Annotated in this window: 48 protein-coding genes (2 of these 48 cut by a window edge); 26 read left to right on the forward strand and 22 right to left on the reverse strand. The window is 71.4% G+C overall.

The features are described from left to right. The 9 genes in view from ACIQI8_RS15385 to ACIQI8_RS15425 are tightly spaced (at most 54 nt apart) and all read left to right on the forward strand, a layout consistent with a single transcriptional unit that may run on beyond the window. Positions 1–8 carry the end of a DUF3344 domain-containing protein gene (locus ACIQI8_RS15385; RefSeq protein WP_402349515.1) on the forward strand. 1087 nt of this gene lie to the left of the window's left edge, so only the last 8 of its 1095 coding nucleotides appear in the window; the start codon falls outside the window, past its left edge; it ends in the stop codon at positions 6–8. Positions 9–62: 54 nt separating this feature from the next. After that, positions 63–1238 carry a glycosyltransferase gene (locus ACIQI8_RS15390; RefSeq protein WP_402349518.1) on the forward strand — a complete coding sequence of 392 codons (1176 nt, stop codon included), beginning with the start codon at positions 63–65 and terminating at the stop codon, positions 1236–1238. Continuing rightward, a complete protein-coding gene (locus ACIQI8_RS15395; protein ID WP_402349521.1) occupies positions 1235–2659 on the forward strand; it encodes a sugar transferase in 1425 nt (474 codons plus the stop codon). The genes ACIQI8_RS15390 and ACIQI8_RS15395 overlap by 4 nt, the downstream gene beginning before the upstream one ends. 4 nt (positions 2660–2663) lie before the next feature. Continuing rightward, positions 2664–4025, forward strand: a complete 1362-nt coding sequence (locus tag ACIQI8_RS15400) for an O-antigen ligase family protein (RefSeq protein WP_402349524.1) — start codon at positions 2664–2666, stop codon at positions 4023–4025. Then, on the forward strand, positions 4022–5884 hold the full coding sequence (gene murJ / locus ACIQI8_RS15405) for a murein biosynthesis integral membrane protein MurJ (RefSeq protein WP_402349527.1): 1863 nt from the start codon (positions 4022–4024) through the stop codon (positions 5882–5884). Before ACIQI8_RS15400 ends, murJ begins: the two co-directional genes overlap by 4 nt. Continuing rightward, the gene (locus tag ACIQI8_RS15410; RefSeq protein WP_402349529.1) at positions 5868–6629 is read left to right on the forward strand and encodes a polysaccharide deacetylase family protein; all 762 of its coding nucleotides are present in this window, start codon (positions 5868–5870) and stop codon (positions 6627–6629) included. Before murJ ends, ACIQI8_RS15410 begins: the two co-directional genes overlap by 17 nt. After that, positions 6626–7801 carry a glycosyltransferase gene (locus tag ACIQI8_RS15415; RefSeq protein ID WP_402349532.1) on the forward strand — a complete coding sequence of 392 codons (1176 nt, stop codon included), beginning with the start codon at positions 6626–6628 and terminating at the stop codon, positions 7799–7801. The genes ACIQI8_RS15410 and ACIQI8_RS15415 overlap by 4 nt, the downstream gene beginning before the upstream one ends. After that, positions 7798–8454 (forward strand): lipopolysaccharide biosynthesis protein, encoded by a 657-nt coding sequence (locus ACIQI8_RS15420; protein WP_402349535.1) that lies wholly within the window; start codon positions 7798–7800, stop codon positions 8452–8454. Before ACIQI8_RS15415 ends, ACIQI8_RS15420 begins: the two co-directional genes overlap by 4 nt. Beyond that, a complete protein-coding gene (locus ACIQI8_RS15425) occupies positions 8451–9536 on the forward strand; it encodes a GNAT family N-acetyltransferase (RefSeq protein ID WP_402349537.1) in 1086 nt (361 codons plus the stop codon). Before ACIQI8_RS15420 ends, ACIQI8_RS15425 begins: the two co-directional genes overlap by 4 nt. 22 nt (positions 9537–9558) lie before the next feature. On the opposite strand, the gene ACIQI8_RS15430 is transcribed toward ACIQI8_RS15425, so the two are convergent. Further along, positions 9559–10923 (reverse strand): glycoside hydrolase family 26 protein, encoded by a 1365-nt coding sequence (locus ACIQI8_RS15430; protein ID WP_402349540.1) that lies wholly within the window; start codon positions 10921–10923, stop codon positions 9559–9561. A gap of 120 nt (positions 10924–11043) precedes the next feature. On the opposite strand from ACIQI8_RS15430, the gene ACIQI8_RS15435 reads away from it, so the two are divergent. Then, positions 11044–12366, forward strand: a complete 1323-nt coding sequence (locus ACIQI8_RS15435; protein ID WP_402349543.1) for an ATP-grasp domain-containing protein — start codon at positions 11044–11046, stop codon at positions 12364–12366. Continuing rightward, positions 12366–13625 (forward strand): FAD-dependent oxidoreductase, encoded by a 1260-nt coding sequence (locus tag ACIQI8_RS15440; RefSeq protein WP_402349546.1) that lies wholly within the window; start codon positions 12366–12368, stop codon positions 13623–13625. Before ACIQI8_RS15435 ends, ACIQI8_RS15440 begins: the two co-directional genes overlap by 1 nt. 85 nt (positions 13626–13710) lie before the next feature. Here ACIQI8_RS15440 and ACIQI8_RS15445 read toward each other — a convergent pair whose 3' ends face one another. From ACIQI8_RS15445 to ACIQI8_RS15455, 3 genes are all read right to left on the reverse strand, one after another. Continuing rightward, complete coding sequence (locus ACIQI8_RS15445) at positions 13711–14571, reverse strand: chaplin family protein (protein ID WP_402349549.1); 861 nt, start codon at positions 14569–14571, stop codon at positions 13711–13713. Between the two features lie 113 nt (positions 14572–14684). Further along, complete coding sequence (chpD, locus tag ACIQI8_RS15450; protein WP_124000095.1) at positions 14685–14912, reverse strand: chaplin ChpD; 228 nt, start codon at positions 14910–14912, stop codon at positions 14685–14687. A gap of 333 nt (positions 14913–15245) precedes the next feature. Continuing rightward, positions 15246–15662 carry a rodlin gene (locus ACIQI8_RS15455; protein ID WP_402349553.1) on the reverse strand — a complete coding sequence of 139 codons (417 nt, stop codon included), beginning with the start codon at positions 15660–15662 and terminating at the stop codon, positions 15246–15248. Positions 15663–15855: 193 nt separating this feature from the next. Here ACIQI8_RS15455 and ACIQI8_RS15460 point away from each other — a divergent pair, with 193 nt between their 5' ends. Continuing rightward, a complete protein-coding gene (locus ACIQI8_RS15460; protein WP_124000097.1) occupies positions 15856–16269 on the forward strand; it encodes a rodlin in 414 nt (137 codons plus the stop codon). 252 nt (positions 16270–16521) lie between these two features. Then, positions 16522–16932, forward strand: a complete 411-nt coding sequence (locus ACIQI8_RS15465; protein WP_124000098.1) for a rodlin — start codon at positions 16522–16524, stop codon at positions 16930–16932. Positions 16933–17005: 73 nt separating this feature from the next. On the opposite strand, the gene ACIQI8_RS15470 is transcribed toward ACIQI8_RS15465, so the two are convergent. Next, positions 17006–18937 carry an AMP-dependent synthetase/ligase gene (locus ACIQI8_RS15470; protein ID WP_402349557.1) on the reverse strand — a complete coding sequence of 644 codons (1932 nt, stop codon included), beginning with the start codon at positions 18935–18937 and terminating at the stop codon, positions 17006–17008. A gap of 82 nt (positions 18938–19019) precedes the next feature. Next, the gene (locus ACIQI8_RS15475) at positions 19020–19829 is read right to left on the reverse strand and encodes an SDR family NAD(P)-dependent oxidoreductase (RefSeq protein ID WP_402349560.1); all 810 of its coding nucleotides are present in this window, start codon (positions 19827–19829) and stop codon (positions 19020–19022) included. Positions 19830–20003: 174 nt separating this feature from the next. Between ACIQI8_RS15475 and ACIQI8_RS15480 the strand changes: the two genes are divergently transcribed. After that, complete coding sequence (locus ACIQI8_RS15480; protein ID WP_402349563.1) at positions 20004–20579, forward strand: TetR/AcrR family transcriptional regulator; 576 nt, start codon at positions 20004–20006, stop codon at positions 20577–20579. Position 20580: 1 nt separating this feature from the next. Here the strand turns inward: ACIQI8_RS15480 and ACIQI8_RS15485 are convergent, their stop codons facing one another. The 9 genes from ACIQI8_RS15485 to iolC form a co-directional block, all read right to left on the reverse strand. After that, the gene (locus tag ACIQI8_RS15485) at positions 20581–22179 is read right to left on the reverse strand and encodes a von Willebrand factor type A domain-containing protein (protein ID WP_402349566.1); all 1599 of its coding nucleotides are present in this window, start codon (positions 22177–22179) and stop codon (positions 20581–20583) included. Between the two features lie 157 nt (positions 22180–22336). Then, positions 22337–23200: an ABC transporter permease gene (locus ACIQI8_RS15490; RefSeq protein WP_402349569.1), complete on the reverse strand. Its 864-nt coding sequence runs from the start codon at positions 23198–23200 to the stop codon at positions 22337–22339. Next, a complete protein-coding gene (locus ACIQI8_RS15495) occupies positions 23197–26037 on the reverse strand; it encodes a CocE/NonD family hydrolase (RefSeq protein ID WP_402349572.1) in 2841 nt (946 codons plus the stop codon). The genes ACIQI8_RS15490 and ACIQI8_RS15495 overlap by 4 nt, the downstream gene beginning before the upstream one ends. A 184-nt stretch (positions 26038–26221) precedes the next feature. Continuing rightward, a complete protein-coding gene (locus ACIQI8_RS15500; RefSeq protein WP_402349575.1) occupies positions 26222–27613 on the reverse strand; it encodes an APC family permease in 1392 nt (463 codons plus the stop codon). Between the two features lie 207 nt (positions 27614–27820). After that, positions 27821–29323 (reverse strand): CoA-acylating methylmalonate-semialdehyde dehydrogenase, encoded by a 1503-nt coding sequence (mmsA, locus tag ACIQI8_RS15505; RefSeq protein WP_402349578.1) that lies wholly within the window; start codon positions 29321–29323, stop codon positions 27821–27823. A 14-nt stretch (positions 29324–29337) separates the two neighbouring features. Further along, positions 29338–31221 carry a 3D-(3,5/4)-trihydroxycyclohexane-1,2-dione acylhydrolase (decyclizing) gene (gene iolD / locus ACIQI8_RS15510; RefSeq protein ID WP_402349581.1) on the reverse strand — a complete coding sequence of 628 codons (1884 nt, stop codon included), beginning with the start codon at positions 31219–31221 and terminating at the stop codon, positions 29338–29340. After that, positions 31218–32033, reverse strand: a complete 816-nt coding sequence (gene iolB / locus ACIQI8_RS15515) for a 5-deoxy-glucuronate isomerase (RefSeq protein WP_402349584.1) — start codon at positions 32031–32033, stop codon at positions 31218–31220. The genes iolD and iolB overlap by 4 nt, the downstream gene beginning before the upstream one ends. 7 nt (positions 32034–32040) lie before the next feature. Further along, positions 32041–32955 carry a deoxyribose-phosphate aldolase gene (locus tag ACIQI8_RS15520; protein WP_402349586.1) on the reverse strand — a complete coding sequence of 305 codons (915 nt, stop codon included), beginning with the start codon at positions 32953–32955 and terminating at the stop codon, positions 32041–32043. Between the two features lie 68 nt (positions 32956–33023). Continuing rightward, positions 33024–33974: a 5-dehydro-2-deoxygluconokinase gene (iolC, locus tag ACIQI8_RS15525; protein WP_402349589.1), complete on the reverse strand. Its 951-nt coding sequence runs from the start codon at positions 33972–33974 to the stop codon at positions 33024–33026. 378 nt (positions 33975–34352) lie between these two features. Here iolC and ACIQI8_RS15530 point away from each other — a divergent pair, with 378 nt between their 5' ends. Together ACIQI8_RS15530 and ACIQI8_RS15535 are read left to right on the forward strand one after the other, a co-directional pair. Next, positions 34353–34553 carry a MerR family transcriptional regulator gene (locus tag ACIQI8_RS15530; protein WP_124000110.1) on the forward strand — a complete coding sequence of 67 codons (201 nt, stop codon included), beginning with the start codon at positions 34353–34355 and terminating at the stop codon, positions 34551–34553. 116 nt (positions 34554–34669) lie between these two features. Then, positions 34670–35302, forward strand: a complete 633-nt coding sequence (locus ACIQI8_RS15535) for a GNAT family N-acetyltransferase (protein WP_402350477.1) — start codon at positions 34670–34672, stop codon at positions 35300–35302. Here the strand turns inward: ACIQI8_RS15535 and ACIQI8_RS15540 are convergent. Beyond that, complete coding sequence (locus ACIQI8_RS15540) at positions 35274–36326, reverse strand: zinc-dependent alcohol dehydrogenase family protein (protein ID WP_402349592.1); 1053 nt, start codon at positions 36324–36326, stop codon at positions 35274–35276. The genes ACIQI8_RS15535 and ACIQI8_RS15540 overlap by 29 nt on opposite strands. Next, positions 36295–38568 carry an MMPL family transporter gene (locus ACIQI8_RS15545; RefSeq protein ID WP_402349595.1) on the reverse strand — a complete coding sequence of 758 codons (2274 nt, stop codon included), beginning with the start codon at positions 38566–38568 and terminating at the stop codon, positions 36295–36297. The genes ACIQI8_RS15540 and ACIQI8_RS15545 overlap by 32 nt, the downstream gene beginning before the upstream one ends. Positions 38569–38702: 134 nt before the next feature. Here ACIQI8_RS15545 and ACIQI8_RS15550 point away from each other — a divergent pair, with 134 nt between their 5' ends. The 4 genes from ACIQI8_RS15550 (at position 38703) to ACIQI8_RS15565 (ending at position 43223) form a co-directional block, all read left to right on the forward strand. Further along, positions 38703–39368 carry a TetR family transcriptional regulator gene (locus ACIQI8_RS15550; RefSeq protein WP_402349598.1) on the forward strand — a complete coding sequence of 222 codons (666 nt, stop codon included), beginning with the start codon at positions 38703–38705 and terminating at the stop codon, positions 39366–39368. 237 nt (positions 39369–39605) lie between these two features. After that, on the forward strand, positions 39606–40559 hold the full coding sequence (locus ACIQI8_RS15555; protein ID WP_402349601.1) for a PrsW family intramembrane metalloprotease: 954 nt from the start codon (positions 39606–39608) through the stop codon (positions 40557–40559). 72 nt (positions 40560–40631) lie between these two features. Further along, the gene (locus ACIQI8_RS15560) at positions 40632–40871 is read left to right on the forward strand and encodes a heavy-metal-associated domain-containing protein (RefSeq protein ID WP_402349604.1); all 240 of its coding nucleotides are present in this window, start codon (positions 40632–40634) and stop codon (positions 40869–40871) included. Positions 40872–40967: 96 nt separating this feature from the next. Continuing rightward, a complete protein-coding gene (locus ACIQI8_RS15565; protein ID WP_402349607.1) occupies positions 40968–43223 on the forward strand; it encodes a heavy metal translocating P-type ATPase in 2256 nt (751 codons plus the stop codon). A 618-nt stretch (positions 43224–43841) separates the two neighbouring features. Here the strand turns inward: ACIQI8_RS15565 and ACIQI8_RS15570 are convergent. Both ACIQI8_RS15570 and ACIQI8_RS15575 read right to left on the reverse strand, forming a co-directional pair. Then, positions 43842–45131 carry a citrate synthase gene (locus ACIQI8_RS15570; protein ID WP_402349610.1) on the reverse strand — a complete coding sequence of 430 codons (1290 nt, stop codon included), beginning with the start codon at positions 45129–45131 and terminating at the stop codon, positions 43842–43844. Positions 45132–45310: 179 nt separating this feature from the next. Then, complete coding sequence (locus tag ACIQI8_RS15575; RefSeq protein WP_402349614.1) at positions 45311–47593, reverse strand: ATP-dependent RecD-like DNA helicase; 2283 nt, start codon at positions 47591–47593, stop codon at positions 45311–45313. Between the two features lie 70 nt (positions 47594–47663). On the opposite strand from ACIQI8_RS15575, the gene ACIQI8_RS15580 reads away from it, so the two are divergent. The 6 genes from ACIQI8_RS15580 (at position 47664) to rbsD (ending at position 54212) form a co-directional block, all read left to right on the forward strand. After that, positions 47664–48185 carry a GNAT family N-acetyltransferase gene (locus tag ACIQI8_RS15580; RefSeq protein ID WP_402349617.1) on the forward strand — a complete coding sequence of 174 codons (522 nt, stop codon included), beginning with the start codon at positions 47664–47666 and terminating at the stop codon, positions 48183–48185. 143 nt (positions 48186–48328) lie between these two features. Continuing rightward, positions 48329–49366 carry a LacI family DNA-binding transcriptional regulator gene (locus ACIQI8_RS15585; RefSeq protein ID WP_402349620.1) on the forward strand — a complete coding sequence of 346 codons (1038 nt, stop codon included), beginning with the start codon at positions 48329–48331 and terminating at the stop codon, positions 49364–49366. Continuing rightward, positions 49363–50913: a sugar ABC transporter ATP-binding protein gene (locus tag ACIQI8_RS15590; RefSeq protein WP_402349623.1), complete on the forward strand. Its 1551-nt coding sequence runs from the start codon at positions 49363–49365 to the stop codon at positions 50911–50913. The genes ACIQI8_RS15585 and ACIQI8_RS15590 overlap by 4 nt, the downstream gene beginning before the upstream one ends. Then, positions 50903–52849 carry a substrate-binding domain-containing protein gene (locus tag ACIQI8_RS15595; RefSeq protein WP_402349625.1) on the forward strand — a complete coding sequence of 649 codons (1947 nt, stop codon included), beginning with the start codon at positions 50903–50905 and terminating at the stop codon, positions 52847–52849. Before ACIQI8_RS15590 ends, ACIQI8_RS15595 begins: the two co-directional genes overlap by 11 nt. Before the next feature lie 74 nt (positions 52850–52923). Continuing rightward, positions 52924–53826, forward strand: a complete 903-nt coding sequence (locus ACIQI8_RS15600; RefSeq protein ID WP_402349628.1) for a ribokinase — start codon at positions 52924–52926, stop codon at positions 53824–53826. Continuing rightward, positions 53823–54212, forward strand: coding sequence for a D-ribose pyranase (rbsD, locus tag ACIQI8_RS15605; protein WP_402349631.1), 390 nt, complete (start codon positions 53823–53825; stop codon positions 54210–54212). The genes ACIQI8_RS15600 and rbsD overlap by 4 nt, the downstream gene beginning before the upstream one ends. Before the next feature lie 230 nt (positions 54213–54442). Here the strand turns inward: rbsD and ACIQI8_RS15610 are convergent, their stop codons facing one another. The 3 genes in view from ACIQI8_RS15610 to ACIQI8_RS15620 are tightly spaced (each overlapping or abutting the next) and all read right to left on the reverse strand, a layout consistent with a single transcriptional unit that may run on beyond the window. Beyond that, a complete protein-coding gene (locus ACIQI8_RS15610; protein WP_402349634.1) occupies positions 54443–55273 on the reverse strand; it encodes a sugar phosphate isomerase/epimerase family protein in 831 nt (276 codons plus the stop codon). Then, positions 55270–56421: a dihydrodipicolinate synthase family protein gene (locus tag ACIQI8_RS15615; RefSeq protein ID WP_402349637.1), complete on the reverse strand. Its 1152-nt coding sequence runs from the start codon at positions 56419–56421 to the stop codon at positions 55270–55272. Before ACIQI8_RS15615 ends, ACIQI8_RS15610 begins: the two co-directional genes overlap by 4 nt. Next, positions 56418–56551, reverse strand: partial view of a Gfo/Idh/MocA family protein gene (locus ACIQI8_RS15620; RefSeq protein WP_402349640.1) — the 3' end only. It continues 1024 nt past the right edge of the window; the window shows 134 of its 1158 coding nt (coding positions 1025–1158); its start codon lies beyond the right edge, outside the window; its stop codon occupies positions 56418–56420. The genes ACIQI8_RS15615 and ACIQI8_RS15620 overlap by 4 nt, the downstream gene beginning before the upstream one ends.

Consider the following 56551-nt stretch of genomic DNA (forward strand, 5'->3'; position numbering starts at 1 on the left):
AGCAGTGAGGCGCGTTCCCGCCCGCAGTCCCGAGCGCCGTCCGTGAGCGAGGAAACCGCGCAATGCACCTGTCAGCACCCGACCCTCGGCCACGGGTCCTGCACCTCACCCAGCCGGTGGACGGCGGGGTCGCCCGTGTCGTCACGGACCTGACGCGGGCTCAGCTCGCGGCCGGCCTGGACGTCACCGTCGCCTGTCCGCAGAGCCCGCTCACGGACCGGCTGCGGTCGCTGGGAGCGGACGTACGGCACTGGGAGGCGGCGCGGTCACCTGGCCCGACACTCGTTCGAGAGGTACGCCGACTGGGGCGGGTGCTCGCGGATGTGCGGCCCGATCTGGTGCACGCGCACAGCGCCAAGGCCGGGCTGGCCGGACGGCTCGCGGTACGGGGGCGGATCCCCACGGTGTTCCAGCCACACGCCTGGTCGTTCGAGGCGGTCGGCGGCACCACGGCCGCGCTGGCGCTCAGGTGGGAGCGGTGGGGGGCGCGTTGGGCCTCCCAAGTGGTGTGTGTGAGCGAAGGGGAGCGCGCGACCGGCGTGCACGCCGGGATCGACGGCCGGTGGACGGTCGTGCCGAACGGCATCGACCCCGAGCGCTTCCACCCTGCGGCCGTGGACACCGTACGGGCGGCGCTTTTGCCGGACGGTGATCCGGCGGCTCCGCTCGTGGTCTGTGTGGGGCGGCTGTGCCGGCAGAAGGGGCAGGACGTTCTGCTGGACGCGTGGGAGGCCGTGGTGCGGCGGGTGCCGGCGGCCCGGCTGGTGCTCGTCGGCGACGGCCCGGACCGTGCCCAACTGGCCGCGCGTGCCCCCGAGTCCGTGGTCTTCGCGGGGGCCGTCGCCGATCCGGTCCCCTGGTACCAGGCCGCCGATCTGGTGGTGCTGCCCTCGCGCTGGGAGGGCATGGCCCTCGCGCCGCTGGAGGCGATGGCCTGCGGGCGGCCCGTGGTGGTGACCGACGTGGACGGCGCCCGCGAGAGCCTGCCGCCGGAGCTGGCGCCGCGCTGTCTCGTACCCCCGGACCGACCGGCCCAACTCGCCGACGCGGTGGCCGAGTTGCTGCTCGACCCGCTGCTGCGCGAATCGCTCGGCCACCACGGGCGCCGATACGTCCTGTCCACGCACGACGTGCGGCACGCGGCCGAGGCGGTCGCCGCCGTGTACCGCGAGCTGCTGGGCACCGCGCCCACCGCACCCGTCGTGCCCTCCGAGTGCAGGGAGTCCATCCACTCGTGACTGCGGAAAGTACGGTCCCCTCGCCCGGCGGGCAGCCACGGGATCTCGGATTCTCACCCCTGTCGGTCATGCCGCGCGGCACCGCCGCCGGTTTCCGGTTCCCCGCCCGCCGCCCACCGGCCCGGCCCGCCTCCCCGGTGCCGCTGCTCGCCGCGGACCTCGCCGGCGCGCTGGTCGGTGCCGTCGTCCTCGTCAGGGCCCCGCACGGGCCGCTGCTGATGGCGCTGCTGGTCGCCGCGTCGGTGCTGCTGCGCACCCAGGTGCCGCGGCCGGTGCCGGGCGTGCTGGACGAACTGCCCACCGTCTGCGGCCGGATCGCGGTGGCGTGGATGGCGCTCGCGTCGCTCGTCGCGGCGCACTCCCCCCAGCACGCGCTCTCCGCACGCACCCTGCTCCTGGGCTTCCTGATCCAGTCGGCGGCGGCCTCGGCCGGTCGCGGTCTGGTGCACTGGCGCCGCCGCACGGCCCGGCTGACCCGCCCCCGTACCGCCCTCGTGGTCGGCCCGGCGGCCACCGCCCAGCGCGTGGCCGCGGCCGTCCTGCGCCATCCCCGCTCCGGCGTGCTGCCGGTCGGGATCGTCTCCGAACGCCCGGACGGAACCGACGGGTTGCCCGTTCTGACGACGGGTCAGGAAGTGCAGCGGGCGCTCATCCAGAACGGCGTACGGGACGTGCTCTGCGTGCATCCCTCGGTGCGGACCCAGCAGGGGCCGCTGCTGCGGGCGCTCGCCGAGTCGGGCTGCGCGGTGTGGGAGGTCGACGCGGACTCCCCGTCGTACGCGTCCGACCACCAGTTCGCCGGCTTCTCCTGCCGGCGGCTCGACATGGGCTACGGGCGGCGGCGCGGCAGCGTCGGCAAGCGGGCGCTGGACGTGCTGGTGTCCGGGACGCTCCTCGCGCTGGTCAGCCCGCTGCTGCTGGTGTGCGCGGTGGCGCTGCGGCTCAGCGACGGACCCGGAGTGGTCTTCCGGCAGGAGCGCATCGGCAAGGACGGACGCCCCTTCACCCTGCTGAAGTTCCGCACCCACCGGCCGGTCGACGAGCACGAGTCGGCGACCCGCTGGAGCGTGGCGAACGAGCACCGCATGTCGTGGTTCTGCCGCTTCCTGCGCCGCACCTCGCTGGACGAGCTGCTCCAGCTGTGGAACGTCTTCTGGGGCGACATGAGCCTGGTCGGACCGAGGCCCGAACGCCCTTACTTCGTCGCCAAGTTCAGCCAGACCTACCCCGGCTACGCGGCCCGTCACCGGATGCGGACCGGGATCACCGGGCTCGCCCAGATCCACGGGCTGCGCGGCGACACCTCGATCGAGGACCGGGCCCGCTTCGACAACGCCTACATCGACAACTGGTCGCTGTGGCAGGACATCTGCATCCTGCTGCGCACCGCCGCCTCACTCGTGCGTCCGACGGGAAGCTGAGCCGATGAGCCACGCGCTGACCCTGCCCAGGGTGCGGGAGTGGTCCCCCGTCCTCCCGGTGATCGCCGTGATCGCCCTGCTCGGACTGCCCCTCGCGCCCGGCGGCGACGGGGGCGCAGGCCCGGCCGACGCGGTCTCCGCGCTGGTGGTGCTGTACTGCGGGATCCGGCTGGTCCGGGACCGACGGCGCCCCCTGACCCGTACCTCCGCCGTGGTCCTTGGCCTGCCCGTGCTCGGACTCGCGATCGCCGCGATGGGGGCGGCCTCGCCGGGTGAGGGCATCGGCGGCCTGGGCCGCTACCTGCAGATCTTCGTGCTGGTCCCGGCGGCCGTCGTGCTGCTGGTCCGCGACCGGGGCGACTTCCGCCTGCTGGCCTGGTCGTTCGTCGGCCTCGCGCTGTGGCAGGGGGCGCTCGGCGTGCAGCAGTTCGTCACCGGGACCGGCGCCTCCTACCAGGGCGAGGACATCCGGGCCGTCGGCACCTTCGGGGCGAGCGACGTGATGGGGATGGCCACGGTCGTCTCCTTCGGACTGATCTGCGCGCTGGGCCTGGCGCTGGGGCCTGTCGGCCGAACTTCCGTACGTCGGCGAGCCCTTGCCGTCGGCTGCGCGCTCGCCCTGCTGATCCCGCTCGCCCTGTCCTTCAGCCGCGGGGCGTGGATCGCCACGGCCGCGACCTGTCTGGTGCAGCTGGTCCTCGCCGGGCTGCGACGGGCGCTGAAGGTCGGCGCGGTCGCGGTCGCCGCCGGGGTGATCCTGGTCGGCGGCTTCGGGGTCGGCTCGGCGATGCTCCAGGAGCGGATCGACAGCATCACCCAAGTCACCGACGCCCCCGACCAGTCGGTCGTCGACCGGTACACGATGTGGGCGGCGGCCGTCGACATGTGGCGCGAACAGCCGCTCACCGGCGTCGGGTTGAAGGGCTTCCCCGACCACCGGGACGCGCACGCCTCCCTCGCCCTGTCCGCCGGCAGCGACACCGAGGGCGCGGGCGCGGCCTTCCGCAAGCAGCCCCTGCTCTCCCCGCACAACATGTACCTGCTGGTCCTCGCCGAACAGGGCCTCATCGGTCTGCTCGCCCTCGCGGGCAGCTGGCTGGCCCTGCTGGTGTGCGGCCTGCACGGCCTGTGGCGCGCGCGGCGCACGGGCACGGGCCTCGACTGCGCGCTCGTCGCATGCGGCCTGCTGGTCTGGCAGCTGATCGACTTCGTGTACGCCGACATCGGCGGCCCCTCGACCGTGCTGACGGCGGTGTGCTTCGGGCTGGTGGCCTGGTGGTCGCTGGTCGGAGCCCGCGGTTTCGACCGGGCACCGGCCCTCACGCCCTCCGTCGCCCCGCGCGCCGAGGAAGCCGCCGCGCGATGACGGTGACGCCCTCACGGACCCCCGGGACCGACGCCGACACCGATGCCGACGCCAAGGCGGCCGTCCCCGCGGCCCGGGCGCAGTCCGACCGCGTCACCGAACACGCCCCGGTCTCCCGCGGGTTCCTCGCCAAGGCCGCGTTCGTCACGGCCACGATGTCCATCGCGGGCGCCCTGCTCGGGCTGGTCCGCGATCAGGCGCTGGCTCGGCTGTTCGGGGCCGGCAGCGAGACGGACGCGTTCCTGGTCGCCTGGACCGTGCCGGAGTTCGCGGCCACGCTTCTGATCGAGGACGGCCTCGCCTTCGCGCTGATCCCGGCGTTCAGCCTGGCCCTGGCCCGCCGCGCGCAGGGCGCCCCAGGCGACCCGGTGCGCGCCCTGGTCGCCACCACACTGCCCCGCCTGTCGCTGGCCTTCGTCGCGGTCGGCGCCCTCCTGGTCGCCGCCGCGCCCTGGGTGGTCGAGGCCCTCGCCCCGGGCCTGCCCGACCGCGCACTCGCGGTGGACTGCACCCGCCTGACGGCGACCTGCGTCCTGAGCTTCGGTCTGGCCGGGTACTGCAGCGCGGCCCTGCGCGCCCACCGCCGCTTCCTCGCCCCGGCCGCGATCTACGTCGCCTACAACACCGGCATCATCACGGCGATGTTCGTCCTCGGCGGGCGCTGGGGGGTGCGCTCGGCCGCGGTCGGTGTCGCGGTCGGCGGGCTGTTGATGGTGGCGATCCAGGCGCCGTCCCTGGTACGGCAGTTGAGGCGCGGGGCGAAGTCGGCGGTGGGCTCGGCGAGTACGGCGGCCGGGGCCGGCGTGGACGCGGCCGGCGCGGGCACAGCGGGCACCGACGCGGCGGGCGTCGGCTCGTCGGACGCGGGCGGGCAGAGCGCGGCAGGCACCGCGAGCACGGCGGTCGGCACCGGCACCGGCACCGGCATCAGCTCCGGTGGCTCTGACACCACCACCGGGGTCGGCGCCGGCAAGCAGACCATGCGCCCCATCGACTTCGCCCTCGTCGCGACCGTCCTGCTGTTCGCCCTGTGCCGCCAGTCGCAGGTGCTCATCGAGCGCTTCCTCGGCTCCACCCTCCACTCCGGGGCCATCTCGCACCTGAACTACGCGCAGAAGGTCGCGCAGATCCCGATGACGCTGTCGATGATGCTGTGCACGGTCACCTTCCCGGTGGTCGCGCGGGCGCTCGCCGACGGCGACACCGAGCGGGCCCGTGGCCGGGTGGAGAGCGATCTGGCGCTGGCCGCGGCCATGGTGCTGCTCGGTGCGGCCACCGTGGTCGCCTGCGGCCCGCAGATCATCGAACTCCTCTTCCAGCGCGGCGCGTTCACCGCCAAGGACACGGCGGCGACGGCGGGCGTGATGCGCGTGTACGCCCTCGGTCTGCTCGGCCAGACCCTCACCGGCGTCCTGGTCCGCTCCTACTTCTCGGCCGGCCGGGCCGCCTGGTACCCGGTCGTCGCGATGGCCGCCGGCATCGTCGTGACGTCCTGGATCGGCGCCTGGACGGTCGTGCCGTGGGGCGTCTGCGGCATCGCCCTCGCCAACGCGACCGGCATCACCGTCACCGCCGTACTCCTGCTGGCCGGCATGGGCCCGCGCAGCGTGCCGATCCGCACCCGGCGGGTGCTGGTGGAGCTGAGCAGGCCGGCCCGGGCCGCGGTGGTCGCCGCGGTGGCCGGGGCGTTCGTCGCGAGCCGGATCGACTCCGCCGTACCGGGCCTCGCCGCCGGCACGGTCACCGTGGCCGCCGTCTTCCTCCTCCTGTGCTGGGCCCTCGACGCCGAGGGCGTCGTCCCCGCACTCCGTTCCGTCCGTTCCGCGACCCGAAGGCTGACGCATGGCCGCACCCGTTGACTCCCCAGCCACCGCCGGCCGCCGCGCGCCCGGCCCGGTCCCGTGGGTGGCGATGTACCACTCCGTCGGTGACTGCTCGGACGACCCGTACCGCATCACCGTCACCCCCGAACGCCTCGACGCCCAGCTGGGGTGGCTCGGCCGGCGCGGTCTGCGGGGCGTCTCCATGGCCGACCTGCTCGCCGCCCGGACCCGCGGCGAGGGCCGTGGCCTGGTCGGGCTGACCTTCGACGACGGGTACGCCGACTTCGTCGAGAGCGCCCTGCCGGTGCTGCGGCGCCACGGCTTCGGCGCGACTCTCTTCGTGCTGCCCGGCCGGCTCGGCGGCGACAACGCCTGGGACCCGCTGGGCCCGCGCAAGCCGCTGCTGACCGCCGACGGCATCCGGCGCGCGGCCGACGAGGGCGTGGAGATCGGCTCGCACGGCCTCACACACGTCGACCTCACCAAGGCGGACGACGCCACGCTCAGGGCCGAGGTCGCCGAAAGCCGTTCCGCGCTGGCCGAGTTGACGGGCGTGCTGCCCATCGGCTTCTGCTACCCGTACGGCACGATCGACCAGCGCGCCATGGACGCCGTACGGGACGCCGGGTACGCGTACGCGTGCGCCATCGACCCCGGCGAGCTCAACGGCCTGCTGGCGCTGCCCCGCGTGCACATCGGGCAGAACGACACCTCCCCGCGCCTGCACCTCAAGTACCGGCTGCACCGCCTGCGTCGGCGTCCCGTCGAGGGGCTGCGGTGAAGGCGCTGCACGTCATCACCGGCCTCGGCGTGGGGGGTGCGGAGCAGCAACTGCGGCTGCTGCTGAGGCACTTGCCCGTCGACTGCGATGTCGTGACGCTGACCAATCCGGGCGCGGTCGCGGACGGTCTGGTCGCGGACGGGGTGCGGGTCACGCACCTCGGCATGGCCGGCAACCGTGACCTGCCCGCGCTGCCCCGCCTGGTCCGGCTGATCCGCTCCGGCCGCTACGACCTCGTGCACACCCACCTCTACCGGGCCTGCGTGTACGGCCGGCTCGCCGCCCGGCTCGCGGGTGTGCGCGGGATCGTCGCCACCGAACACTCCCTGGGCGACTCGCAGATGGAGGGCCGCCGCCTCACGGCGGGCGTGCGCGGGCTGTATCTGGCCAGCGAGCGCCTCGGCCGGTCCACGGTCGCCGTCTCCCCCACCGTCGCCGAGCGGCTGAGGCGCTGGGGCGTGCCCGGGCCGCGCATCGAGGTCGTCCCGAACGGCATCGACCTGACCCACTTCGGCTTCGACCCGGTCCGGCGCCACCGCACCCGCCAGCGGCTCGGGCTGCCCGAGGGCGCGTACGTCGTCGGCGGTGTCGGCCGGCTCACGGCGGCCAAGCGCTTCGACGTCCTCATCCACGCGCTGGCCCGACTGCCGCGGGACTACTGGCTGTTGCTGGTCGGCGGCGGCCCGGAGGAGAACGTCCTGCGGCGCACCGCGCACGAGGCCGGGGTCGCCGACCGGGTCCTGTTCACCGGCGAACGCCCCTACGTCGGCGACGGCACCCCCGGCCCCGATCTGCCTTCCCTCACCGCCGCGATGGACCTGCTCGGCTCGCCGTGCCCCGAGGAGGCCTTCGGCCTGGCGATCATCGAGGCGCTGGCGTCCGGCCTTCCGGTGCGCTACGCGTCCTGCCCCGCGATCGAGGACCTGCCCCCCGGTGCCGCGTCCGGCGCGCACCAAGTGCGGGGCGGGGCAGCGGAGTTCGCCGCCGCGATCGCCGCGGCCCGCGCCGTGGGACCGGGGCCGCGCGCGGCCCCCGACGCGGCCCGCCACTACTGCATCACCCGCAGCGCCGCCCAGTTGATGAACGTCTACGCGGCCGCGGTCCCCGAGAAGTCGTCGTCGTCCTCGTCCTCGTCCTCGTCCCCTTCACCCCAGGGAGCCAGTTCCCCATGACCGAGAACACCTCAGGCCCACGCCGTCCCGCCGCCCTGACCCGCGCCCGGGCCCTGCCCCCGTGGACCCTCGTCGCGGCCGGCGCCCTCGCCGGCGGCCTGCTCGGCGGCGGGTACGGCCTGGTCCAGCCGGCCCAGTACACGGCCACCAGCTACGTCGTCGCCGTACCCACCGAGAAGTCCGACCCGGCCTCCGCGCTGGGCTTCGCGCAGGCCTACGGGCGGGTCGCGACCCAGCTCGCGGTGCTCGGGGACGCGCAGGTGTGGGCGGGCGTGCCGGTGAAGACGCTGCAGTCGAGCGTGCAGACGGCGACCTCGCCGGACGCCCCGATGGTCGCGATCACCGCCACCTCCGACCGCGCCGACCGCGCCGCCGACATGGCCAACGCCGTCTCCCGCGCGCTGACCCGGCACGCGAACGACGTCAAGGCCACCACCAACGTCGAGCTCCAGCAGTTCGCCCGCGCCACCAAGCCGACCGCCCCCTCCTCGGCCTCCCCGGCGGTGACCGGTCTGGTCGGGGCGAGCGCGGGCGGGCTGCTCGGCGGCCTGGTGCTGCTGGTGCGGCCGCGCCGGACCGCCGCCGCCGAGGCCGGCCGGCCCGCCTCGGTGCCCGGTCCGGCCGTCGCCGCCGAAGCCCACGGTCAGCTGTGACGTACACGACCCGACTGGTCACCGACGAGAGCGAGTTCGCCGAACTCGGCGCGGACTGGGCGCGGCTGTACGCCCGTTGCCCGTCCGCGACCCCGTTCCAGAGCCACGCCTGGCTGCACTCGTGGTGGCTGTCCTACGGCAGGCCCGGCCGACTGCGGCTGCTCCTGGTACGCGACGGCGCCGAACTCGTGGGCGTGGCACCCCTGATGCGGGTCCGGCGTCCGGTGCCCGCGCTCGTGCCGCTGGGCGGGGCGATCTCCGACTACGGGGACGTCCTGCTGGACGAGGAGCGCGGGGAGGCGGCCGTCACCGCCCTCACCGAGGGGCTGGCCGCCTGTGCCCGCACCGCGCTGATCGACCTGCGCGAGGTGCGGCCCGGCGGCGCGGCCGAGCGGGTCTACGAATGCTGGCGCGGGCCGCGCCGCCGGGTGGGCGACTCGCTGTGCCTGGAGCTGCCCGCCCTGCCGATGGCCGAGCTGGTGGCGCGGCTGCCCTCGGGCAAGGCCCAGCGGGTCCGCGCCAAGCTGCGCAAGCTGACCGCGCTGGGCGTCGAACGGCACGTCGTGACTCCGGACGAGGTGGACAAGGCCCTGCGCCGGCTGCTGGAGCTGCACCAACTGCAGTGGCAGGGGCGGAAGGTGACGTCCGAGCATCTGCGCCCGCGCTTCTGCGAGCACCTGGTGCGCTCGGTCGGGCCGATGGTCCGCTCCGGGGACGCGGTCGTCACCGAGTTCCGGCTCGACGACGACGTGGTCGCCGTCGATCTGACCCTGCTGTCCCGGCGGCTGGCGGGCGGCTATCTGTACGGCGCCCACCCGTGCCTCCGCGAGCGCAAGGCGGACGTGGCCGTGATGCTCCTCGACGCGTGCGCCGAGCATGCCAGGGGGACGCTGAGCCTGCTGCGGGGCAACGAGCCGTACAAGCATCACTGGCGGCCCGAACCCGTCGTAAACCAACGGCTGTTGCTCGCCAGGCGCCGCACCGCCCCGCTGCTCGCGGCGGCCGTGTGTGACGTGGCGGCGCGGCGGCGGGGCAAGGAGCTGGTGCGGACGTGGAGGGAGCGCGGTGGCGGCGGACCGTGAACGGCCCGCCGCCGGTCCGGACTCACCGGTTGCGCGACCACCAGTCCAGGCGCAGGCACAGCTTCCCGCCGAGCCAGTACTCGACCCAGTCGCCGAGGTCCATCGGCGAGCAGTTGGTCGGGTGCTGCGGGGTGGGCGGTGTGCTGGGCTCGGTCGGCTTGGGCGGAGTGGTCGGTTCGGTCGGCTTGGGGGGTGTGGTGGGCTCGGTCGGTGTGGTCGGGGTGTCGGTGCGGCCGAAGAGGACGGATCGGTAGACCTTGGACGACTTCGGGTTGGACGAGCACTGCCACACACCGTGCGGGCAGTAGTCGGTGAGCGTGTTGTACAGCGGCTTGTGCTCGTCCATCCAGGCGAGCATCCGCTTCATGTACTCGGCGTTGTCACCGTTGCGGAAGAGTCCCCATTCCGGATAGGAGATGGGCTTGCCGTGGGATTTGGCGAAGTCCACGTGCTCCTGGAGTCCGTAGGGCTCTTTCACCTGCTCGTCGAAGGTCAGCCCGGACGGCTGGTCGTAGGAATCCATGCCGAGGATGTCGACGGTGTCGTCACCCGGATAGCACTGCGTCCAGGGAATGGCGTCCCGGCCGCGCGTCGGCGTGAAATCGAACCGGAATCTCTGGCCCGGCACCGACCGCATGGTGGTGACGATCCGGTTCCAGTACTTCTTCCAGGACTCCGGGTCCGGCCCGCAGCGGGAGGTGTACGTGACGCCGTTCATCTCCCAGCCGAGCACGATCACCGTGTCCGGCACCTTCAGGTCGACAAGGCGCTGGGCGAGCGCCTTGAAGTGCCGGTCGAAGTCGCCGGCCGCGCCCTGCCGCAGCAGCGACCGCACCTGGGCGTCGGGCACGCCCTCCTCGTTGCGCTCCAGCATGGGGACGTTGAGGACGAGCATCCGGTCGTCCCGCTCGGTGCGCCAGTCCGCCCACACGTCGAGGAAGCCGGGCGGTCCCTCGATGTTGCTCCAGCGGTCGCCGGGCAGGTAGGTGTGCCCGACCCGCAGCTCGGCGCCGCCCAGCCAGCGGCTGAGCTCGGCGATCCGGGCCACCCCGCGGGCGCCGTAGTCGAGGTAGGCGCCGAAGGCCGGGGTGTCCTTCTTCGGCTCGGGGGGCGGGGTCTTGGTCGGCGGGGTCGGCACGGACGGGGTCTGGCCGGCCGGAGTCTGGACGGCCGGGGTCTGGACGGGCAGGGGCTGGGGGGCCGTCGGGGCCTGAACCGCCGGCTGCGGCACCGCGGGTGCCGGGGACGTCGGCGTCGGAGCGGGAGGATCGGCGACCCGCACCACCCCCGCCGCGAAGCCAGGTCCGGACGCCAGGACAGCCGACACGACGACGGTGGCCGTCACGACCGCCAGCCGCCGGGACCGGGGACGTCGCTGCTGGGTCATACCTGCTCCTTTCTCCACTCTCGAATCTCCACTCTCGGACTTCCTTTACTGACACTCAGTCATATGAACGGCAATCACGCCACCGCCACTACGGCCTTCGAGTGAGAAGAAAAAATGCCCGTGTCGCTGTTTGACATCCGCGTCCCCGCGGTTCTCCTGCGAATCGACCGGAATCCCTTTCACCACGGCACACTCGGCGCCGTGCGCTCGCTCGGCAGAGCGGGGGTGAATGTGCACGTGGTCGCGGACTCCACCGGAAGTCCCGTTTCCCGATCGCGTTTTGTACGTCAATTGCACCCACCGCCGCCACCGGGCGCGGCCGCCCATGACATCGCCGTCGCGCTGCGCCGGGTGGCCGCCCGGATCGCCCGCCCCGCCGTGCTGATCCCGATGGACGACGCCAGCGCCGTCGCGGTGGGCGGGCTGCGCGACGAACTCGCGCCCTCCTACCTGCTGCCCGCGATGCCCGGCGCGGTGCCCGAGCACGTCGCCGACAAGGCCGAACTGGCCGACCTGTGCGCCGCGTTGGAGGTCCCGCACCCGACCACGCTGATCCCCGACAGCCCGGCCCAGGCCGCCACCGCCGCCTGGCAGCTGGGCCTGCCGCTGGTGGCGAAGTGGAGCCGGCCCTGGCTGGTGCCGACCGGCACGGGCCTGCGCAGCACGGTCGTCGTGCACTCGGCGCAGGAGGCGCGCGAGCTGTACCTGCGCTCCGAGGAGGCGGGCAGCCGGCTGCTGCTCCAGGCGTTCCTGCCACCGGGCCCCGAACGCGACTGGTTCTTCCACGGCTACGTCGACCGCTCGGGCGCCGTCCGCGGCGGCGGAGCCGGCCTCAAGCTGCGGGCCTGGCCACGCGGCGCGGGCCTGACGGCGGTCGGCCGCTGGACGCCCAACCCGCAGGTGACGGCACTGGCCGAACGCCTCACCGGCGAACTCGGCTACCGGGGCATCCTCGACCTCGACTTCCGCCGCTGCGGCCGCACCGGCCGCTATCACCTCCTCGACTTCAACCCGCGCCCCGGCGCCCAGTTCCGCCTCTTCGCCGACGGCACCGGCCTGGACGTCGTCCGCGCCCTGCACCTGGACCTGACCCACCGTCCGCTGCCGGAGCCGGCGCCACTGGCCGGGCGGGAGTTCGTGGTGGAGAACTACGCCCCGCTGGCCGCGCTGCGCCCCGCCCCCGCCGGCCGCGAACTGGCCTGGCACGCCGAGGACGACCGCGAACCCGGCCGCGCCCTGTGGCCCCTGTGGGGCCGCCATGTCTCCCACCGCCTCCGCGACCGCGTGCGCACCGCCGGCGCGGTGTCCGGCCCCTCGGCAGCACCCGCCCGCGTGGTGCACCAGGCCACCGCCCCGACACCCGGCCCGTCCCCCCTCACGGACCCGTCCGACCTGTCCGACCCCTCCGACCTCTCCGACGACGAGAAAGCGAGCAGTTGCTGATGTACGACCTGCTGGTGGTGGGCGCGGGCCCGTACGGCCTGTCCATCGCGTCCCACGCCGCGGCCGCCGGGCTGACCCTGCGTGTCTTCGGCCGCCCGATGGCGTCCTGGCGCGACCACATGCCCGGCGGCATGTTCCTCAAGTCGGAGCCGTGGGCCTCCAACCTCTCGGACCCGGCGGCCCGTTGGCGCCTGGACGTCTACTGCGAGGGCCAGGGCGTGGCCGCGCGGCACGGCGAGCCGATCCCGGTGGAGATGTTCGCCGACTACGGGCTCTGGTTCGCCCGCAACGCCGTGCCGGAGGTGGACGAGCGGACGATCACCCGTGTCGCGCCCTGCCCCGGTGGCTTCGAGGCGGTCACCGACGACGGCCAGGTGCTGCACGCGCGGACGGTCGCGCTGGCCGTCGGGGTCATGCCGTTCGTGGAGATCCCCCCGGCACTGCGCACCCTCGACTCCTCACTCGTCACCCACAGCAGCCACCACAGCGACCTCGCCCGCTTCCGCGGCAAGGACGTCACCGTCATCGGCGGCGGCCAGGCGGCCCTGGAGACCGCGGCCCTGCTCGCCGAACAGGGCACGCGCGTAAGGGTGTTGGCGCGAGCCGACAGGCTGTGCTGGAACGACGTACCGCCGCCGTGGGTGCGCCCCTGGTGGCAGTCGGCCCGCTCCCCGCACAGCGGCCTGGGCTGCGGCTGGCGCAACTGGTTCTACGCCGAGCGCCCCGGCCTCTTCCACCGGCTGCCCGAGCGGACCCGGGCCGGCATCGCCGCGAGCGCGCTCGGCCCCGCGGGTGCCTGGTGGGTACGGGAGCGGGTGGAGTCGGGCGTCGAGGTGCTGCTTGCCCACGAGGTCACGGCGGCACGCGCGGTACCGGGCGGACTGCGCCTTGAGGCGCTGGACCGGAACGTGGGGTCGCTGCGCGCGCTGGAGACCGAACACGTCATCGCGGCAACGGGGTTCACCGCGACCCGCGAACGCCTCTCCCTGCTCTCCGACGACCTGCGCACCGGCCTCGCGGCGGTCGCCGACGGCTCCCCCGAGGTCGGCCGCGACTTCGAGTCCTCGCACCCCGGCCTCTTCATGGCGGGCCTGGTCACGGCCGCCGGCTTCGGCCCGGCGATGCGCTTCGTGCACGGGGCGACCTACACGGCGGGGGCACTGGTACGGGGAGTTCGGCGCCGGCTGCGGACGAGCCCGGCCGGCGGGGCGATCCCGGCGCCGGCGAGCGGTGGGAGCCAGGTGCGGGTGCGCCGCTGACGAACGCCGGGTGCCGGACACGAACCGTCCGGCACCCGGCGCACCTCGTACCGCGTGTACTGCTCGTACTGCTCGTACTGCTCGACTACCGGTGGGACCCGGCCCGACCGCGCCGGTAGAGCACGGCGCCGGCCACGATCATCGCCGCGCTGACCCCCGAGGCACCGAGCATGGCCTCGCTGCCGGTGTGCGGCAGGGTGGGCGGAGGCGTGTGGTCACCGCCACCGGGGGGCGGGGTGTACGGCGGGGGCGTGTGATCCCCACCGGGCGGAGGCGTGTGGTCGCCGCCGGGGGGAGGCGTGTGACCGCCGCCAGGGGGCGGCGTGTGGTCACCACCGGGCGGAGGCGTGTGGTCACCTCCGGGCGGAGGCGTGTGGTCGCCACCGGGGGGCGGGGTGTGATCGCCGCCAGGGGGCGGCGTGTGGTCACCACCGGGCGGGGGCGTGTGATCGCCACCGGGAGGCGGCGTGTGGTCACCACCGGGCGGGGGCGTGTGATCGCCACCGGGAGGCGGGGTGTGATCCCCACCGGGCGGAGGCGTGTGGTGGCCGCCGGGCGGCGGTGTGTGGTCTCCGCCCCCGCAGTCGTCGCCGGAGCCGTAGCCCGAGTCCTCGCAGTCGTCGTCCGACCCGTAGCCGGAGTCGTCGTCGCCGTACCCGGCGTGACCGTGGTGCCTGCCGCCGTGCGAGCGGCCGTGGGTGGCCTGGTCCTCGGCACAGGAGTTGCCGAACGTCGGGTTCAGGGCGGCGACCACGTCGACGGAGTCGCCGCAGGCGTTCACCGGTACGTCGAGCGGGGCCCCGACGCTGTTGCCGGACAGGACACCAGGTGAGTCCGTGGCCGCGCCGCCCGTGTGCGTGTCGGCCAGGGCGGGGCCGCCGCACAGGGACAGAATGCTTGTCGCGGCGGCCGCCGCGACCATTCCCTTGCTCAGGGTCTGTCGCATCTCGTTGTCTTCCTGCCTGAAGAAGGAGTGGAAAAAGCCGGCCTCGGACCGGGAAAAGACGTCCAAGGCCGGCTGTGACGCAGCCGAACGGCTGGTGCCTGCGCGTTACGAGGTCAGTCGTTGACGCACGTGTTGCCGAACGCCGGGTTCAGGAGCCCGATGACGTTGATCGAGTTGCCGCACACGTTGACCGGAATGTGGACGGGAACCTGGACCACGTTGCCCGAGAGGACACCCGGCGATCCGATGGCGGCACCCTCGGCACCGGCGTCGGCGAAGGCCGGGGCGGCCAGGCCGAGGGCCATGACGACGCCCGCGACGACTGCGGCGGTCTTCTTCATGAGCTTTCCCTTCTCTGCGGTCATGCTCTGGTGACGGCCGAAACCGAGCGAGCACATTGGAGCGGCTCGCCATGACCTGCAGGCTGCAAAACGAGGGATAGACAGCGGAAGAAACTACGGAACATGAGCCACCGGATAATTCACTCGAACGCTCCGTGCCGAATTGACATATTGACCCACGAGGAGCAGTAACGCTTCTTCTCAAGCGGGCACGCGGAAACGTCGCACGGGCGCGAACACGGTGGGGAATGTCGTGGCGAGGCTCGGGCGGCCGCACCGGAGAAACCGGTGGGCCACCCGAGCCGTGTCTGCCGGTCGGTCGATCGCCCCGAGTCAGCTGCCGGCGGCGCCGTTGCCCGACAGCACCGGGATGTTGTCCAGGATGTGCGACGCCGGCTCGTCACCCTTGGCCTGGGTGGAGTTCTCCGCGCACTGCTGGTTCTGCGGCGCCGACAGGACAGGCACGTCCTGCAGCACGGTGACCGGGACCAGGACGCCCACGATGGAGGCGGCGTTGACCTTGGCCGGCAGACCGACGCAGAGCTTGTTGAGGCTGCCCTGCACCAGGGAGGCCTGGGGGCTCATGGCGCCCTTGGTCTTGGCGTTGCCGTAGTCCTGCTCGGCGCCGTTGCCGTTGGTGGTCGTGACGCCGTCGTCGTTGCCAATGGCCAGCGCCTGGGGGGCAGTCGCGGCCGATACTCCGGCGACAGAAGCCGCGACCGCGGCTGCGGCCATTGCCTTCTTGAACATTTCTCCGGTCCTTTCCTGACGGGAGCACACATTCCTGCTTCCACCTCAACAAGGGGCGGCCGGATAGGTTTCGTGACTTCACCCGGTCGGATTCCACGTGGGCCATTGGAGTGAACGGCAGCAACCATGCGGCCCAGCGCCAGTTGTGCAGGTCGCTCCGGTGGACGGGGTTACTCCAGAAGGGACCACGCAAGTGATCAAGAAGGTTATGGCTGCCGCGGCGATCGCCGCCTCCGTCGCCGGTGTATCGGCCGCGACCGCGCCCCAGGCGCTGGCTATCGGCAACGACGGTGGAGTCACCACCACCAACGGCAACGGTTCCGAGCAGGTCTACGGCAACCAGGCCACGTACGGCAACATGAGCCCCCAGATGGCGCTCATCCAGGGCTCTCTGAACAAGCCCTGTGTCGGTCTGCCGGTCAAGGGCAACCTGGCCTCGCTCGTCGGCGTGGTGCCGGTGACGGTCGCGCAGGACGTGCCGATCCTGTCGGCCCCGCAGAACCAGCAGTGTGTCGAGAACTCCACCCAGGCCAAGGGCGACGAGCCGCTGTCGCACATCCTGGACAACATCCCGGTCCTGTCCGGCAACGGCTCCGCCGGCAGCTGATCACTGGGCACACGCGAACGGGCCGCCGAATTCTCGGCGGCCCTTTTGCATGCCCTTTTGCCTGCCCTTCCGCTGCCCTTCCGCATGCCTTTCCGCATTCCGTGCGGCGCGCGCCCGTCGCGTGCGCTGCGCCAATCGGGGCAAACACCGCAACCAAACGACTTCTCACGGGTTGATCAACACGCGGCTCTGCAACGGAGTCCGCTCTCCGAAACTCTGCACGGAGTCCGCTCTCCGAAAGGGAACGAAATCATGAAGAAGCTGTTGGCGACCGCCGCGATCGCTGCCTCCGTCGCGGGTGTGTCGGCCGCCACCGCGCCCCAGGCGCTGGCGATCGGCAACGACGACGGTGTCACCACCACGAATGGCAACGGCGCCGAGCAGGTCTACGGCAACCAGTCCACCCACGGCGACATGAGCCCCCAGCTCTCGCTCGTGCAGGGCACCCTGAACAAGCCGTGCATCGGCCTGCCGGCCAAGGTGAACGCCGCCTCCATCGTCGGCCTGGTTCCGGTCACCGTCCTGCAGGACGTCCCCGTCCTGTCGGCTCCGCAGAACCAGCAGTGCACCGAGAACTCCACCCAGGCCAAGGGCGACGAGCCGCTGTCGCACATCCTGGACAACATCCCGGTCCTGTCCGGCAACGGCGCCGTGGGCAGCTGACCTCAGCAGCACCGCGAGAGCGGGTCGCCGAGCACTTCGGCGGCCCGCTTTTCCGTGCCCGCCACCGGGACTCTCACGTCCGGTCGGGCTTGGCGTACAGCGCCTCTATCTCGTCCCCGTACACCGCCCGCACCGCGTGCCGCTTGACCTTCAGGGACGGGGTCAGCAGCCCGTTGTCCTCGGTGAACTCGCCCTCGACCAGGGTGAAGGCGCGGATCGACTCGGCGCGGGAGACGGCTTCGTTGGCGTAGTCGACGGCCTTCTGGACGTCCGCGCGGATGCGTGGGTCGCGTGCCACCTCGGACAGCGGGGTGTCGGCGGGCATCCTGCGGACGGCCAGCCAGTGGGCGACCGCCTCGGGGTCGAGGGTGATCAGCGCGGCCACGAAGGGGCGGTTGTCGCCGACGACCAGGCACTGGCCGACCGGTGAGCGGCTGCGCAGCCGGTCCTCCAGGACGGCCGGGGAGACGTTCTTGCCGCCCGAGGTGACGAGGATGTCCTTCTTGCGGCCGGTGATGGTGAGGTAGCCGTCCTGGTCCAGGGAGCCGAGGTCGCCGGTGGCGAACCAGTCGTCCTGGAGGACGGCGTCGGTGGCCGCCGGATTGTTCCAGTAGGTGCCGAAGACGATCCCGCCCTTGATGAGCACCTCGCCGTCGTCGGCGATGCGGATCGCGGTGCCGGGGACGGGGAGGCCGACGGTGCCGGGGCGGGGTTCGAGGGGCGGGACGATGGTCGCCGCGGCGGTTGTCTCGGTCAGGCCGTAGCCCTCGTAGACGATGATTCCGGCGGCGTAGAAGAACAGGTTGAGGTTGCGGTCGAGGGGGGAGCCGCCGCTGATCGCGTAGCGCATGCGGCCGCCGAGTTCCTTGCGGATGCGGCGGTAGACCAGCAGGTCGTAGAGGGCCCAGGCGGCGTAGAGGGGCAGGGTGGGGCCCTTGCCGGTGTCGAGGAACCTGTTCAGGTACGCCTCGCCGAAGCGGACGCCTGTGCGGTCCGCGCGGTCGAAGGAGGCGCCGCGGCCGATCTTCTCGGCGGTGGCGCGGCCGGTGTCGTGGATCTTCTCGAAGAGGTATGGGACGCCGACCAGGAAGGTCGGGCGGAACTCCTTGAAGGCCGGGCGGAGTTCGTCGGGCTTGATGCTCGGGCAGTGGCCGATCTCGATGCGCGCCATCAGGCAGGCGATCTGGAGGGTGCGGCCGAGGATGTGCGCGAGGGGGAGGAAGAGAAGGGTGGAGGCCACCTGGCGGGTGACCTCCTTGAAGATGGGGTGCAGCAGCTCGACCGTGTTGGCGGCCTCGGCGTGCAGGTTGGCGTGGGTGAGGACGCAGCCCTTCGGTTGTCCGGTGGTGCCGGAGGTGTAGCAGACGGTGGCGATGGTGTCGGGGGTCAGGGCGGCACGGCGCTTGGTGACCTCCTCGTCGGGGAGGTCGCGGCCGAGCGCGGTCAGCTCGGCCAGGGCGCCGGCGTCCAACTGCCAGGTGTGCGGCGGGTGTTCGTGGCGGGCCGTGCCCGTCGCCACCGTGTCGGCGTTCTCGGCGGTCTCGGTGACGACGAAGCGGGTGCCCGAGTCGCGGACGATCCACTCGATCTGCTCGGCGGAGGAGGTGGCGTAGATCGGGACGGTCTGGCCACCGGCGGCCCAGATCGCGAAGTCCAGGACCGTCCACTCGTAGCGGGTACGGGACATGACCGCGACCCGGCCGCCGGGTTCGAGTCCTGCCGTGATCAACCCCTTGGCCACGGCGGTGACTTCGCGGGCGAAGGCCTTCGCGGTGACCGGCCGCCAGGTGCCGTGTTCCTTGCGGCGCAGGAGTACGGCGTCGGGGGCCTCTGCCGCGTTCGTGAAGGGCAGATCGGCGGTGCTGCCGGTGGTGGGCCTGGGGGCCATGGGCGCGGTGCGGGCCTCGCGGACCGTGCCGTGTTCGTCCCTGACCAGCTCGACCTCGGTACGGGAGGCCAGGTCGGCGCGCTGCTTCGCCCGTTTCAGATCCTTGCGTACGCCCATGGCGGCTCCCGGTCGCAGGGTGCTGAACGGAGGTCAACTTACCCGTGCGTAACGGAATTTCAATGGGTTCGGCGGGGTCGGTTCAGGCGGCCGCGGGTTCGGAGCGCTCCGGCTCCAGCACCTTGCGGGTGATGCGCTCGCCGATCGCCGCCACCAGGGTGCGCGGGCGGCGCGGATTGAGGTGGGCGCCCATCGCGTTGCCCAGCCCCGGGGTGATGTACGCGCGGTCGCGGTCGAGGGCGCGCAGGGCCGCGCGGACGACCGGTTCCGCGGCGGTGGGGGTGCCCATCGCGGCCTTGCGGGTGCCGATCGCCTCGAAGAAGCCCGTGTCGACCGAGCCGGGGCACAGGGCCGTGACCTTGATCCCGCGGCCTCGGTACTCCTGGCGCAGCGCCAGCGAGAAGTTGAGGACGAAGGTCTTGGTGGCGCCGTAGACCGCGAAGTACGGGGAGGGCTGATAGCCCGCCGTGGAGCCGACGTTGAGGACGGCTCCGGAGCCGCGCTCCAGCATGCCGGGGAGTACGGCGTGGGTGAGGTCCACGAGCGCGAGGACGTTGACCATGATCTCGTCGTGCTCCTTTCGGGGGTCGATCTCCTCGAAGCGCCCGCAGGTGCCGAAGCCTGCGTTGTTGACCAGCAGGTCGACGGTGAGACCGCGGGCCGCCAGGGCCTCGGCGACGCGGTCGGCCGCGTCGGGCTCGGCGAGGTCCTGCGGCAGGACGTGCGCCTGGACGCCGTACGTCGTGCGCAGCCGGTCGGCCAGTTCCTCCAGCCGGTCCCGGGAGCGGGCGACGAGGATCACGTCGTGGCCGCGGGCGGCGAGCTGAGTGGCGAACTCGGCACCCAGTCCGGAGGAGGCGCCGGTGATCAGGGCGGTGGATGTGGTGGTCATGGCCCTTCCCTTCAGAAGGTCGAGCTGAAGACGAGTCGAACCTCTAGCTAAGACACTACTGTAGCTCTTATTCTTCTAATTGCAACAGAGCTGACTCAGATAACCAGGGAACGGCGACGCTGGCGTATCGTCTATGTCCAGTGGGGGGCAGGAACCGACGGAGTGGAGGTGCCCATGGGTCGAGCGCTGCGGGCCGATGCCGAGCGCAGTGTGCGCGCGATTCTGGAGGCGGCCGAGCTGGTGCTCGCCGCCGATCCGAACGCGTCCATGGAGCAGATCGCCGAGGCCGCCGGCGTGGCCAGGACGACCGTCCACCGGCGCTTCGCGAGTCGGCAGGCACTGATCGAGGCCCTCGCCGAGTCGGCCGTACGGCAGCTCACCCAGGCCATCGAGGACGCGCGGCCCGACACCACCCCGCCGCTGATCGCGCTGCACCGCGTCACCGCCAACGTGCTGCGGATCAAAGGGGCCTGGAGCTACGCGCTGGGGCGGCCGAGCGACGAAGGCGGCGCCGCCGCGGCGGGCTGGGACCAGGTCGGGGCACGCTGCGTCGAGCTCCTGGGGCGGGCCAGGGCCGAGGGCCTGCTCGACCCGGCCATGGACCTGGAGTGGGTCCGCCGCGTCTACTACGCCCTGATCGGCGAGGCCCTGCACGACGCCGAGCGGCCGGACCCCGATCCGGACGCCCTGGCGACGCTCGTCGTCGACACACTGCTGTACGGCACCGGGAGGCGGCCCGGCGCCGTCTGACTCAGCGCACCGTGCGGTCCGCCGTCTCGATGGCGTCGGCGAGCTGCTTCACGTCCTTGTCCTCCGTCCGGTCCGCCAAGTCCCGGGCGCGGTCCTCGAGTTCACCGAGGCCCGGGTCGCCGGGGAGGGACTTCCAGCGGTCGTCGCCGGAGCGCAGGGAGTCGGCGAAGTAGGCGGCGACCGCGGTGACCTGGAAGCGGGGGCTCGCCTTCCATACGGAGCCCTGGAGCGCGTCGGTCTCCACCTCGCCGGACTTCTCGTGCGGGTCGCGGGTGTCGGGGTCGAGCCAGCGGACGGTGGCCGTGGCGAGGTGGCCACGGGCGCCCTCGCGGACGCGGACGGCGTACAGGGCGGTGACGGTGTGGCCGGGGCCGACCTCGCCGCCGTCGACGCGGTCGTCGCGGAAGTCGTCGTCGGCGACCTGTCGGTCGTCGTACCCGACCAGGCGGAACCGCTCGACCGTCTCGGGGTCGAAGGCGACCTGGGCCTTGGCGTCACGGGCGGTGAGGTCGATGTTCTGCGGGAGTTGGTCGCAGAAGACCTTGCGGGCCTCCTCCTCGCCGGAGACGTAGACGGTGTGGCCGTCGCCCTTGTCGGCGAGGCGTTCCATCAGGGCGTCGCCGTAGTCGCTGCCGACGCCCACGCCGAAGAGGGTGATGCCGTACTCGCGGCGGGCGTCGGAGATGCGGTCGAGGATGGAGTCCGGGTCGGTGTCGCCGTCGTTGGCGAGGGCGTCGGAGATGAGGACGACACGGTTGGTGGCGCCCTCGCGGCGGCCCTCCACGGCGGTGTCGTAGCCGGTCTCGACGCCCGCGCCGAGGTTGGTGGAGTAGGTCGGCTCCAGGCTGTCGATCGCGTGGTGGATGCGGCCGCGGTGGCCACCCAGGCGGGTCATCGGCAGGACCGTCTCGGCCTTGTCGCTGAAGGTGACGACGGCGACCGAGTCGTCGTCGCGCAGCCGGTCCGTCATGGTGTCCAGGGACTTCTGGGCGAGGTCGAGGCGGCCCTCCTCGCTCATCGAGCCGGAGATGTCGATGACGAACGTGAGGGCGGCGGGCGGGCGTTCACCGGTCTGCGAGCTCGGGCGGGTGGCGAGGCCCACGCGGACCAGCGACCAGTCCTCGTCCTTCGTGCGGGCGCCGTCGACGGTGACCGTGAAGCCGTTGCCGTCGGGGCGCTCGTAGTCCTGGCGGAAGCTGTTGACGAACTCCTCGGGGCGGACCGTCGAGGGGTCGGGCCGGTGTCCGTCGGCGAGGGTGCGGCGGGCGTAGCCGTAGGAGGCGGTGTCCACGTCGAGGGCGAAGGTGGAGAGGTAGTCGGGGGTCGGGGAGGGCGCGGCGAAGGAGTCCTCGCCCTTCTGTTCGCCGTCCTGGCTCCCGTCGCCGGCCGTCGGGGCGGCGGGGGCCGGGGCCGGGAAGCCGTTCCGATCGGAGCCGTCCGAGGCGTTGCTGCTGCCGTCGGCGTCCCCTCCCCCGCAGGCCGTCAGCAGCAGGCTGCCGGTCGCGGTGACGGCGAGCAGGGCGGTGCCCAGTCGCCGGGTGCGGCGGCGTGGTGCGCCCGGCCGTGCGGTGCCCGGCCGTGGTGTTCGGTACCACTCCATCTTCCGTTCCCCTTTGCTCCGGCTTGCTCCACTGACGTCGACATCTGTGACTGTGACGGCGGGAGAAGCCGGAACGTGCGGTACGGGGCGTTGCGGAAGGATCTCAACAAGGCCACGATCATGGGCCGTTGAGACCGGTGGGTAACCCTCCGTTGACCTAGGAGACGACGTCCTTGCGGGCGAAACCGCGGAAGGCCAGGGCGAACAGCACGAGCGCGTACGTTATCGAAATCGCCGTGCCCTGGATCATGCCGGACCACTCCAGATGCGGCTGGACGGCGTCCGCCCAGGCGAACTGCCAGTGCGCGGGCAGGAAGTCGCGCCAGTGCCCGAGGGCCGTCACGGCGTCCAGGACGTTGCCGACGATGGTCAGACCGACCGCGCCGCCGACCGCGCCGAGGGGTGCGTCCGTCTTGGTCGAGAGCCAGAACGCGAGCCCGGCGGTGACCAGTTGGGAGACGAAGATGTACGCCACCACCACGACCAGGCGCTGCGCGGCCGTGCCCGGTTCCAGCGCGCCGCCGGTCGGGATCTCCAGTGGGCCCCAGCCGTAGGCGGCCGTGCCGACGGCCAGCGCCACGACCGGCAGCAGGATCATCGCGGCCAGGCTGAGGCCGAGTCCGACGACGAGCTTGGACCACAGGAGGCGGGCGCGCGGGACGGGGGCCGCCAGCAGATAGCGCAGGGAGGACCAGCCGGCCTCCGAGGCGACCGTGTCCCCGCAGAACAGGGCGACCGGGATGACGAGCAGGAAGCCCGCCGACACGAACAGGTTCACCGCGGCGAAGTTGGCGCCGGACGCGGTGGCCGTGTCCATCAGCGTCACGTTGTCATTGCCGTTGTCCGGCCCGCCGCCGATCGCGAACGCGATCAGCAGCACGAACGGCAGCGCGGCGAGGATCGCGCCCATGACCAGGGTGCGGCGGCGCTTCAACTGCCGGGCCAGCTCGACGCGGAGGGGCAGGGTGCGGCCGGCCCGGTAGCCGGTCGCCACCTCGGCGCGCTCGACGAGCGTGCTCATGCGGAACCTCCGATCAGGGTGAGGAAGGCGTCTTCGAGCCGGCGGTGCGGGCCGAGCGAGGCGACCGGGATGTCGAGCCGGACGAGCTCCACGAGGAGGCGGGCGGCGGCGGATGCGTTGGAGGCGGAAGGTGCGTTGGAGTGGGGTGCGTTGGAGTGGGGTGCGTTGGAGTGGGACGGGTCGGAGGGGGACGGGCCGGACTGGGGCACGGGTGCATGCTCGTCGGCGACTGCAACGCCCGTGCCGTTCACCTCGCGGTGCGGCACCACGACCGCGAGCGGCTCCACCTCAGGACTCGGCGTGTCGTCGGGCGCCAGCCGGACCAGCAGGCCTCCGTCCGCCCGTACCGCCGACTCGACGCCCGGGAGGGCCGCGACCTTCTCGACCAGGGGGTCCGCGATGGCGGATGCCAGGCCGACGAGAAGGGTGTCGCCCGAGCCGATGATCTCGCCGACCGGGCCCGCCTGGACGAGTCGGCCGCGGTCCATGACGACGAGGTGCGTGCAGGACTGCTCGACCTCGGCCAGAAGGTGGCTGGAGACGATCACCGTGCGCCCGGCCGCCGCGTACCGGATCATCACCTCGCGCATCTCGCGGATCTGGGGCGGGTCGAGGCCGTTGGTGGGTTCGTCGAGGATGAGGAGGTCCGGGAGGCCGAGCATGGCCTGGGCGATGGCGAGGCGCTGGCGCATGCCCTGGGAGTACGTGCGCACCGCGCGGGCCAGGGCGTCGCCGAGACCGGCGATCTCCAACGCCTCGTCCAGGTGGGCGTCCTCGATGGGGCGGCCGGTCGCCGCCCAGTACAGCTCCAGGTTCTCGCGGCCGGAGAGGTGCGGCAGGAAGCCCGCGCCCTCGACGAACGCGCCGACCCGGGACAGAACCGGGGCGCCGGGCCGGATCGCGTGCCCGAAGACGCGGATCTCGCCGGCGTCCGGCTTGATCAGACCCATCAGCATGCGCAGGGTGGTCGTCTTGCCCGCGCCGTTCGGCCCGAGCAGGCCGAGGACCTGGCCCTTCTCGACGCGGAAGGACACGTCCCGGACCGCGTACCGGTCCGCCGAGCGCGCGTACCGCTTGCTCAAGTCGGTGATCTGGAGCGGGACTTCGGCCAGCGCCGGGTCCGGGGGCACCGAGGTGGTGCGGCGGCGGCCGGAAAGCAGCAGGGCGAGGGCGATGACCGCGCCCACCAGCGGCAGCCACCACACCCAGGACGGGAGCGGGGCGGCGGCGGTCGTCACACCGGGCGCCGTCGGCACCTTCAAATCGCCCTTCAGGGAGACGGTGTACGTCGCCGGGGCGGTCGGGGAGGCGTAGCCGAGGTCCGTGGAGGCGAGGACCAGGCGCAGCCGGTGGCCCTGCTCGATCTCGTGGTCGACGGCCGGGAGCGTGATGGTGACGTCCTTGCCCGCCTTGGCGCCCTCGACGCGGATCGGCGTGACCAGCTGGGAGGGCAGGACGGGCGACGCACCGCCGGGTCCGACGTCGTACACCTTGCCGAAGAGCACGGCGTCGTCGCTGGTCGACTTCACGTGGACGGTGACCGTCGGCGAGCCGGTGATGCGCAGGCCGCTGCCGACCGGCGCCGACTCGAACTTCGCGTACTGGCCGGGGAAGTCCAGCGAGACGCCGACGCCCAGCGAGGAGAGCTGAGCGAGGCCGCCGCCCCCGAGGCCGGGCAGGGCGGAGACGGCGGGCGGGCTGGCGCCGGCCGGGTTGTCGAATCTCTGCTCGCGGCGGCCGGTCAGCTCGATCGACTTCTGGCCGCTCTCCAGGCCCGGGTAGCTGTCGGCGCTCGCGCCGCGCAGCAGGGCCGCGCCGTCGGTGGAGTCGACGCCTCCGGTGCGGGTGACGCGGAAGGCCGGGCCGGTGTCGGTGGCCTTGTCGTCCTTGAGGTAGCGGTCGAACCAGGCACGCACGCGTGACTGCACGCGGCCGGTCTCCATGTCGCCGCCGTCGTGCCCGCCCGCGATCCAGTCGACGTCCACGGGTGCGCCGCCTGCACGAATAGCCTTCGCGGCGGCGTCGGCCTGGCCGAGCGGGAAGAGGGAGTCGGTCTGGCCCTGCAGCAGGAGCGTCGGCACCTTGATGCGGGTGCCCACGGCCGATGGCGAGCGGGCGTCGAGCAGTGCGCGCGCCTGCGCGTCCGGCTTGCCCGCCTCCGCGACCCGCTCGTACATCCGGCACAGCTCGGGCTGGAAGTTGTCGCAGCCGCCGCCGGAGTTGACGAAGATGCCGGCCCACAGCTTCTTGAAGACGCCGTTGGGGAAGAGGGCGTCCGCGAGGTTCCAGTAGGTGATCGCCGGGGCGATGGCGTCCACGCGGCTGTCATAACCGGCCGCCAGGAGGGAGATCGCGCCGCCGTACGAGGCGCCTGCGACGCCCACGCGCGGGTCGCCGGGCTTGTCCAGTTGGACGTCCGGTTGCTCGGCCAGCCAGTCGATCAGCTTGGAGACGTCCTTGACCTCGCCGTTCGGGTCGTTCAGACCGATCTTGCCGGTCGACCTCCCGAAGCCGCGGGCCGACCACGTCAGTACCGCGTAGCCGTCCTCGGCGAGGTTCTGCGCCTGTTGACGTACGTCGTTCTTGTTGCCGCCGAAGCCGTGGGCGAGGAGGACCGCGGGGTGCCGTCCGGCGGTGGTGGGGGTGAAGTACGAGGTGTCGATGCGGACGCCGTCGATCGCCATGGTCTGGTCGGTTCGGTGTACCGGGGTCTTCTCGTCCGAGGCGACGGCCGTCCACGTTCCCGCTGCCGCGAGTACGGCGATGGCGGCGCCGGCTGCCAGTACGCGGCGCGGCCTTCGCAGTAGGTCTCGCGGGGTGGGGAGTCGAAGATCCATGCGTTCAACCGTACGGGGCGTCTCTGACAGTTGGAGGCGACCCCGGGGTGAACGTGCGGACCTTCTCTGGGAGTACGGATTGGTTTTGTCGTACCGCGACTGGTGTACGGCTGAGGGGGTGGGAGCTTCTGTGGATTGCCGGGTGCGTGAGCGTTGTGGCTGGTCGCGCAGTTCCCCGCGCCCCTTACGTCCGTTGGTCCTCCGGGATCGATATGAGCCACCGTGTCTCTCTGCGCGGTCGCAGGTACAGCGCCCAGTACACCGTTGCCGCTGCCGTGATTCCGCCTGTCCACAGCAGGTAGGGCACCTCCTGTTGGCTCAGGATGTACGCCAGGACGGCTATCAGGAGCAGCGGTATCGCGGGCCAGAAGGGCATGCGCCACGCCGGGGTGTGTTTGTGGGCGCCTCGGCGGGAGAGCAGGGCGGCTACCGCGACCAGGAGGTACATGCCGGTCACCGAGACGCCTGTCACGCCGTACAGGGTGTCCAGGTTGACGAAGCAGAGGAGGGCGCCGGGGATGCCTACGGCCAAGGTGGCGATCCAGGGGGAGCCGAAGCGGCCCAGTTTTGAGAAGACCGTGTTGACCGGGGTGGGCCAGGCCTTGTCGCGGGCCGAGGCGTAGAGGACCCGGGAGTTCTGGATGACCATGACGATGCCCGCGTTGATGATCGCGAGAGCCACACAGAGGCTGACGAAGGTGCCGACGGCGGAGTTGGACCAGGCCGTCACCATGGCGCCGATGTCGCCGCCGGTGAGGGTCGAGAGGTCGGACGCGCCCATCGTGATCGCGATCACCGGGACCAGGATGATCACCGACGAGATCGCGAGGGTGGCCAGGACCGTACGGGCCACGTTGCGGCGCGGGTTCTCCAGCTCCTCGGAGAGGTAGACCGCCGTCGAGAAGCCCTGCGTGACGAACAGGGCGATCGCCAGGCCCGACACGACCAGCATCGCCGTCACCGTGTCCTTGTGGCCGCCGGCGCCCGCCACCTGCATCGACACCAGGCTGCCCGCGCCCCGCTCGCTGTGCGCGAAGCCCAGGACCGCCACGACCGCCGCCGCGATGACCTCCAGGACCAGGAAGACGCCGGTGATCCAGGCGTTGGCGCGCAGGTCGAGCAGGCCCGCGAGAGTGGCCAGGAGCATGACCGCCGCGCCGGCGATCGACGGGTCGAGGTGGACGACCGGCGCCAAGTAGTCGGCCGTGCCCATCGCTATCACCGGCGGCACGATCATGACGACCAGCAGGGACAGGACGAAGACCAGCCAGCCCGCCAGGCGGCCCGCCAGCGTCGAGACCATCGCGTACTCGCCGCCCGCGCTGGGGATGAGGGTGCCCAGCTCCGAGTAGCAGAACGCCACGGCGATGCAGAGGACCGAGCCGATCGCGATCGTCAGGGCGGTGGCCGTGCCCAGGGTGCCGAAGAGGTCGGGGACCACCACGAAGAGCGTGGAGGCCGGGGTGACGCAGGAGAGGGTGAGGAGGGTGCCGCCGACGATGCCTATGGAGCGCCGTAGTCCTTGGGCGGGGGCCGTGGTCGACTCGGCCAGGGGCGGGTGAAGCGTGTCGGTCATTCGGCGGTTCCGATCGGCTCGGGCGGATGCCTCCGGCAGCTGGGTGTGCTGCATGGAACCCCGACGAAAACCAACACGTCAATGGCCTTCCACCTACGGATTTCGTAGGTGGAAGGCCATTGACGTGTCGTATGCGTCAGAAACCGACTGTTGCCGCTGCGCTTTCGCGGCCTACTGGAATCGCAGGGAGCGGGCGGAAAAAATCCGTCAGTGGTTGCGCGGGAAGCCCAGGTCGACGCCGGTGGGGGCGTCGGCCGGGTCGGGCCAGCGGGTGGTGACGACCTTGCCCCGCGTGTAGAAGTGCGTGCCGTCGTTGCCGTAGATGTGGTGGTCCCCGAAGAGGGAGTCCTTCCAGCCGCCGAAGCTGTGGTAGCCGACGGGGACCGGGATCGGGACGTTGACGCCGACCATGCCGGCCTCGATCTCCAGCTGGAAGCGGCGGGCCGCGCCGCCGTCCCGGGTGAAGATCGCGGTGCCGTTGCCGAAGGGCGAGCTGTTGATCAGCGCCACGCCTTCGTCGTACGTCTCCACGCGCAGCACGCACAGCACCGGGCCGAAGATCTCGTCCTGGTAGGCCTTCGCCGTCGTCGGCACCTTGTCGAGGAGCGAGATGCCGATCCAGTGGCCGTCCTCGAAGCCCTCGACCGTGTAGCCGGTGCCGTCGAGGACCACCTCGGCGCCTTCCGCCGCCGCGCCCGTCACGTAGGACGCCACCTTGTCGCGGTGGACCTTCGTGATCAGGGGGCCCATCTCGCTCGTCGGGTCGTTGCCGGGGCCGATCTTGATCTTCTCGGCGCGTTCGCGGATCTTCTCCACCAGCTCGTCGCCGATCGAACCGACCGCGACCACGGCCGAGATGGCCATGCAGCGCTCGCCCGCCGAGCCGTAGGCCGCGCTCACGGCCGCGTCCGCCGCCGCGTCCAGGTCGGCGTCCGGGAGGACCAGCATGTGGTTCTTGGCGCCGCCCAGCGCCTGCACGCGCTTGTGGTTGGCGGCGGCCGTGGTGTGGATGTAGCGGGCGATCGGGGTCGAGCCGACGAAGGAGACGGCCTTGACGTCCGGGTGCTCAAGGAGGCGGTCCACCGCCACCTTGTCTCCGTGCACGACGTTGAAGACGCCGTCGGGCAGTCCCGCCTCGGCGAGGAGTTCGGCGATCTTGATCGACGCCGACGGGTCCTTCTCGGAGGGCTTGAGGACGAAGGTGTTGCCCGTCGCGATGGCGATCGGGAACATCCACATCGGCACCATCGCCGGGAAGTTGAACGGCGTGATGCCGGCCACGACACCCAGCGGCTGGCGGATGGAGGAGACGTCGACGCGGCTGGCGACCTCCGTCGACAGCTCGCCCTTCAGCTGGACGGTGATCCCGCACGCCAGGTCGACGATCTCCAGGCCGCGCGCGACCTCGCCCAGCGCGTCGGAGTGGACCTTGCCGTGCTCGGCGGTGATCAGCTCGGCGATCGCGTCCCGGTTGGCTTCCAGCAGGGCGCGGAAGCGGAACAGGATCGTGGTCCGCTTGGCGAGCGAGGAGGTACCCCAGGTCGCGTACGCGTCCTTGGCGGCGGCGACCGCCGCGTCCACCTCCTCGACCGACGCGAACGCGACGTTCGTGGTGACCGCGCCGGTCGCCGGGTCGGTGACCGGCCCGTAGGTGCCCGACGCGCCTTCGACGGTCTTGCCGCCGATCCAGTGGTTGACGATCTTCGTCATGCCCAGATACTCCTTCACAGATGGCGGCGTCGGGTGGAGACGTGCCGTTCGTACAGCTCACGTGCCTTGACCGCGGACGCGCGGGTCGCGGTCTCGGCCACAGGAACATCCCACCAGGCCTGCGCCGGAGGCGCGCCCGACACTGTGTCTGCGGTTTGCGTCTCGACGTAGACACATGTGGGAGTGTCGGCGGCCCGGGCCTCGGCGAGTGCCGTGCGCAGGTCCGCGACGGTCTTGGCGCGCAGGACGCGCATGCCCAGGCTGGCCACGTTGGCGGCGAGGTCCACGGGCAGCGGGGGGCCGGTGAAGGTGCCGTCGTCGGAGGGGTAGCGGTAGGCGGTGCCGAAGCGCTCGGCGCCCACCGACTCCGACAGGCCGCCGATGGACGCGTACCCGTGGTTCTGTATGAGCAGCAGCTTGATCGCGATGCCCTCCTGTACGGCGGTCACGATCTCCGTCGGCATCATCAGGTACGTGCCGTCGCCGACCAGCGCCCAGACATTGCGGTCGGGCGCGGCCAGCTTGACGCCGATCGCGGCCGGGATCTCGTAGCCCATGCAGGAGTAGCCGTACTCCAGGTGGTACTGGTCCCGCGAGCGGGTGCGCCACATCTTGTGCAGGTCGCCGGGGAGCGAGCCGGCCGCGTTGACGATCACGTCCGTCTCGTCGACGAGTGCGTCCAGGGCGCCGATGACCTGCGGCTGGGTCGGCCGGATGTCCGGCTCCTCGGCCTCGTAGCAGGCGTCGATCCGCTGCTCCCAGCGCTCCTTGTCCTCGGTGTACTCGGCCGCGTAGGAGTCGGCGACGCGGTGCTCGTGCAGGGCGAGGGCCTGGGTGAGTTCGGTCAGACCGGAGCGGGCGTCCGCGATCAGCGGGGTGCCGGCGAGCTTGTGGCCGTCGTAGGGCGCGATGTTGAGGTTGAGGAAGCGGACGCCGTCGCCCGCGAAGAGGGTGCCGGAGGCGGTGGTGAAGTCGGTGTAGCGGGTGCCGACGCCGATCACCAGGTCGGCGGTGCGGGCGAGTTCGTCGGCGGTCGCCGTGCCGGTGTGGCCGATGCCGCCGACGTCCTGCGGGTGGTCCCAGCGCAGCGAGCCCTTGCCGGCCTGGGTGGAGGCGACCGGTATGCGGGTGGCCTGCGCGAACTCCGCGAGCGTTTCCTCGGCGCGGCTGTGGTGCACTCCCCCGCCGGCCACGACGAGCGGGCGGCGGGCGGACCTGATCAGCCGTACGGCTTCGGCGAGTTCGGCCGGGTCGGCGGCCGGACGGCGTACCGCCCAGGTGCGTTCGGCGAAGAACTCGTCCGGCCAGTCGTGGGCCTCGGCCTGAACGTCCTGCGGGAGAGCGAGAGTTACCGCGCCCGTCTCCACCGGGTCGGTCAGTACGCGCATCGCCTGGAGGGCCGCCGGGACCAGCTGCTCGGGGCGGTTGATCCGGTCGAAGTACCTGGACACCGGGCGCAGGCTGTCGTTGACCGACACATCGCCCGCGTACGGGACTTCGAGCTGCTGGAGCACCGGGTCGGCGGGGCGGGCGGCGAAGACGTCGCCGGGCAGCAGCAGGACCGGGAGGTGGTTGATCGTGGCGAGGGCGGCGCCGGTGACCAGGTTGGTGGCGCCCGGGCCGATCGACGTCGTCACCGCGTGCGTGGAGAGGCGGCCCGACTGACGCGCGTAGCCAACTGCCGCGTGCACCATGGCCTGTTCGTTGCGGCCCTGGTGGTAGGGCATGTCGTCGGCGTACTCGACGAGTGCCTGGCCGATGCCGGCCACGTTGCCGTGGCCGAAGATGCCCCAGGTCGCGCCGATCAGCCGCTGCCGGGTGCCGTCCCGCTCGGTGAACTGGGCGGCCAGGAACCGCACCAGCGCCTGCGCGACCGTGAGCCTCGTCGTCGAGGTCATCGGTAACCCTCCGTGTGCTCGGGGTGGAAGCAGATCCGCCACTCCCGCGTCGGACCCGGCCCCGCCATGACATTCAGGTAGTACATGTCGTGGCCGGGCTGGGCGATGGACGGGCCGTGCCATCCATCGGGGACGAGGACGGCGTCGCCGGAGCGGACCTCCGCGAGGACGTCGGATCCGCCCTCACGGGAGGGAGATACGCGCTGATAGCCGAAACCGTTCGGGCCGTCGATCTCGAACCAGTAGATCTCCTCCAACTCGGCTTCCACACCGGGCCGGTGCTCGTCGTGCTTGTGCGGCGGATACGAGGACCAGTTGCCGCCGGGTGTGATCACCTCGACGGCGATCAGCTTGTCGCACTCGAAGGCGTCGGCGGACGCGAAGTTGCGGACGTGCCGCAACTGCGTGCCGCTGCCACGCTCTTCGACGGGGACCTCCGGCGCGGGGCCGTAGCGGGCGGGGAGTCGTCGCTCGCACTTCGCTCCTGCCAGGGCGAAGCGGCCTCCCGCGCCGGAGGCGATCTGGACCTGGGCGTCCCGGGGTGCGTACGCGAAGTCCGTGACGGACGCGAACACGCTTTCCCTGCCCAGGAGTTGAAACACATCGGTACCCATTTGCACCGTACATCCGCCTTGCAGCGGAAGCACGATCCACTCACTGTCGCCGGTGGTGAAGGTGTGCGTGCCACCCGCGCCCAACTCGACGATCCGCAGCCCGCTGTACTCCCAGCCGGCCCGCTTGGGGTCGACGTCGAACACATAGTTGGCGTCGGCGGTGGAACCGCGCGGAATGTACAGCCTGTTGCCGGTCATACGGCCCTCACAGCAGTCCTACGGCGGTGTCCACGGCGGCGGCCACATCGCCGTCCGCCGGGTACAGCAGTGAGCGGCCCACCACCAGGCCCCGCACGGTGGGGAGTTGGAGGGCGCCGCGCCACTTCTCGTACGCCCCGTCCTGGTCGTCGCCGACCTCGCCGCCCAGCAGCACGGCGGGCAGGGTCGACGTCTCCATGACCTCGGCCATGTCGTCGGGGTTCTCGGTGACCGGGAGCTTGAGCCAGGTGTAGGCCGAAGTGCCGCCCAGGCCCGAGGAGATGGCGATGGACCTGATGACGGCCTCGGCGGAGAGGTCGTTCTTGAGCCTGCCCTCGTCCGTCCGGCGGCTGATGAACGGCTCGACGAACACCGGCAGGTGACGCGCGGCCATGTCGTCGATCGCGCGGGCGGTGGACTCCAGGGTGGTGAGCGAGCCCGGGTCGTCGTAGTCGATGCGCAGCAGCAGCTTGCCGGCGTCGAAGCCGAGCCGCTCGATGTCCTCGGCGCGGTGGCCGGTGAAGCGGTCGTCGAGTTCGAAGGCGGCGCCCTGCAGACCGCCGCGGTTCATCGAGCCCATGACGACCTTGTCGTCCAGGGCGCCGAGCAGCAGCAGGTCGTCGAGGATGTCGGCGGTGGCGAGGACGCCGTCGACGCCGGGGCGGGAGAGCGCGAGGCAGAGGCGTTCCAGCAGGTCGGCGCGGTTGGCCATGGCGAGCTTGCGGTCGCCGACGCCGAGCGCGCCGCGGGCCGGGTGGTCGGCGGCGACGATCATCAGGCGGCCGGAGTCGCCGAGCAGCGATCGGCGCACGCGTCGGGCGGCGGCCTCCGCGACGGACTCGGGGTGGTGGGCGCGCAGCCGGACGAGTTCGGCGACGTCGACATGCGGGGGCGTGGCGGCACGCGCCGGCCCCACGGTCATGCCGAGGCACCCCGTGCCCGCGGTTTCGTCGTCGAACGCGTCGTCGCGCCCGCGGACCCGGCCGGCCCTCACAGCACCGCTCCGGCCTTGAGGGCGGCGTCGATCTCGTCGGTGGTCGGCATCGCCGAGGAGCATTCCAGGCGGGAGGCGACGATCGCGCCGGCCGCGTTGGCGTGCCGCATGATCGTCTCCAGGTCCCAGCCCTCCAGCAGGCCGTGGCAGAGGGTGCCGCCGAACGCGTCACCGGCGCCGAGTCCGTTCAGGACGGTCACCGGGAGGGGCGGCACCTCGGCCGACTCACCCTTGCTGTTGACGGCGAGGACGCCCTTGGGCCCTTGCTTGACGACCGCCAGTTCGACGCCGGCGTCCAGCAACGCCTGGGCGGCCGCCCGCGGTTCACGCACTCCGGTGGCGACCTCCACCTCGTCGAGGTTGCCGACCGCGACGGTGGTGTGGCGCAGGGCGTCCTCGTAGAAGGGGCGGGCGGAGTCCGGGTCCTTCCAGAACATGGGGCGCCAGTCCAGGTCGAAGACCGTTGTACCCGCCTTGGCCCGGTGGGCGAGCGCCGCCAGCGTCGCCGTACGGCTCGGCTCCTCGCTCAGGCCGGTGCCGGTGACCCAGAAGACGCGGGCGTCACGGATGGCGTCGAGGTCGAGGTCGTGGGCGTCGATCTCCAGGTCGGGCGCCTTGGGCTGCCGGTAGAAGTACAGCGGGAAGTCGTCCGGCGGGAAGACCTCGCAGAAGGTGACCGGGGTGGGCAGGCCGGGCACCGGGGTCACCCAGCGGTCATCGACGCCGAAGCCCTGGAGGGCCTCGTGCAGGTAGACGCCGAAGGGGTCGTCGCCGGTACGGGTGATCACCGCGGTCCGCCGGCCGAGCCGGGCCGCGGCGACCGCGACGTTCGTCGCCGAACCGCCGAGGAACTTGCCGAAGGTGGTCACCTGTGGGAGCGGAACGCCGGTCTGCAGCGGATACAGATCGACACCGATCCGTCCCATGGTGATCAGGTCGTACGCCATCGGCTTCCCTTCGTCACGGCTCTCCTCCGGCTTTGTAGCCCCGGAGCCGGAGCCCTGTCAATGTTTTGTCCGGACATTCGGACGAGTCATGGACGGCGCTTGCCATTCGGCCGGAAATGGACGCGTCGACAGCCGTGTCAATGCGCCGCGCCCGTGAGCCCGCGTGCGCCTTTGCTGCACTCGTGTCACAAACGCCCCCTCCGTGTCACACATGTCGCGTGTACGCGGGTTCTGCGTCACACCCCGCGCACAGGCACTGCCCAGTCATCACTCTGCGTCGTTGAGCGGGCACAGGCTTTGTGATCGCCAGCGCAGCGCCCGGCTCCCCCGACGGCCGTTCCCGGCCGCCCCCGCGGCGCACGCAGGGAGGTGCGTTTCATGACCGACCGACGGCTGTGGTCGTACAAGGAGATCGCCGCACACATCAAGGTGCAGCCGGACACCGTGCGGTCCTACCGCAAGCACGGTCTGCTGCCCCCGCCCGACCATGTCGAGGGCGGCAAGCCCTATTGGTACGCCGACACGGTCCGCACCTGGGTCGCCTCCCGGCCCGGCAACCGCGGCCGCAGAGAGGACTGAGCCGGAGGAGAGGCGGGAGAACACTCGGAAGGGTCACAGAAAAAAGGAGCTGTGCCTCACCTGGCAGGTGGGGCACAGTCGTCCCCGTGAACGACTCCTCCGCCAGCGGCTCCGCCATGACCGACTTCGCCGTCAAACCCGTGCTGACCGGCGACAGGACCGTGCTGCGGCCCTTCACCGCGGCCGACGCGGACGGCATCTGGGAGATCGTCCAGGATCCCGAGGTCGTCCGGTTCACCTTCGAGCCCTCCACCGAACTCACCCCCGAACGCCTGCGCCCCTGGTACGGCTCCCGGGCCGACGCCCCCGACCGGCTGGATCTCGCCGTCACCGACCCCGCCACCGGCGAACTCCTCGGCGAGGTCGTCCTGTACGAGTGGGATCCGGCGGCGCGCAGCTGTACGTTCCGCACACTCATCGGACCCCGGGGACGCGGCCGGGGCATCGGCACCGAGGCCACCCGCCTCATCGTCGGCCACGGCTTCGAACAACTGGGCCTGCATCGGATCGAGTTGGAGGTCTACGGCAACAACCACCGGGCCCTGCGCGTCTACGAGAAGGCCGGCTTCGTCGTCGAGGGTGTCCGCCGGGAGGCCTCGCTGCGGGACGGCGAGTGGGTCGACGCGATCCTCATGGGCCTCCTCGACCGGGAGTGGGCCGCGCTCAACGGGCCCGACAGCGGCCCCGGCAGTGGCCCGGACGACGAATCCGGCAACGGTCTCAACGCCCCCGGTTCCCCGGCTCGATGACCGTGACGCCCGCTCCCGGCGCCGTCCCCATCGCGGCCAGCGCGTCCGGAGTGGCGTCCAGCGTGATCGTCGACGTCACCAGCAGGTCGGGACGCAGCGCCCCGGCGCGGACCAGCTCCAGCATCGGCGGGTAGGTGTGCGCGGCCATGCCGTGGCTGCCGAGGAGTTCGAGCTCCAGGGCGATCGCGCGGGCCATGGGGACGGGGGTCGTGCCGTCGGCCGACGGGAGCAGGCCGACCTGGATGTGCCGGCCACGGCGACGCAGGCCGTTCACCGAGGCGGCGCAGGTGACCGGTGAGCCCAGGGCGTCGAGGGACAGGTGGGCTCCCCCGCCGGTCAGTTCACGGATCGCGGCGGCCGGATCGGCGGTGCGCCCCGCGTCCACGCACTGTGCCGCGCCGAACTTCCGCGCCAGGTCCAACGCCCCCGGCGACACATCGACGGCCACGACCCGTGCCCCCGCGGCCGCCGCGATCATCACCGCGGAGAGGCCCACGCCCCCGCACCCGTGCACGGCGACCCACTCCCCCGCCGCGACCCTGCCCTGCTGCACCACCGCCCGGAACGCCGTGGCGAACCGGCAGCCGAGCGCTGCCGCGGTGGCGAACGACAGCTCGTCGGGTACGGCGACCAGGTTCACGTCGGCGTGGTCCAGCGCGACGTACTCGGCGAACGAGCCCCAGTGCGTGAAGCCGGGTTGGGTCTGCCGCTCGCAGACCTGCTGGTCGCCGGCCGTGCATGCCGCGCAGGTTCCGCAGGCGCATACGAAGGGGACGGTGACCCGGTCGCCTGGGTGCCAGTCCCGCACCCCGGCGCCGGTCTCCTCGATCACGCCGGCCAGTTCGTGCCCCGGTACGTGGGGCAGGGTGATGTCCGGGTCGTGGCCCTGCCAGCCGTGCCAGTCGCTTCGGCAGAGGCCTGTCGCTGCGACCCGTACGACGACTCCGTGAGCGGCCGGTCGAGGGTCGGGGAGCTCACGTGTCTCCGCGGGCTCACCGAAGTGCTCGAATACCACCGCTCTCATGTGGGCTCCTGTCGCCGTCGGGGTCTGCGGGCTCGTCGTGGCCGGTCGCGCCGCCACGCCGCTGACCCTCACCTTCGCTCAGACCGAACCGTTCGTGGAAGCGCCGCAACGGGCCTGGTGCCCACCAGGTCGCCTTCCCCGTCAGTCTCATCACCGCCGGCACCAGCAGGCTGCGCACGATCATCGCGTCCATCAGGACGGCGAGGGCGATCCCCAGGCCCAGCATCTTGGTGTTGGTCACCCGGGAGGTGCCGATGGCGACCATGACGACCGCCAGGATGACCGCCGCCGCTGTGATCAGACCGCCCGTGCGCTGGAGTCCGTGCCGTACCGCCTCGTTGTGGTCGCCCGTTCTGTCGTACTCCTCCTTGATGCGGGAGAGCAGGAAGACGCCGTAGTCCATGGAGAGTCCGAAGGCCACGCAGAACATCAGGACCGGCAGGGTCGTCTCGATGGAGCCGGGGCTGGTGAAGCCGAGCAGGCCGGAGAGGTGGCCGTCCTGGAAGACCCAGACCACCGCGCCGAACATGGCCGACAGACTGAGCGCGTTGAGCACCACCGCCTGGATCGGTATCAGCACGCTGCCGGTGAGCAGGAAGACCAGGAACAGGGTGACGACCGCGATGAAGCCGGCCGCCCAGGGCAGGCGTTCCCCTATCGCGTGCTTGGAGTCGACCAGGACGGCCGCGGTTCCGGTCACCTTGGTGTCGAAGGGGGCGTCCGTGGCGCGCAGGTCGCCGACCAGGCGCTGGGCGTCGTCGCCGACGGCCTCGCCCTTCGGTGTCACCGTGAAGTACGCCGAGTCGCCCTTCACCAGCGGGCCGTCGACCCGGACGACCTCGGGCAGCGCGGCCACCCGGTCCTTGTACGCGCTGTACTGCGCCGGGGTCGCCTTTCCCTCGGCGAGGACTTCGAGGCCGCCGCCCGGGCTGCCCGGGAAGCCGTCCCGGATGTGCTGCTGCACCACGTGCGACTCGGACGACGAGGGCAGCTGGCGGTCGTCCGCCGTGCCGAACTTGACGCCCAGGAACGGCAGTCCGAGCAGGACCAGCACGGCCGTCGTGGCCAGGGCGAAGAAGGGGGCCCGGCGCATGACGAGGGTCGCCAGACGGGCCCAGGCGGCCCTGCCCGTCTCGCCGGCAGCAGGCTCCTGTCGGCGTCGGCGGAACAGCCGGCGCAGATCCAGGGCGTCGACCCGGTGGCCGAGCAGGATCAGGGCCGCCGGGAGCAGGAACAGGGCGGCTGCCGCGGCCAGCAGGACCACCGCGATACCGGCGTAGGCGAAGGAGCGCAGGAAGTACTGCGGGAAGACCAGCATCGCCGCCAGGGAGACCGCGACCGTGAGGGCCGAGAAGAGGACGGTCCGGCCGGCCGTGCGCAGGGTGGTGCCGACGGCTTCCAACGGCTCGGCGCCGCCGGACAGTTCCTCCCGGAAGCGGCGGACGATGAAGAGTGCGTAGTCGACGGCCAGGCCCAGGCCCAGGGCCGTGGTGAGGTTGATCGCGAAGACGGACACGTCGGTGAGCTCGGTGAGTCCGCGCAGCACCGCGTTCGTACCGAGGATCGCGACGATGCCGATGCCGAGCGGGAGCAGCGCGGCGACGGCGCTGCCGAAGACCATCACCAGCAGGACGAGCGTCACCGGCAGGGCGATCAGCTCGGCGCGGGTCAGGTCCTCCTTGATGATCGTCTGCATGTCGTGGCGGACCGCGACGATGCCGCCGACCTTCACCTCCACCGGGCCGTGCGTCCCCCGGAAGTGGGGCGCTATGCGGTCGAGGGTGTCGCTCATCGTGGTCTCGTCGCCGGTGATGCGGGCGGCGATCAGCGCCTCGTGGCCGTCCTTCGCGCGCAGGGACGGTGCCGTCGCGGCGTCGGCCTGCCAGTAGGAGCCGACGCCCGTCACGCCCCGCTCGGCGGCCAGGTCGGCGGTGAGGCGGCGGGCCTCGGCGGCGACCGCGGAGTCGTCGACGGAGGCTCTGCCCGAGTCCAGCAGAAGCAGGAGGTTGGGCTGGGAGCCCGGGAACTCGCGCTCCAGGGCCTTGGTCGCGTACGTGGACTGGGCGTCCGGGTCCTCCCAGCCACCGCTGCCCAGGCGGTCGGCGACCCCGCTGCCCGCCACGACGGCGAGGGCGGTGATCACCAGGGCCACCAGCAGCGACAGCCGTGGCCTGGCGGTAACGAAGCGGGTCCAGCCACCGAGCCTCGACGGGTCGTTCGGCGGCTTGTTGACTTCGGTCATCGTGCGGTGTCCCCTTCACCTGGAAAACCCGTGGAAGCCATAGACTGGCAAACACGAGAGATCGCTCGCGTTTCTCCAGAATGCGAGCGACCGCTCGTGTTTGTCAATGGCGTTCGGAGACTTGGGGACAACGCATGCCCGACACCTCGCCGACCGACCAGCCGCGCCGCCGCCAGGCCCGCGGTGAGCGCCGTATCGCCCAGCTCCTCGAAGCCGCCAGCACCGTCTTCTCCACCACCGGCTACACGGCCGCCAGCACCAACGCCATCGCCCGCGAGGCCGGCGTCTCCCCGGGCACGCTCTACCAGTTCTTCCCGAACAAGGAAGCGATCGCGATCGAGCTGAGCCGGCGGCTCATGCACGAGATGCGGGAGATGTACGGCGAGGCGCTCGCCCCGGTCGATCCCGAGGACACGCTGGAGGAGATCGTGGGCGGCGCCGTCGACCGGTTCATCGCCTTCAACTGCGATCACCCCGTGTTCTTCTCGCTCCTGCACGGCCCGGACGTCCCGGGCACGCTGGACGCGGAGCACGAAGCGCTGCACGCCGCGCTGCTGGGCCGGGTGGAGGCCCTGATCGCGAGCCTCCTGCCCGAGGCATCCACCGGCGACATCACCCGCACCGCACAGGTCTGCCTCGGCACGTACAAGGCGGGTCTCGAACTGGTCCTCTCGCACACGGGCGCCGAGCGGGACGCCTACATCCAGGAGATCAAGAACGTGCTGACCCGCTACCTGGAACCCCTGGTCGGTGACCGTCTGGGCCGACCCTCGGACAGGACGGCGACGGCCCGCTCGTAGCCCGCCCAGCCCAGCGCGTCCGGACCGGACGCGACGACCCGCGGGATCTCCCGGAGAGGGCGAGCGGGACCGGCAGCCCCGGCCGATCCCCTGCGCCTGCGGCGGCGCGGACACCTCGCCGGACATGTCCAGGGGCGGTTTCCCGGACTGCGGCCCAGCGCGCGGCTACCTAAAGTGCGGACAAAACGCCCGTACGCCGCCGACCTGTGCCCGAGCCATCGCCAGAGGGGACCCGCCGTGACCCACTCGACGCCGCCGCCCGACGCCTCCCGGGCCCGCATCCCCGGACCGCAGCAGCCACCGCCGACGTACCCGCAGATCCGGACCGGACTGTGGAAGCGGTGCCTGGGCGGCGGGCTCGCGCTGTGGGTGCTGACCGCGCTGGTCACGTACGCGACGCGGAACACGACGCTGCTGCCGACCCTGATCCTGCTCGGCAGCTTCCTGGTGCCGGTGACCTTCGTGCTGTGGGCGTACGAGCGGCACGGCCGCGACCTGGGCGTCAGCGTGATCCTCGGCTGTTTCCTGACCGGTGGCACGCTCGGCGTGCTGGGCGCCTCGGTGATGGAGTACTACCTGCTGCACCCCTCCTTCTGGATGTTCGTCGGCGTCGGGCTCATCGAGGAGGCGGTGAAGCTGGGCGCGCTGATGTTCGTGCTGCGCCGACAGGTCCGGATCCGCGGAATGCGGTCGGGGCTCGTGCTCGGCGCGACCGTCGGCTTCGGCTTCGCGGCCCTGGAGAGCGCCGGGTACGCCTTCAACGCGGCCGTCTCCGCGCGGGGCATCGATCTGCGCGCCCTGCTGGAGACCGAGATCCTGCGCGGGGTGCTCGCGCCCTTCGGGCACGGTCTGTGGACGGCGATCGCGGGCGCTGTCCTGCTCTCCTACCGTCGCCCGAACGGGCGCTTCCAGTTCATCGCCCCGGTGTTCGGCGCGTACCTCGGCGTCTCCCTCTTGCACGCCCTGTGGGACTCGACGCACGGCATCGCGATCTGGCTGGTGGCCCGGCTGGCGGGCACCGGAGTGGACCGGCAGCTCTTCGCCCAGGGGTACATTCCGCGGCCGACCGAGCAGCAGGAGCACCTTTTCACGGTGTTCTCGGTGGGTGGGATGGTACTGGTGGCGCTTCTCGGCATCTCCTGGGCGCGGTCGCTGGCCCGCCGCGATCCCTCTTGGAGAAATACCCCCTAGGGGTATAGTGTGAGGATCGATGGGGCCCTCGTGGGCCTCCTCGACCCCACACGCCTCGATGAGGAGAACGACATGACCGCCCACACCGACACCCCGGGAACCGTCACCACCGTCTACAAGGTGACCGGGATGAGCTGCGGACACTGCGAGGGCTCCGTCTCCGGCGAGATCTCCGAACTCCCCGGTGTCACCTCGGTGAAGGCCGTCGCCTCGACCGGTGAGGTCACCGTCGTCTCCGACAGCCCCCTCGACGAGGCCGCGGTGCGCGCCGCGGTCGACGAGGCCGGCTTCGAGCTCGCCGGCCAGATCTGAGCCGGCTTCGGCACCACAGTTCTGCTCTCCGACCGGGCCGTGCCGACCAGCTGATACTGGCTCCGCACGGCCTGGTCCGATGTCTGGAGTCCGGACATGACCAGTACCACCGCAGAGACACCCATAGCGGCAGCGGCCCCCGAAGCCGCCGAGGTCGAGCTGCTCATCGGCGGGATGACCTGCGCCTCCTGCGCGGCCCGCGTCGAGAAGAAGCTCAACCGCATGGACGGCGTGACCGCCACGGTCAACTACGCGACGGAGAAGGCGAAGGTCAGCTACCCGGCGGGAATCCAGGTCGCCGACCTGATCGCGACCGTGGTGAGGACCGGGTACACCGCCGAGGAACCGGCTCCGCCGGTGACCTCGACACCGGAGGAGACGGCCGCCGAGGATCCCGAACTCGCCGCCTACCGTGAGCGGTTCACCGTCTCCGCCCTGCTCGCGGTCCCCGTGATCCTGCTGTCGATGATCCCGGCGCTGCAGTTCGACAACTGGCAGTGGCTCGCGTTCACCCTCGCCGCGCCCGTGGTCGTCTGGGGCGGACTGCCGTTCCACAAGGCCGCGTTCATCAACGCGCGGCACGGCGCCGCCACCATGGACACCCTCGTCTCGGTCGGCACGCTGGCCGCGTTCGGCTGGTCGGTGTGGGCGCTGTTCTGGGGCGACGCGGGCATGACCGGCATGCACGACGAGTTCCGCCTCACCGTCTCGCGCATGGACGGCGCGTCCACGATCTACCTCGAAGTGGCCGCCGGAGTGGTCGCGTTCATCCTGCTGGGCCGCTATCTGGAGGCCCGCTCCAAGCGGCACGCGGGCGCGGCCCTGAGGGCACTGATGGAGCTGGGGGCGAAGGACGTGTCCGTGCTGCGCGGTGGGCGCGAGGTACGGATCCCGGTCGCCCAACTGGCCGTCGCCGACCGCTTCGTCGTCCGCCCCGGTGAGAAGATCGCCACCGACGGCACCGTCGTGGAGGGCGTGTCCGCCGTGGACGCGGCCATGCTGACCGGCGAGTCGGTGCCGGTGGACGTGCGGGCCGGCTCGGCCGTCACCGGCGCGACCGTGAACGCCGGCGGGCGGCTGGTCGTCGAGGCCACCCGGGTCGGCTCCGACACCCAACTGGCCCGGATGGCCAAGCTGGTGGAGGACGCGCAGAACGGCAAGGCGGAGGTGCAGCGCCTGGCCGACCGCGTCTCGGCGGTGTTCGTGCCCGCCGTCATCCTCATCGCGCTCGGCACCTTCGGGGTGTGGCTCGGCGTCACCGGCGACACGGTGGCCGCGTTCACCGCGGCCGTGGCGGTGCTGATCATCGCCTGCCCGTGCGCGCTGGGCCTGGCCACACCGACCGCGCTGCTGGTCGGCACGGGGCGCGGCGCGCAGCTCGGCATCCTCATCAAGGGCCCGGAGGTCCTGGAGTCCACCCGCCGCGTCGACACCGTCGTCCTCGACAAGACCGGAACGGTGACCACCGGCCGCATGACCCTTCAGGAGGTCCACGTCGCCGACGGCACCGACGAGAGCGAGTTGCTGCGGCTCGCGGGCGCCGTGGAGCACGCCTCCGAGCACCCGGTCGCCCGGGCGATCGCCGTGGGTGCCGCGGAGAGGGCCGGAGAGCTGCCGGAGGTCGAGGAGTTCGCGAACGTGCCCGGTCGGGGCGTACGCGGGCGGGTGGCGGGCCGCGCGGTGGCCGTGGGCCGGCTCGCCGAGTACACCGCGGCTCTGCCGCCGGAGCTGGCCCGCGCCAAGGACGCGGCCGAGCGGGACGGCCGTACGGCCGTGGTGGTCGGCTGGAACGGGGTGGCACGCGGTGTCCTCGCCGTCGCCGACGCGGTCAAGGAGACCAGCGCCCAGGCGGTGTCCGACCTGCGCGCGCTGGGGCTCACGCCGGTGCTGCTGACCGGGGACAACCAGGCGGTCGCCGAGGCGGTGGCGCGGGAGGTCGGCATCGAGCAGGTGATCGCCGAGGTGCTGCCCGAGGACAAGGTCGACGCGGTACGGCGGCTGCAGGCCGAGGGCAGGACCGTGGCCATGGTCGGTGACGGAGTCAACGATGCGGCGGCGCTGGCGACCGCGGATCTGGGCCTGGCCATGGGCACGGGCACGGACGCGGCGATCGAGGCGAGCGATCTGACGCTGGTACGAGGTGACCTCCGGGTGGCCGCGGACGCGATCCGGCTGTCCAGGAGGACGCTGTCCACCATCAAGGGCAATCTGGTGTGGGCCTTCGGCTACAACGTGGCCGCGCTGCCGCTCGCCGCGGCCGGTCTGCTGAATCCAATGATCGCGGGGGCCGCTATGGCCTTTTCGTCCGTATTCGTGGTGACCAATAGCCTCCGGCTGCGGACATTCCGCTGAACTGCGGGAAGGTTACCGGCGGTTAGGGGGATTCGAAGTAAGAGTCCCCCTAGAGTCGAGGGCCAGCCTCACATAAGCTCTTCACAAGGCTCGCGCATCATCCTTACGCTTGAGCCCCGGTCGCGGTATCGGGGCTCTTGCGTATCTAACGGACATTTGCAAGAGACGCAGATCACAGTGATGTGAACGTAACCATCGAAGGGGTTCGAAGGTCTAAGTTGACGATGTCAGACAGCGTCTTGGGGGGCGTTGACTGGCATCTGAGGATGTCTTGGGGGACTTCCTCAGAGATGCGTTGCCGGGGCACGTACACCGGGAAGCTTTGAGCGGCCCTCCCGAGCGTGCGCTGTCCCGGCAGATCGCACACCCAGTAGTACGACGAGTTCTGCTCGTTCTGCTCAAGCAGTACGCGTTTTGCTCAGGCAGTAGCAGCGATTCAGGCGCTGTTCTTCACAGACGCCCGGCCGGATCCCGTGGGGGGAATCCGCACCGGGACATGGGAAGGCGCCCTGTACGCCGGCCCGTGGGGGGACCGTCGGCAGGGCGCCTTCCGCTTTTGCGTGTCTCTTCATGCCGATGAGGGGGTGCCGTTCCTCGGCACCCCCTCATCGGCATGTGTCAGCGCTGTTCGACCGGGACGAAGTCCCGCTCCACGACGCCCGTGTAGATCTGGCGCGGGCGGCCGATGCGGGAGCCCGGCTCCTTGATCATCTCGTGCCACTGGGCGATCCAGCCCGGCAGCCGGCCGAGAGCGAACAGGACCGTGAACATCTCGGTCGGGAAGCCCATGGCCCGGTAGATCAGACCGGTGTAGAAGTCGACGTTCGGGTAGAGGCTGCGCGAGACGAAGTAGTCGTCGGAGAGCGCGTGCTCCTCCAGCTTGAGCGCGATGTCCAGCAGCTCGTCGGACTTGCCGAGGGCCGAGAGGACGTCGTGCGCGGCGGCCTTGATGATCTTGGCGCGCGGGTCGAAGTTCTTGTAGACCCGGTGGCCGAAGCCCATCAGACGGACGCCGTCCTCCTTGTTCTTCACCTTGCGGATGAAGGAGTCGACGTCGCCGCCGGAGGCCTGGATGCCCTCCAGCATCTCCAGCACGGACTGGTTGGCGCCGCCGTGCAGCGGGCCCCACAGCGCGTTGATACCGGCCGAGATGGAGGCGAACATGTTGGCCTGCGAGGAGCCGACCAGACGGACCGTGGAGGTCGAACAGTTCTGCTCGTGGTCCGCGTGCAGGATCAGCAGCTTGTCGAGGGCGGCGACGACGACCGGGTCGAGGTCGTACTCCTGCGCCGGCACCGAGAACGTCATGCGCAGGAAGTTCTCGACGTAGCCGAGGTCGTTGCGCGGGTAGACGAACGGGTGGCCGATCGACTTCTTGTACGCGTAGGCCGCGATCGTCGGAAGCTTGGCGAGCAGGCGGATCGTCGAGAGGTTGCGCTGCTTCTCGTCGAAGGGGTTGTGGCTGTCCTGGTAGAAGGTGGACAGCGCGGAGACGACCGACGACAGCATGGCCATCGGGTGGGCGTCGCGCGGGAAGCCCTTGTAGAAGTTCTTGACGTCCTCGTGCAGCAGGGTGTGCTGCGTGATCTCGTTCTTGAACGAGGAGAGCTCGTCGACCGTCGGCAGCTCGCCGTTGATCAGCAGGTAGGCGACCTCCACGAAGGTGGAACGCTCGGCCAGCTGCTCGATCGGGTAGCCGCGGTACCGGAGGATGCCCGCCTCGCCGTCGAGGTAGGTGATGGCGGATTTATAGGCGGCGGTGTTCCCGTAACCGCTGTCCAGCGTCACCAGACCGGTCTGGGCGCGGAGCTTCCCGATGTCGAAGCCCTTGTCGCCGACGGTGCTGTTGATCACCGGGTAGGTGTACTCGCCGTCGCCGTACCGCAGTACTACAGAGTTGTCGCTCACGTCTTCCCTCACCGACGTAGTGCCTCATCTTCGAGGTTGCCCTGACTGTCTCTACCATCCCCCAATTGGCTCAGGAGAGTGCACTCGGGGTCGACCATCGGGCCTATCGGCGGCACTGAGTGCCGCCAACTTTCTCATCCTGCCCGCTTCATCCCCGGACCGGAAGTGCTCTGTGACCTTCATGACTCATTTGATCGATCATTTTTTGAAATGAGCCGGAAATCGAGTGCCGTGCAGCGCCGCCCCGCCGACACCGTGCGTACCGCCTGGCCGATCGCCTTGCGCGAACCGACCAGCACCACCAGCTTCTTGGCCCGGGTGACCGCCGTGTAGAGCAGGTTCCGCTGGAGCATCATCCACGCGCCCGTGGTGACCGGGATGACCACGGCCGGATACTCGCTGCCCTGCGAGCGGTGGATGGTCACCGCGTACGCGTGTGCCAGTTCGTCCAGCTCGTCGAACTCGTACGGGACCTCCTCGTCCTCGTCCGTCAGCACCGTGAGGCGCTGGTCGACCGGGTCGAGGGAGGTGACAACGCCGACCGTGCCGTTGAAGACGCCGTTCTTGCCCTTCTCGTAATTGTTGCGGATCTGGGTGACCTTGTCGCCGACGCGAAAGACCCGGCCGCCGAACCGCTTCTCCGCCAGGTCGGGGCGGCCGGGGGTGATCGCCTGCTGGAGCAGGCCGTTGAGGTTGCCCGCCCCTGCCGGTCCCCGGTGCATCGGCGCGAGCACCTGGACGTCCCGGCGCGGGTCGAGCCCGAACTTGGCCGGAATGCGACGGGCCGCCACGTCCACGGTGAGCCGGCCGGCCTCTTCGGTGTCGTCCTCGACGAAGAGGAAGAAGTCCTTCATGCCGTCGGTGACCGGGTGCTGTCCGGCGTTGATCCGGTGCGCGTTCGTCACCACGCCCGACTGCTGGGCCTGGCGGAACACGCGCGTGAGGCGCACGGCGGGGATCGGGCCGCCGTCGGCGAGCAGATCGCGCAGCACCTCCCCCGCCCCGACGCTGGGCAACTGGTCGACATCGCCGACGAAGAGCAGATGGGCGCCCGGCGGGACCGCCTTGACCAGCTTGTTGGCGAGCAGCAGGTCCAGCATGGAGGCCTCGTCGACCACCACCAGGTCGGCGTCCAGCGGCCGGTCCCGGTCGTAGGCAGCGTCACCGCCGGGCTTCAGCTCAAGCAGCCGGTGCACGGTCGACGCCTCGGCGCCGGTCAGCTCGGCCAGACGCTTGGCGGCACGGCCGGTCGGGGCGGCGAGGACGACCTTGGCCCGCCTGGCCCGGGCCAGTTCCACGATCGAGCGCACGGTGAAGGACTTGCCGCAGCCCGGACCGCCGGTCAGCACGGCGACCTTCTCGGTCAGCGCCAGCTTGACGGCGGCCTCCTGCTCGGGCGCGAGATCCGTGCCCGTGCGCCCCTTCAGCCAGGTCAGCGCCTTGTCCCAGGCCACGTCCCGGAAGGCGGGCATCCGGTCCTGGTCGGTGCGCAGGAGGCGCAACAGCTGGGCGGAGAGGGAGAGTTCGGCGCGGTGGAAGGGCACGAGGTAGACGGCGGTGACGGGCTCCGAGTCGCCGTCCGGTCCGGGGACCTTCTCCCGTACGACACCGGGTTCCTCGCCGTCCTCCTGGGGGGCCGCCAGCTCGGCGAGGCATTCGATGACCAGTCCCGTGTCGACCTGGAGCAGCTTCACCGCGTCGGCGATCAGGCGCTCCTCGGGGAGGTAGCAGTTGCCCTGGTCGGTCGCCTGGGACAGCGCGTACTGCAGGCCCGCCTTGACGCGCTCCGGGGAGTCGTGCGGGATGCCGACGGACTGGGCGATCTTGTCGGCGGTGAGGAAGCCGATGCCCCAGACGTCGGAGGCGAGCCGGTAGGGCTGGTTCTTCACGACGGAGATCGAGGCGTCGCCGTACTTCTTGTAGATGCGCACGGCGATGGACGTGGACACCTCGACGGTCTGCAGGAAGAGCATGACCTCCTTGATCGCCTTCTGCTCCTCCCAGGCGTCGGCGATCTTCTTGGTGCGCTTGGGGCCGAGGCCGGGCACCTCGATGAGCCGCTTGGGCTCCTCCTCGATGATCGTCAGGGTGTCGAGGCCGAAATGCTGTGTGATGCGGTCGGCGAAGACGGGTCCGATGCCCTTGACCAGGCCGGAGCCGAGGTAGCGCCGGATGCCCTGCACCGTGGCCGGCAGCAGCGTCGTGTAGTTCTCGACGGTGAACTGCTTGCCGTACTGCGGGTGGGAGCCCCAACGCCCCTCCATCCGCAGGGACTCGCCGACCTGCGCGCCGAGCAGCGCGCCGACGACGGTGAGCAGATCGCCGGCGCCGCGGCCGGTGTCGACACGGGCGACCGTGTATCCGGTGTCCTCGTTGGCGTACGTGATCCGCTCCAGGACGCCTTCGAGCGTGGCGAGTCGGCGCTCGCCCGCCTGTGGCGGGGTTCCCTGGGTGTTGGGCATGATCCGACGGTACCGGCGGCGACTGACAATCGGGATGCGGTCCGAAAGGCGCATCCCTAGGCTCCCGTTCATGTTCACGGACGAGGTACGCCTGGAGCGTCTGCGCGCCGATCACGCGGCCGCCCTGCTCGCCTTCGAGCGCGCCAACCGCGCCTACTTCGCGCGGTACATCTCGGATCGCGGTGACGCCTTCTTCGCGGATTTCGCCGCCGTCCTCGACGCCCGGCTCGCCGAACAGGACGCCGGGGTCTGCCACTTCCACGTGGTGGTCGACGATCGGGGTGAGCTGATCGGCCGTGTCAATCTCGTGGACGTCCAGGAGGGCAGCGCCGATCTGGGGTACCGGATCGGTGAGCGCTGGGCGGGCCGGGGGGTCGCGACCGAGGCGGTGGCGCAGGTGTGCCGGCTGGCCGCGGGGGCGTACGGGCTCAGCGAGCTGATCGCGAGCACGGCGGTCGGGAACACGGGGTCCAGGACGGTCCTCGAACGGAACGGGTTCACGCTGGTGGGGGACGAGGTCGTGGCCGGGAAGCCAGGCGTGCGGTACAGGCGCCCGCTGGAGCGCGTCGAGGCGGCCGGTCCGGCCGACTGAATCTCTCCGCCCCACCTGCTCGCCTTCGCGTCTCCGCCCGGAACATCACGATCCGGTCACGGGGCCTTGTCAACCGTCGTGTAATCGATTCCAATCCTTGGTGCACGTCGATGTAATCGATTCCACGAGGAGGTGGAACGGCGATGGCGAGCATCAAGGACGTCGCCGCCGAGGCGGGGGTCTCCGTCGCCACGGTGTCGCGGGCGCTGAACGGCCATCCGTCGGTCAGCGCCGACGCACGCACGCGTGTCGAGGCCGCCGTCGAGGCGCTGGGTTACCGCCCGAACGCCGTCGCCCGTTCCCTGCGCACCGACCAGACCCACACCCTCGGCCTGGTCATCAGCGACGTGATGAACCCCTACTTCACCGAACTGGCCCGCTCCGTCGAGGAGGAGGCCCGCGCGCTCGGGTACAGCGTGATCATCGGGAACGCCGATGAGCGGCCCGAGTTGCAGGATCACCATGTACGGACGCTGCTGGACCGTCGTATCGACGGGCTGCTCGTCTCCCCCACCGACGGCGGCTCGCCACTGATCGTGGACGCCGCGCGGGCGGGGACGCCGGTGGTGTTCGTCGACCGGTGGATCCAGGGGATCGAGGTGCCCGTCGTCCGGGCGGACGGGCGGGCCGCGATACGGGATCTCGTCGCGCATCTGCACGCGCTCGGGCACCGGCGGCTCGCGATCATCGCGGGGCCGGCGGCGACCACCACCGGCAGCGAGCGCGTCGAGGCCTTCCGGGCGGCCCTCGGCGAGTACGGGATCCCGCTGCCGGACGCCTACACGGGCCAGGGCGACTTCCAGGCCGAGAGCGGGCGGCGGGTCACCGAGGGGTTCCTCGACCTGCCCGAGCCGCCCGAGGTCGTGTTCGCGGCCGACAACCTGATGGCGCTCGGCGCGCTGGACGCCGTACGCGCGCGTGGGCTGCGGGTTCCCGAGGACCTCGCGCTCGCCGCGTTCGACGACATCCCCTGGTTCGTGCACACCGATCCGCCGATCACCGCGATCGCCCAGCCCACGGGCGAGTTGGGGCGGGCCGCCGTACGCGCGCTGGTCGACTCCATCGAGGGACGGACCCCGAAGTCCGTCACCCTCCCCGCACGTCTCGTCGTACGCCGCTCGTGCGGCGAGCCGCCGGCTTCCGCAGAGCCGGCCCCCGCAAGGAACAGGAGCCAGTCGTGAGCAACGAGGACGAGTTGCCGCGCATCAAGGACGAGTTGCTGCGCATCGAGGGCATTCGGAAGACCTTCCCCGGCGTGGTGGCGCTCGACGGCGTCGACTTCGACCTGCGCCGGGGCGAGGTGCACGTGCTGCTCGGCGAGAACGGTGCCGGCAAGAGCACGCTGATCAAGATGCTGTCGGGCGCCTACCACCCCGACGGGGGCCGGGTCCTGGTGGACGGCGAGGAGGTGCACATCCGCGGGGCGCAGGACGCCGAGCGGCTGGGCATCGCCACCATCTACCAGGAGTTCAACCTCGTCCCCGATCTGACGGTCGCCGAGAACATCTTCCTGGGCCGGCAGCCGCGCCGCCTCGGGATGATCGACCGCAAGACGATGGAGGCCGACGCCGAGGTGCTGCTCAAGCGCGTCGGTGTGAACGTGTCGCCACGCGCGCGTGTGCGTGAACTCGGTATCGCGCGCCTCCAGATGGTCGAGATCGCCAAGGCGCTCAGCCTGAACGCGCGCGTGCTGATCATGGACGAGCCGACCGCGGTGCTCACCTCCGAGGAGGTGGAGAAGCTCTTCGCCATCGTGCGCTCGCTGCGCGAGGACGGCGTGGGGATCGTCTTCATCACCCACCACCTGGAGGAGATCGCCGCCCTGGGCGACCGGGTCACGGTCATCCGCGACGGCAAGTCCGTCGGCCAGGTGCCCGCGACCACGGCCCGGGACGAACTCGTACGCCTCATGGTGGGCCGTTCCATCGAGCAGCAGTATCCGCGCGAACGGCCCGACGCGGGCGTCGCGTTGCTCACCGTCGAGGGGCTGACCCGGGACGGTGTCTTCCAGGACATCAGCTTCGAGGTGCGGGCCGGCGAGGTCGTCGGCATCGCCGGGCTGGTCGGCGCGGGGCGTACCGAGGTGGTGCGGGCCGTGTTCGGCGCGGACCCTTACGACAAGGGGGCCGTGAAGGTCTCCGGGGCCCCGGTCCGCCGGCACGACGTCAACGCGGCGATGACCGCGGGCATCGGGCTCGTCCCCGAGGACCGCAAGGGGCAGGGCCTTGTCCTGGACCAGACCGTCGAGGAGAACCTCGGTCTTGTCACCATGCGGGCCGCCACGCACGCGGGGCTCGTCGACCTCAGGGGCCAGCGCACGGCCGCCGCGCGGATCGCCGAGCAACTGGGCGTGCGGATGGCCGGGTTGGGCCAGCAGGTGCGCACCCTGTCCGGCGGCAACCAGCAGAAGGTCGTCATCGGCAAGTGGCTGCTCGCCGACACCAAGGTGCTGATCCTCGACGAACCCACGCGCGGGATCGACGTGGGCGCGAAGGTCGAGATCTACCAGCTGATCAACGAACTCACCGCTCAGGGCGCCGCCGTCCTGATGATCTCCAGCGATCTGCCCGAGGTGCTCGGCATGAGCGACCGGGTGCTGGTGATGGCCCAGGGCCGGATCGCGGGCGAACTCTCCGCCGACCGGGCCACGCAGGACGCGGTGATGTCCCTCGCCGTCAGCAATGTCACGAACGGAACTACCGAAGCGGAGGCCAGCCGTGGCCACTGACACGCTCAAGAGCACCACAGGCGCCGGTGGCGCCACGAGCGGGCTGCGCCGCCTCCTGCTCGACAACGGCGCGCTCACCGCGCTGATCGTCCTCGTCATCGCCCTGTCGGCGCTGTCCGGGGACTTCCTGACCACCGACAACCTCCTCAACGTCGGCGTCCAGGCGGCCGTGACCGCCGTCCTGGCCTTCGGCGTCACCTTCGTCATCGTCTCGGCCGGCATCGACCTCTCGGTCGGCTCGGTCGCCGCGCTCTCCGCGACCGTGCTGGCCTGGAGCGCCACCCAGCACGGCGTACCGGTCGTCATCGCGGTGATCCTGGCCGTCGCGACCGGCATCGCGGCGGGCCTGGTCAACGGCTTCCTGATCGCGTACGGGAAGCTGCCGCCGTTCATCGCGACGCTCGCCATGCTGTCGGTGGCGCGCGGCCTCGCGCTGGTGGTCTCCGACGGCTCGCCGATCCCCTTCCCCGACTCGGTCTCCCACCTCGGCGACACGCTCGGCGGCTGGCTGCCGGTGCCCGTGCTGGTCATGGTCGTGATGGGGCTCATCGCCGCGTTCGTGCTGGGCCGTACGTACATCGGCCGTTCCATGTACGCGATCGGTGGCAACGAGGAGGCCGCGCGGCTGTCGGGTCTGCGCGTGAAGAAGCAGAAGCTCGCCATCTACGCGCTGTCCGGTGTCTTCGCCGCCGTCGCGGGCATCGTGCTCGCGTCCCGGCTGTCCTCGGCGCAGCCGCAGGCCGCCGACGGCTACGAGCTGGACGCGATCGCCGCGGTCGTCATCGGCGGCGCCTCCCTCGCCGGCGGCACCGGCAAGGCGTCCGGCACGCTGATCGGCGCGCTGATCCTGGCGGTGCTGCGCAACGGCCTCAACCTCCTGAACGTGTCCGCGTTCTGGCAGCAGGTCGTCATCGGCGTCGTGATCGCGCTCGCGGTGCTGCTCGACACACTGCGCCGCAAGGCCGGGGCGACCCCGGTTGCCGCCGGCACCGGAGGCAACAGGGGCAAGCAGGCGGGGACGTACGCGCTCGCGGCGGTCGTCACCGTGGCGATCGTGGGCGCGACCTCCTTCCTGCACGACGACTCCTCCTCGTCGAAGCCGAAGGTGGGCCTGTCGCTGTCCACCCTCAACAACCCCTTCTTCGTGCAGATCCGGGCAGGCGCCCAGGCCGAGGCGAAGAAACTGGGCGTGGACCTGACTGTCACGGACGCGCAGAACGACGCCTCCCAGCAGGCCAACCAGCTGCAGAACTTCACCAGTTCGAGCCTCGGCGCGATCATCGTCAACCCGGTGGACTCGGACGCGGCGAGCAACTCCGTGAAGGCCGCCGACAAGGCGAAGATCCCGGTCATCGCCGTCGACCGGGGGGTCAACAAGGCCTCGGTGGACGCCCTGGTGGCCTCCGACAACATCGCGGGCGGTGAACTGGCCGCCAAGACCATCGCCGAGAAGCTCGGCGGCTCCGGCAAGATCGTCATCCTCCAGGGCCAGGCGGGCACTTCGGCCGCCAGAGAGCGCGCTCAGGGCTTCTCCGACGGTCTCAAGGCCTACCCTGGCATCCAGGTCGTGGCACAGCAGCCCGCCGACTTCGACCGCACCAAGGGCCTTGACGTGATGTCGAACCTGCTCCAGGCCCACCCCGACGTCCAGGGCGTCATCGCCGCCAACGACGAGATGGCGCTCGGCGCGATCAAGGCGCTGGGTTCCAAGGCCGGCACATCGGTCTCGGTGGTCGGTTTCGACGGCACCCCGGACGGTCTGACCGCGGTCAAGGGCGGCTCGCTGTACGCGTCCGTGGCCCAGCAGCCCACCCAGCTGGGCAGGATCGCCGTGGAGAACGCGCTCAAGGCGATCGAGGGCAAGAAGGTCCAGCAGACGATCAAGGTCCCGGTGAAGGTGGTCACGAAGGAGAACGTGGCCGGCTTCACCGGCTGACACAGGAGTACGCGGCCGGCTCACCACCGGCCGGCAGCGGGTGCGTCTCTCGTCATCTCTCAGGGGAGTGCTTCATGTACGACTACGACCTTCTGGTCGTGGGCTCGGCCAACGCCGACCTGGTGATCGCCGTCGAACGGCGCCCGGACGCGGGCGAGACGGTGCTCGGCGGCGACCTCGCCGTGCACCCGGGCGGCAAGGGCGCCAACCAGGCGGTCGCGGCCGCCCGGCTCGGGGCCCGTACCGCGCTGTTGGCCCGGGTCGGCGACGACGCGTACGGCAGACTGTTGCTCGACTCGCAGCGGGCGGCCGGGGTCGACACGGTGGGCGTGCTGGTCGGCGAGGTGCCGACGGGGGTCGCGCTGATCACGGTGGACCCCTCCGGTGACAACAGCATCGTGGTGTCGCCGGGCGCGAACGGCCGGTTGAAGCCGGCGGACGTCCGGGCCGCCGAGTGTCTGTTCCAGGCCTCCCGGGTGGTCTCGGTCCAGTTGGAGATCCCGCTGGAGACGGTCGAGGAGGTGGTCCGGAGCCTGGCGCCGGACAGCCGCTTCGTCCTCAACCCCTCCCCGCCGCAGCCTCTTTCGCCCAAGGTGCTGGCGGCCTGCGACCCGCTGATCGTCAACGAGCACGAGGCGAAGGTGGTCCTGGGCGAGGCGTGTGTGAGCGACCGGCCGGAGGACTGGGCCAAGCTGCTGCTCGCCAAGGGGCCGCGTTCGGTGGTGGTGACGCTGGGCCCGGAGGGCGCGCTGGTGGCGTCCTCGGCGGGCGTCGAGCGGATCGCGTCCGTGAAGGTGGACGCGGTGGACACCACGGGCGCGGGTGACGCGTTCACGGGCGCGCTGGCCTTCCGGCTCGCGGCGGGCGCAGGGCTCGCCGAGGCGGCGGCCTACGCGGCCCGGGTCGGGGCGGCGGCCGTCACCAAGGAGGGCGCCCAGGTGTCCTTCCCGACCGCCGAGGAGGTCGAGGCGCTGTGAAGAAGGCGGGCATCCTCAACCGTCACCTCTCCGGCGCCCTCGCCGAACTGGGCCACGGCGACGAGGTGTTGGTGTGCGACGCGGGCATGCCGATCCCGGACGGCCCGCGCGTGGTCGACCTCGCCTTCCGGGCCGGCACCCCCTCCTTCGCGGAGGTCCTGGACGGGCTGCTGGTCGAGCTGGTGGTCGAGGGCGCGACGGCGGCGAAGGAGATCCGCCAGGCCAATCCGGCGACGGCCTCGCTGCTGACCCGCGAGTTCCCCGACCTGGAACTGGTCCCGCACGAGCGGCTGAAGGAACTGTCGGCCGGGGCGCGGCTGGTGGTCCGCACGGGCGAGGCACGGCCGTACGCGAATGTGCTGCTGAGGTGCGGGGTCTTCTTCTGAGCCGCCGCCGTCCTCCAAGGCGCTTCCGCTGACCCGGGAAAGCTTCGAGGGGCCCCGTCCGTCGACCGGGCCCCTCGGCTTTCCCCTCCCCTGTCAGAACCCCCGCGATCCCCCCAGATCCCCCTCCAAAGGTCCTGATGCCACATACGACCCGCGAGGTGGCGGGAGGGTTGCACGGTCTTCTCGACTTTTTTTCAGCGGATCCCGTACGCGGTGGTACGAGGGCGTCGTCACCTCACGTGCTCCGTGAAGCGCCGGGCCGTCTCCGCGAGCACCTCCCGGCCGTCCCGCGCCCACAGGCGGTCGTTGAACAGCTCGACCTCGATGGCACCGGCGTACCCGGCGTCCTCGACGTACCCCTGCCACTCCCGCATGTCGATCGAGCCGTCCCCGATCTGCCCGCGTCCGTTGAGGACACCCTCGGGCAGCGGGGTGGTCCAGTCGGCGAGCTGGAAGGTGTGGATGCGTCCGCCGGCGCCGGCCCGGGCGATCTGTTCGGGCGCCCGGTCGTCCCACCAGATGTGGTACGTGTCGACCGTGACGCCGACCTGGTGGGCCGGGAAGCGTTCCGCGAGGTCGAGCGCCTGGGTGAGCGTCGAGACCACGCAGCGGTCGGAGGCGTACATCGGGTGGAGCGGCTCGATGGCCAGTTTCACGCCACGGGACTCGGCGTACGGGCCCAGCTCCCCCAGCGCGTCGGCGATCCGCTCCCGGGCGCCGCGCAGGTCCTTGGAGCCGGCCGGCAGTCCGCCGGAGACCAGGACCAGGGTGTCCGTGCCGAGCGTGGCGGCCTCGTCGACCGCGCGCCGGTTGTCGTCCAGGGCCGTCGCACGCTCGGCCGGGTCGATCGCCGTGAGGAAGCCGCCCCGGCACAACGTTGTCACCGTGAGCCCCGCGTCGCGCACCAGCTTGGCGGTGGCGTCGAGGCCGTACGCCTGGACGGGTTCGCGCCACAGGCCGACGTTGGTGATGCCCAACTCTGCGCAGGCGTCGGTCAGTTCCGGCAGCGACAGCTGCTTGACCGTCATCTGGTTGATGCTGAAGCGGGCGAGATCGCTCACTGGGTCACTCCGTACAGGGACAGCAGGTTCCGCATCCGCTCCTCCGCCAGCTTCGGGTCCGGGAACAGGCCCACGCCGTCGGCGAGTTCGTAGGCGCGGGCGAAGTGCGGGAGGGAGCGGGCCGACTGGAGGCCGCCGACCATGGTGAAGTGGGACTGGTGGCCCGCCAGCCAGGCCAGGAACACCACGCCCGTCTTGTAGAAGCGGGTCGGGGTCTGGAAGAGATGGCGGGACAACTCGACGGTCGGGTCGAGGAGTTGACGGAAGCCGTCGACGTTCCCCGTGTCGAGGACGCGGACCGCTTCCGCCGCCAGTGGGCCCAGCGGGTCGAAGATGCCGAGCAGCGCGTGGCTGAAGCCCTGCTCGTCGCCCGCGATCAGCTCGGGGTAGTTGAAGTCGTCGCCGGTGTAGCAGCGCACGCCCTGCGGCAGCCGACGGCGGATGTCGATCTCCCGCTGAGCCTCCAGGAGCGACACCTTGATCCCGTCCACCTTGTCGGGGTGCGCGGTGATGACGTCGAGGAAGGTGTCGGTGGCCGTGTCCAGGTCGGACGAGCCCCAGTAGCCCTCCAGCGCCGGGTCGAACATCGGGCCGAGCCAGTGCAGGACGACGGGCTCGGTGGCCTGGCGGAGCAGGTGGCCGTACACCTCCAGATAGTCCTCGGGGCCCTTGGCCACGGCCGCGAGCGCCCTGGACGCCATCAGGATGGCCTGCGCGCCGGCCTCCTCGACGAGGGCCAACTGCTCCTCGTAGGCGGCCTGTACGTCCGCCAGGGTGCCGCCGGTGATCTGGTCGGTGCCGACCCCGCAGGCGATACGGCCGCCGACCGCCTTGGCTTCCGCGGCGGAGCGGCGGATCAGCTCGGCCGCGCCCGCCCAGTCGAGGCCCATTCCGCGCTGGGCGGTGTCCATCGCCTCGGCGACCCCGAGCCCGTGCGACCACAGGTGGCGGCGGAAGGCGAGGGTGGCGTCCCAGTCGACGGCGGCGGCCGAGTCGGGCGACACGTCCGCGTACGGGTCGGCGACGACGTGCGCCGCGGAGAAGACCGTACGCGAGGTGAAGGGGGCGCCGGGGTGGACGGCGAGGGGTTCGGGGCGGGGGTCGTAGGACCTCAGGCCGCCCTTGAAGTCCGGGAGTCGGATCGTCACAGCGTGATCTCCGGTACGTCGAAGCGGCGGCCCTCCGCCGACGACTTCAGCCCCAGCTCGGCGAGCTGGACGCCGCGGGCGCCCGCGAGGAGGTCCCAGTGATAGGGGGCGTCGGCGTAGACGTGGCGCA

Source organism: Streptomyces sp. NPDC092369 (assembly GCF_044755245.1).
Classification (GTDB): Bacteria; Actinomycetota; Actinomycetes; order Streptomycetales; family Streptomycetaceae; genus Streptomyces.

What these genes read in the sequence shown, in the direction of transcription:
- ACIQI8_RS15390 (WP_402349518.1), top strand. Translation starts at nt 63, where the DNA reads ATGCACCTGTCAGCACCCGACCCTCGGCCACGGGTCCTGCACCTCACC.
- ACIQI8_RS15400 (WP_402349524.1), top strand. Translation starts at nt 2,664, where the DNA reads ATGAGCCACGCGCTGACCCTGCCCAGGGTGCGGGAGTGGTCCCCCGTC.
- murJ (WP_402349527.1), top strand. Translation starts at nt 4,022, where the DNA reads ATGACGGTGACGCCCTCACGGACCCCCGGGACCGACGCCGACACCGAT.
- ACIQI8_RS15410 (WP_402349529.1), top strand. Translation starts at nt 5,868, where the DNA reads ATGGCCGCACCCGTTGACTCCCCAGCCACCGCCGGCCGCCGCGCGCCC.
- ACIQI8_RS15420 (WP_402349535.1), top strand. Translation starts at nt 7,798, where the DNA reads ATGACCGAGAACACCTCAGGCCCACGCCGTCCCGCCGCCCTGACCCGC.
- ACIQI8_RS15430 (WP_402349540.1), bottom strand. Translation starts at nt 10,923, where the DNA reads ATGACCCAGCAGCGACGTCCCCGGTCCCGGCGGCTGGCGGTCGTGACG.
- ACIQI8_RS15440 (WP_402349546.1), top strand. Translation starts at nt 12,366, where the DNA reads ATGTACGACCTGCTGGTGGTGGGCGCGGGCCCGTACGGCCTGTCCATC.
- ACIQI8_RS15445 (WP_402349549.1), bottom strand. Translation starts at nt 14,571, where the DNA reads ATGCGACAGACCCTGAGCAAGGGAATGGTCGCGGCGGCCGCCGCGACA.
- chpD (WP_124000095.1), bottom strand. Translation starts at nt 14,912, where the DNA reads ATGAAGAAGACCGCCGCAGTCGTCGCGGGCGTCGTCATGGCCCTCGGC.
- ACIQI8_RS15455 (WP_402349553.1), bottom strand. Translation starts at nt 15,662, where the DNA reads ATGTTCAAGAAGGCAATGGCCGCAGCCGCGGTCGCGGCTTCTGTCGCC.
- ACIQI8_RS15465 (WP_124000098.1), top strand. Translation starts at nt 16,522, where the DNA reads ATGAAGAAGCTGTTGGCGACCGCCGCGATCGCTGCCTCCGTCGCGGGT.
- ACIQI8_RS15470 (WP_402349557.1), bottom strand. Translation starts at nt 18,937, where the DNA reads ATGGGCGTACGCAAGGATCTGAAACGGGCGAAGCAGCGCGCCGACCTG.
- ACIQI8_RS15475 (WP_402349560.1), bottom strand. Translation starts at nt 19,829, where the DNA reads ATGACCACCACATCCACCGCCCTGATCACCGGCGCCTCCTCCGGACTG.
- ACIQI8_RS15480 (WP_402349563.1), top strand. Translation starts at nt 20,004, where the DNA reads ATGGGTCGAGCGCTGCGGGCCGATGCCGAGCGCAGTGTGCGCGCGATT.
- ACIQI8_RS15485 (WP_402349566.1), bottom strand. Translation starts at nt 22,179, where the DNA reads ATGGAGTGGTACCGAACACCACGGCCGGGCACCGCACGGCCGGGCGCA.
- ACIQI8_RS15490 (WP_402349569.1), bottom strand. Translation starts at nt 23,200, where the DNA reads ATGAGCACGCTCGTCGAGCGCGCCGAGGTGGCGACCGGCTACCGGGCC.
- ACIQI8_RS15495 (WP_402349572.1), bottom strand. Translation starts at nt 26,037, where the DNA reads ATGGATCTTCGACTCCCCACCCCGCGAGACCTACTGCGAAGGCCGCGC.
- ACIQI8_RS15500 (WP_402349575.1), bottom strand. Translation starts at nt 27,613, where the DNA reads ATGACCGACACGCTTCACCCGCCCCTGGCCGAGTCGACCACGGCCCCC.
- mmsA (WP_402349578.1), bottom strand. Translation starts at nt 29,323, where the DNA reads ATGACGAAGATCGTCAACCACTGGATCGGCGGCAAGACCGTCGAAGGC.
- iolD (WP_402349581.1), bottom strand. Translation starts at nt 31,221, where the DNA reads ATGACCTCGACGACGAGGCTCACGGTCGCGCAGGCGCTGGTGCGGTTC.
- iolB (WP_402349584.1), bottom strand. Translation starts at nt 32,033, where the DNA reads ATGACCGGCAACAGGCTGTACATTCCGCGCGGTTCCACCGCCGACGCC.
- ACIQI8_RS15520 (WP_402349586.1), bottom strand. Translation starts at nt 32,955, where the DNA reads ATGACCGTGGGGCCGGCGCGTGCCGCCACGCCCCCGCATGTCGACGTC.
- iolC (WP_402349589.1), bottom strand. Translation starts at nt 33,974, where the DNA reads ATGGCGTACGACCTGATCACCATGGGACGGATCGGTGTCGATCTGTAT.
- ACIQI8_RS15530 (WP_124000110.1), top strand. Translation starts at nt 34,353, where the DNA reads ATGACCGACCGACGGCTGTGGTCGTACAAGGAGATCGCCGCACACATC.
- ACIQI8_RS15535 (WP_402350477.1), top strand. Translation starts at nt 34,670, where the DNA reads ATGACCGACTTCGCCGTCAAACCCGTGCTGACCGGCGACAGGACCGTG.
- ACIQI8_RS15540 (WP_402349592.1), bottom strand. Translation starts at nt 36,326, where the DNA reads ATGAGAGCGGTGGTATTCGAGCACTTCGGTGAGCCCGCGGAGACACGT.
- ACIQI8_RS15545 (WP_402349595.1), bottom strand. Translation starts at nt 38,568, where the DNA reads ATGACCGAAGTCAACAAGCCGCCGAACGACCCGTCGAGGCTCGGTGGC.
- ACIQI8_RS15550 (WP_402349598.1), top strand. Translation starts at nt 38,703, where the DNA reads ATGCCCGACACCTCGCCGACCGACCAGCCGCGCCGCCGCCAGGCCCGC.
- ACIQI8_RS15560 (WP_402349604.1), top strand. Translation starts at nt 40,632, where the DNA reads ATGACCGCCCACACCGACACCCCGGGAACCGTCACCACCGTCTACAAG.
- ACIQI8_RS15565 (WP_402349607.1), top strand. Translation starts at nt 40,968, where the DNA reads ATGACCAGTACCACCGCAGAGACACCCATAGCGGCAGCGGCCCCCGAA.
- ACIQI8_RS15575 (WP_402349614.1), bottom strand. Translation starts at nt 47,593, where the DNA reads ATGCCCAACACCCAGGGAACCCCGCCACAGGCGGGCGAGCGCCGACTC.
- ACIQI8_RS15580 (WP_402349617.1), top strand. Translation starts at nt 47,664, where the DNA reads ATGTTCACGGACGAGGTACGCCTGGAGCGTCTGCGCGCCGATCACGCG.
- ACIQI8_RS15585 (WP_402349620.1), top strand. Translation starts at nt 48,329, where the DNA reads ATGGCGAGCATCAAGGACGTCGCCGCCGAGGCGGGGGTCTCCGTCGCC.
- ACIQI8_RS15600 (WP_402349628.1), top strand. Translation starts at nt 52,924, where the DNA reads ATGTACGACTACGACCTTCTGGTCGTGGGCTCGGCCAACGCCGACCTG.